The sequence below is a fragment of the Pontibacter harenae genome (genome assembly GCF_020907245.1).
Lineage (GTDB): Bacteria > Bacteroidota > Bacteroidia > Cytophagales > Hymenobacteraceae > Pontibacter > Pontibacter harenae.
Window position 1 is genome coordinate 1 of the sequence record NZ_JAJJWH010000003.1, and the last position, 57671, is coordinate 57671.

Consider the following 57671-nt stretch of genomic DNA (forward strand, 5'->3'; position numbering starts at 1 on the left):
GGAGTCCCAGACGAGCTGCCCGTTGTTGGGGTCCAGCGTCAGGAAGGCGGGGCCTGTGTCGTCGGCGTTCCGACAGCCAGCAAACGTGTTGCTAGGCAAGGTGTACCCTGGTACTGGCTCGGCACCACCTACTCCCATTCGTTGCGGCACCCTCAGCTTAAAGGAGAGGCTGTCGCCGTCGGCGTCGTAGGCGCCTGGGTTGTGCACGAAGCGCCTGCCCACAGCGGCAAGGTCTATAGGGGCAACCGTCAACACAGGGGTGCTGTTGAAGCCCCTGAAAGAGTTGATGTTGATGGTGGTCGAGATATAAAAAGAGTGCTGATCTGATGGAGCAGCCATGTTAAGAATTCCTGCATTACGCACTTCGCCATTCCAGGAAATAATATAGGTGCCATCGGCACCGTAAGTATATTCCCAGTTATAGACGTTCATGTCCGTTTGATTACCTATATTAGGGCCTCTGCTCTGGCCAGTTACCCTGTTCACCAAAACAACGTCGCCATTACCCATAGATACACGAACAGTCGGATGATCTGCCGTGGAAGCAGTGTTCATATAAATGACCATTGTAAAGAAAAATCGGCGTGGATTTGGGTTAGCTGTCGTGTCCCGCCTTGCAGTAATGTCGCCCGCACGTATGTGCGATGCCTGCACCTTGTTTAAAATTCCCATCAGGGTTATCAGAAAGCAAAGCAAACCAATGTGCAGCAGGTACCTCATGCGTAAACCGTGTGGCATATAGGAAGTATTAGGGATGAGTTAAGCTATAATGCTAACAAAAAAATATCGCTATTATTTTTAACAAAATATAGCAAAACTGGTTTATATGGTTCAATGTCCTACGCATTACAATTTAGATTGATTCAAAATATGTTATTAAAATTGTTTCGTAAAAGCCCCGCTACTACCTTTGGCAATTAGATATGCTTTACATTAAAACCTTTAACAAATACAGATGAGTTGGTTTACTAAGACGTTTTCCAGTACTATTGGCCGAAAGATCATTATGTCGATTACGGGCCTGTTTCTGTGCTCTTTTCTGGTGGTACACCTAATAGGTAACCTCCAGTTATTTAAAGACGACGGAGGTGCAGCATTTAACCTGTACTCTTATTTTATGGCTAACAACATTGTTATCCGTATAATGGAGATTGTACTTGTTGCTGGTTTTGTTTTCCACATTTATGATGCCATCGTCCTGACAAGGAAAAACAAAGCAGCACGCCCTATTGACTATGCTGAGCAAAGACCACAGGATAACAGTACCTGGTCATCCAGAAACATGGGTTTACTTGGCACTGTCATTTTGGTTTTCCTGATTATTCACCTCTGGAACTTCTTTGTACCAGCAAGATTTGGCGGGTTAGAAGGCGTTGTGATTGATGACGTAGAATATGAAAACCTGTACATTAGGGTTGTTGAGTCATTCCAGATCTGGTGGTATGTTCTGATCTATGTGATTTCAATGATTGCCTTGGCGTATCACCTTATCCATGGTTTCCAAAGTGCCTTCCAAACACTTGGTTTAGACCATAAGAAGTATACTCCGTTTATCCAGAAATTTGGTTATGCGTTCTCTGTGCTAGTATGCCTTGGGTTTGCCATTATACCAATCTACTTCTTCTTTTTCTTTAGATAACAACAAACTGTTAGCGTTGCTATGATATTAGATTCAAAAATCCCTGAAGGCCCGTTAGCCGAGAAGTGGAACAGTCATAAATTTGGTGTTAAGCTGGTAAACCCAGCTAACAAGCGTAAATACGATATTATTGTAGTAGGTACTGGCTTAGCTGGTGCCTCTGCTGCTGCTACTTTTGGCGAACTAGGTTATAACGTGAAGGCTTTTTGTTTTCAAGATTCTCCTCGCCGTGCACACTCTATTGCGGCACAAGGTGGTATTAACGCAGCTAAAAACTATCAGAACGACGGTGACTCAGTTTTCCGTCTTTTTTATGATACTATAAAAGGTGGTGACTACCGTGCCCGTGAGGCGAATGTTTACCGTCTGGCAGAGGTATCAGTTAACATCATTGACCAGTGTGTGGCGCAAGGCGTACCCTTTGCACGTGATTATGGTGGGCTGTTGGCAAACCGGTCTTTTGGTGGTGCTCAGGTGTCGCGTACATTCTACGCACGTGGCCAGACAGGACAGCAGCTATTGCTTGGAGCTTACTCAGCTCTTAACCGCCAGATAGCCTACGGTAAGGTAAAAGTATATCCTCGTACTGAGATGCTTGACCTTGTAATGGTAGATGGTAAAGCTAGAGGTATTGTAACGCGTAACCTGATTACAGGTAAAATTGAGTCTCACAGTGCACATGCTGTTGTGTTGGCAACAGGTGGATACGGTAACGTATTCTTCCTTTCAACCAACGCAATGGGCTCTAACGCCACAGCTGCCTGGAGAGCACACAAAAAAGGAGCATTATTCGCTAACCCTTGCTATACTCAGATTCACCCGACCTGTATACCCGTTTCAGGTGGCTACCAGTCTAAGCTTACGCTTATGTCTGAGTCACTTCGTAACGACGGCCGTGTGTGGGTACCTAAAACTGTAGAGATTGCAGAAAGGCTGAGAAAAGGTGAAATCAGAGTTGCCGATATCGCAGAAGCTGACAGAGATTATTACTTAGAGCGTAAGTACCCTGCTTTTGGTAACCTGGTGCCTCGTGACGTGGCCTCTCGTAACGCTAAATTAGTTTGTGACGAAGGCCGTGGTGTAGGTTCATCTGGATTGGCAGTATATCTTGACTTCGCAGATGCTATCAAACGTGAAGGACAGCCTGCAATCGCTGCTAAGTATGGTAACTTGTTTGAGATGTATGCTAAGATCACAGACGAGAACCCGTACGAAATACCAATGCGTATCTACCCTGCCGTGCACTATACCATGGGCGGCCTTTGGGTTGATTATAACCTTATGACAAACGTTCCTGGTTTGTACGCAGCTGGTGAGTGTAACTTCTCTGACCATGGTGCTAACCGCCTGGGAGCATCTGCGCTTATGCAAGGTTTAGCTGACGGTTATTTTGTGTTACCTTACACTATTGGTGACTACCTCGCTAAGATGCCTTACGACAGAGTTCCTGTTGATCATCCTGCCTTTATTGAAGCAGAGCAGAATGTAAAAGCGATCACAAATAAGCTTCTTTCTATAAAGGGTACGCGTACTGTTGACGAGTTCCATAAAGCCTTAGGCTTGCTTATGTGGGAATACTGTGGTATGGCTCGTAACGCAGAAGGACTTAAGTTTGCTAAACAAGAAATTCGTAAGCTTCGTGACGAATTCTGGCGCGATGTGAAAGTGACTGGTGTAAACGAAGAATTAAACCAGACACTAGAAAGAGCACACCGTGTGGCAGACTTCCTGGAATTAGGTGAGCTAATGGTTGACGATGCGTTGCACAGAGAGGAATCTTGTGGTGGCCACTTTAGAGAAGAGCACCAAACGCCTGAAAACGAGGCTTTACGTGACGATGAGAATTTTGCTTATGTAGCAGCCTGGGAATATACAGGAGAAGGCAACCAGCCTGTGCTACACAAAGAAGAGCTGAAGTTCGAAAATGTGAAACTGACGCAGCGTAGCTATAAATAATAAGGATAATTAAAAGTTAGAAATTCAAAATTAGAAATGAAAAGCCTCTACAAATTGTTCTTAAAGGGCATCAATTCTGATAATTTCTAATTCATAATTTATAATTTCTAATTAAAAAAGAAATGGCTGGAAGTAATCCAAATGCTAAACCAATGGACCTTACGCTAAAGGTTTGGCGCCAAAAAAATAGAGATACAGCAGGTCAGTTAGTTACTTATCCTGTTAAGGGCATTTCACCAGATATGTCTTTCCTGGAAATGCTGGATGTACTGAACGAAGACCTTCTGATCAGAGGTGAAGAGCCTATCGCTTTTGACCATGACTGTCGCGAAGGTATCTGCGGTATGTGTAGCTTGTTCATCAACGGCCGTGCACACGGTCCTGAGCGTGGTACAACAACATGCCAGTTACACATGCGTCACTTCAAAGATGGTGATACTATTACGATCGAGCCTTGGAGAGCGGCTGCCTTCCCTGTTCATAAAGACCTTGTAGTAGATCGTTCTGCTCTGGATCGTATTCAGCAGGCAGGTGGCTACGTTTCTGTAAACACAGGTGGTGTACCAGACGCAAATGCTATTCCGATACCTAAAACAGTGGCAGATAAGGCGTTTGATGCAGCCACATGTATACAGTGCGGTGCTTGCGTAGCGGCTTGTAAAAACGCTTCTGCTATGTTATTTGTGAGTGCTAAGGTTTCTCAGTTAGCTATGTTGCCACAAGGTAAAACTGAGCGTAAAACACGTGTGGAGAACATGGTAGCTCAAATGGACATAGAAGGATTTGGTGCCTGCACCAACACTGGAGCTTGTGCAGCAGAGTGTCCTGTTGGAATTTCTTTAGAGAACATCAACATTCTCAGAAGAGAGTTTATTGCGGCCAAAGCCACTTCGGAGAACCTTGCGTAGATTCAACGAAATTATTTATAAGGAAAAGGCGAGGCAGTAATGAGCTCGCCTTTTTCTTTCTATAGGCATTCCGAAAATTAGTAGTACCCTCTCCTCCATTTGATGGAACATTTTAGTAAAGCGCCAGTTACACTTACAAACAAGACTAACTATGATTACTGTTATTTCAGGCACCAACAGGCAAGACTCAAAGACCAGGGCCATTGTTGGGCTTTACGTTGATTTGCTTAAAGCAAAAGGAGTAGCGTATCAGATACTAGATCTGGTGTATCTCCCAGAGGATTTTACTATAAAAGCGCTCTATGACTATACAGGTAAGCATGAAGAGTTTAATAAGCTAAGCGCCTTGATCCGTAACTCTGATAAGTTTGTATTTATAGTACCTGAGTACAACGGCTCTTTCCCTGGTGTTTTGAAAACCTTTATAGATGGCTTAGACTACCCTTATACCTTTAAAGATAAAAAAGCTGCTTTAGTGGGTGTTTCTTCTGGCATGCAGGGTGGATTGCTAGCTCTCAGCCATCTTACTGATATTTTCAACTACCTTGGTATGCATGTGCTGGCACAAAAAGTGAAGCTCGCCTTTATTAGCAAGAACTTCGACGGCAAATTGCTAACGAACCAACTGTATAATGAACTGCTAGAACAGCAAGCAGAGAGCTTCATTAAGTTCTAAGAAAGGTGCTAGAGCATATTTAAAGGCTTTAAATATGATGCTCTAGCTGTGCTTTCATAGCAGCAGTTCTCTTTTATCAGAATTTCAACTCTATAGTACAGAAAACAAAAAAGCCCGCATTACTGCAGGCTTTTTTGTTTGGTGGGCTATACTTACTTAGTCCACGTTATCATGTAGGAAACGATTGTCTCCTAATATCTCATTATCATCATTCAAATTGAAGCGAGATATGTTACGCTCCGAAGAATGCGCTACAGAATCTAAAGCTACATTGCGGCGTAGATATGCAGGCACATCTAATTTTTCTTTAATAGACTCAGACGTAACTTCTGTATTTGTGCTCAACATGCGCAGACGCTCTCTTCTCTCCTCAGCCCTACGGTGCATCAATGCACGTTCCTCTGCCTGACGAGTAGCCGCAACTTCTTCAGGAGAAGGTGTTGAAGCTTGCGCAAATGAATTATTATTTACTTGTCCGTCAAGCTCAAAAACAACACGCTGTGGCCTTACATCCTCAACTGGTCTACGAGACTCTGCCTGCTGCTGTGGAGCAGTTGGTTGCTGTGGAGCAGAAACTGGTGCTACTACAGGCTTAGATACAAAGGCTGCAACATCTGGAGTCTCTACTTTTGCAGGCTCGTTAACCTGAATTTTCTTCTGACTCTCAAGGTCGAAAACTGTTTTTTTTGGCTCCATGATATCTTCTGCACTGCTTGCAAAACCAGTTGCAATAACAGTAACACGGATGCTCTGCCCAAGGGAAGAGTCAATACCATGTCCGAAGATAACTTCAGCCTCCTGACCAGCTTTGTCCTGGATATACTCTGTGATTTCAGTTAACTCATCCATTTCCAATTCAGCCTGCTCACCAGACATAATAGAAAGGAGTATTTTCTGAGCACCGTGAATATCAGTGTTGTTGAGCAATGGAGAAGAAAGTGCTTCTTCAGCTGCACGTAAAGCACGACCTTCGCCCTCAGTAGTCGCAGAACCCATCACTGCGGCACCAGAGTCTTTCATTACCGTCTTCACGTCTTCAAAGTCAACGTTTACTTCAGCTGTAACTGTAATAATTTCAGCAATGGATTTTGCTGCCGTTGTCAACACGTTATCAGCTTTCGCAAAAGCCTCGCGAATGGTAAGGTTACCAAACATTTCACGAAGTTTGTCATTCAGGATTACCAGAATAGTATCGCAGTTTTCGCTGAGTTCCTTTACACCGTTTTCGGCTGCTACCTTCTTCTTCTTTCCTTCGAAAGCGAAAGGCGCTGTAACGATACCCACAGTAAGAATACCAAGTTCTTTGGCAACTTTAGCAATAACTGGTGCAGCACCTGTACCTGTGCCTCCACCCATACCAGCGGTAATGAATACCATTTTGGTATCGGAGCTCAGCATCTCTCTGATTTCCTCTTTGCTCTCTAAAGCAGCGTGTTTACCTTTTTCAGGGTTAGCACCTGCTCCAAGTCCCTCAGTAAGGTTTTGGCCAATGGCAAGTTTATTAGGTACGCCACTGCTCTTCAGGGCTTGTGCATCGGTATTACATATAATAAACTCAACATCTTTGATGCCTTGATTGTACATGTGGTTAACAGCGTTGCTTCCACCGCCCCCGACACCAATCACCTTAATGATGGACTTACTGCTGGATGGTAAGTCAAAAGTGTACATTGAAGTCATGCTAATTTCTCCTGCTCTTATGGGTTAATAACTTTGTTTGTTGTCTATGTCGTCAGATAAAAAGCCTTTCAGCTTCTGGAATAGGTTTGTACCCGTTCCACTTGTGGTACTAGAGGCTGGCTTCTGCACCACTCTATTGTTGTACTGCTCTTCTTGCTGCTGAGGCACCTCAACATAAGTTGTAGATGGAATACGATCTATAGGTTGATATCCTGCCAGTACTAATCCTACCGTCGTAGCATACATTGGGCTCTTTACCGCGTCGATCTTAGACTTACCCAAATGCTCGTTCGGATAACCGATACGCGTATCTAAACCAGTGATATATTCTACCAACTGCACCAAGTTCTGTAGTTGTGCACCACCGCCTGTAATAACGATACCAGCAGCTAAGCTATTGGCATAACCAGAACGCACAATCTCGGCATAGACCAACTCCACAATCTCTTCCATTCTGGCTTCAATAATAAAAGCCAGATTCTTAAGAGAGATCTCTTTGGGAGTACGGTCTCTTAAACCAGGGATAGACACAATCTCGTTTTCAGATGCTTCATCGGCAATAGCTTTCCCAAACTTCACCTTAAGCTGCTCTGCCTGGTTTTGCATTACCATGCAGCCTTGCTTGATGTCTGAAGTTATGATGTTACCCCCAAAAGGAAGTACAGCCGTATGACGAATGATATTATCTTTAAAGATCGCTAAGTCAGTCGTTCCACCACCAATATCCACTAACGCAACACCTGCTTCTTTTTCCTCGTCGCTCAGCACAGACATACACGAAGCCAAAGGCTCCAGGATCAGATTATCTATTTCTAAGCCTGCGCGGTTAACGCATTTGTTTATGTTGTTAATGGCATTCGATTGCGCAGTAATGATATGGAAATTTCCTTCCAAGCGTACTCCTGACATACCTACAGGGTCTACGATACCTTCCTCGTAATCAACTTTGTACTCCTGTGGCATCACATGGATAATCTCACTACCTGGAGGCGTTACCAGTCGGTACATATCATTGGTGAGGCGATTCACATCGTCTACTGTAATCTCATGGTCTGTCACTTGGCGCGTAATGCTGCCATTGTGCTGCAGGCTCTTTATATGCTGTCCTGCAATACCTACATTCACAACGCCGATATTGATGCCTGATTGTTCTTCGGCCTGGCGGATTGCTCTTTTGATGGCATCTACCGTTTTATCAATGTTGCTTACGATACCACGAACTACACCCTCAGAAGGTGCCTTGCCCATGCCTAAGATCTCCAGTTTCCCGAATTCGTTCTTCCGACCAACAAGTGCGCAAACTTTGGTTGTGCCAATGTCCAAGCCTACTACTATTTTGTCGTTCTGCATACTTTGTATAGGTTATTCACAAATAATCTGATCTTCGTACTCTACATTAACTCTCTTATATTTGTCCCACCCCATGTAAGGTAACACTTCTTTATAAAAGATCATTAATTTCTTAAATTTATCCTCCATATTCTCTGGCCTGCCGAACTCTATTGTGTGTTCGCCCACCTGTGGAAGAAAAGAAACTTTACCCTTGCCATCTATATGCATCTGGGCTAGCTGAGCTTTCCAAAATGCATCATTTTCAATATAATCCAACAAAGATAGATAGGCTAAACCTGTCGTATCCTTAAAAAATCCTTCATTTAGTGGCTCTATCAGAGCCGAATGAGTAATGGGTATTACACGAGCTGTGTATCTGTCGGAAAGGGGCAAGGTATTTCCTTCCTTATCGATGTATACATCCTGATTTGATCGTATAATTCTAGCTATTGGTCGGTTCTGTTTAACATTCACATGAATGTTGCCATCTAACCCTCTGAAAACCTCCGCCTCTTTTACAAACTTATGTGCTTCAACACGTGCTTCGAGGCTTCTAAGATCGATTTCCTGATTCGGAACCCCTTCCAAATTTCGCTCTCCATTTTGGATTAGAAGGGCTGTTACTTCCTTATCCCCAATAAAGTAATTGTTGTACTCATTATCAATATTTATGGACACTTTCTCACATTTTTTTTCATCCTGTCTAGATGAAGCAAAACCTGCGAGTGCACCAATTGTAACCAAGCTACAACCTGCAAAAATTAAAGATTTTAATTTACTATTCAAGCCCATAGCCATTATTTACTAAAAATTTTCTTATTGGCTTTACAAGCGTATCGATATCTCCAGCGCCAACCGTTGCTAAAACGTCAAAATCTTCATTCTGGCGCAGATTTTCCAGTACTTCTTCTTTCGAAATAAGAGTCTTTTTTGCAACAGAAACCTGCTCTAAAATAATGTCTGAAGTTACTCCTTCTATAGGTTTTTCACGTGCTGGATAAATGTCTAACAGTACAAGTTCATCAGCTAGGCTTAAACTCTCCGCAAACTCATTTGCAAAGTCGCGTGTGCGGGTATAAAGGTGCGGCTGAAATATCACTTTAATTTTCTTGTTTGGATACATAGCGCGCAGCGAAGACATAAACGCTTCTATCTCTTTTGGATGATGCGCATAGTCATCGATATACACTTTTCCCTCGCCTTCATATATAAACTCAAATCGCCTTTTTACCCCTGCGAAACTCTCTACGCCAGCTTTAATCTTTTCGGGCTCAACACTTAATACTTGTGCAGCCAAAGTAGCCGCCAAAACATTTTCAACGTTATGAAAACCAGGTACTCCCAAGCGCATGGAAGCTATGTTACCGAGTGGCGAAGCAGCTTCGAACTCAAACCAGCGGCCTTTTATATGCATGCTTTCAACGTGTGCCTCCCCTGCCTTCAAACTATACCTGATTACTCTAACACCATCTTGAATTCTTTGCGTGAGGCGTGGGTCAGTATCCTGCTGCAAAATAAGGCAGCCGCCTGGCTTAATTTGACTAATGAACTGCTGAAAAGTTCTAATCAGTTCCTCTTTATCACCATAAATATCCAGGTGATCAGGGTCTGCTGACGTAACTATTGCAATATCAGGATGTAAGGTTAAAAAAGAACGATCATATTCATCTGCCTCCACCACTACTATATCTCCACCTGTTCCGCCACTTCCTATCAGCAGGTTAGAATTAAGGTTAGTACTGATACCTCCAAGAAAAGCTGAAGTATTCACCCCTGCCTGGTGTAGTAGGTGCGTAACCATGGTAGAAGTTGTAGTTTTACCATGCGTACCAGCTACTGCTACGGTATAGGCAGATGCTGTAATGATACCCAGAACCTCTGAACGTTTCATGATCGTATAGTTCTGCTCTTTCAGATATGCCCACTCCTGGTGCTCATGCGGTATAGCTGGCGTTAATACCACCAGCGTTTCTGCCTTGTGCTGGAGTATTTCCTTAGGCAAATGCACCAGGTTATCCCCATAGTGCACCACAACGCCTTCCTGCTCCAGTGCCTCAGTAAGGAGAGTACGCGTTTTATCGTAGCCCCAAACTGGAAAGCCTTTGGCTTTAAACCAACGGGCGATAGCACTCATGCCAATGCCGCCGATGCCTAAGAAGTAGATATACTTATAATCCTCCAGTTTCACTTGATCAGTTTGATTAACTCGTTAACAATATCAACTGCCGCATTTGGACGCGCCATGGTTAGTATTTGCTGCGACAGGCGCTTCTGTTCCTGCTCGTTCTGCAGCAAATCGAGAACAGCCTGCACCAACTGCTGTTGGGAATTTTTGTCTTTTACTAACACAGCGGCATCTTTTTGTACCAAAGCCATTGCGTTCTTTGTCTGATGGTCCTCAGCTACATTTGGCGAAGGCACCAGAATAGCAGGCTTACCTGCCAAACACAGCTCCGAAATAGAGAGTGCACCCGCTCTGGAAATAACTACATCTGCAGCGGCATAGGCTAAATCCATTCGTTTTATAAAATCGAAGGCTCTTACACCAGCGGCAGCGTATGGCTGCTCCAGTTCCTGTGCCTGCGGATAATAAGTTTTACCTGTTTGCCAGATTAACTGATAACCAGCTCCCGCTAATCTTTCTAATCCAGCTGCTATACTTTGGTTTATGGTTCTGGCCCCCAAGCTACCACCTATCACCAGAATGGTCTTCTTTTCAGACGTCAGTCCAAAATGTAGCAAGGCCTCCCGCTTCTTCTCCTTAATATCCATGATATCCTGGCGCACAGGATTTCCTGTTAGCACCAACTTTTCAGCAGGAAAAAACTGCGACATATTATCATAAGCCACACAAACTTTATTCACACGTTTTGCCAACAGCTTGTTTGTAATACCTGCATAAGAATTCTGCTCTTGAACTAGGGCAGGCACATTACGCGCGGTAGCGGCATATAACAACGGTCCGCTTGCATAGCCTCCTACTCCTACAACTGCATCGGGTTTAAATTCTTTTATTATCTTATGAGACGCACGTACACTTGAAAACACCTTTAGCGGAAACGAAAGGTTGTCCAGCGTAAGGCGGCGCTGCAAACCGCTGATCCATAAACCTACAATCTTATAACCAGCCTCAGGCACACGTGTCATTTCCATTCTGCCTTTGGCACCTACAAACAAAATATCAGAGGCAGGACTAATTGCCTTGATTTGGTTTGCGATAGCCACCGCAGGATAGATATGCCCACCTGTGCCACCTCCACTGATGATGATGCGATATGGTCTTTGGCTATTAAGCATTAACTGGTTTATTTAAAATTGGCTCGCTTACGGCTGCTTGTTGAGCTTCTCTATCATTTCGGCTCACGCTAAGAATAATACCCAACGATATACCTGTAAAAATCAGCGATGTACCACCCATGCTCAGCAGTGGCAACGGTAGACCAGTAATAGGCCCTAATCCCACAGCCACAGCCATGTTCACCATACCCTGCAACACGAGGCTGAAACTTAATCCTGCTGAAAGTAATCCTCCGAAAGCCCCTCTACTATTCAAAACGGTCACCATGCCGCGGTAGAGTAGCGCCAGGTACAGGAACAACACTACTGCTCCTCCCAGCAAACCATACTCTTCAATAATGATGGAGTAAATAAAATCTGAGTAAGGGTGCGGCAAAATATCACGTTGATCGCTATTTCCTGGCCCCTTGCCTATTACACCACCCGTAGCAATAGCAATGTAAGACTGCTCCAACTGGAATGGTGTCGCGTTAGGATCCATAAAGTCTTCTACACGACTGATTGCCGTATCTAAACGTTGCCCTGCCGCTAGTGCAATACCTCCAAACACTCCCCCTGCAACTATTACTGCTAACAAATATTTGGCAGGAACCCTGCCTATAAACATGAGCAACAGGCAAGTAGCAAACAGCAACACAGCAGTGGATGTGTTTGTTAAGAAGATAAGCGAACAGATAACAACGGTCCATCCGAAGATCGGCAGTAGAATCTGCTTGATATCATTCTTAATATCCTGGTTCTTCCCCATCTTATCCTGTCTCTTAGAAAGCATGCTTGCTAAGTAAGAAATCAAGGCCAGTTTAGCTAAGTCGGAAGGCTGGAAGGTTTGGTTGATAACTGGAATTGTTATCCAACGGGAAGCTTCGTTTATGTTAGAGCCATAGATATAGGTAATTATGAGCAATGGAGCCGATATAACTAGGGCTAACAAAGAAAGCTTTGAGTAATAGCGGTAATCTATTTTGTGAGCGGCCCACATAAAGGCGAGCCCCACCAAAATAAGGAAGGAGTGCTTAAAGAGGAAATACTCTGTATTGCCCTCCATTTTTTTGTACGCAAGTGTTCCTGTTGCAGAGTATACCACTGCAACACTTAAAAGCGAAAAGGCAAGAACAATACCCCAAAGTACTGCATCTCCCTTCAGATTCTGCTGTAACCAATTTCTGATCATAAACCTCTGGCTAATGTTTATGCTATTTCTTTAAAACTATCTTCTCTACAGCTTCTTTAAAACGCTGCCCACGATGCTCATAATTATTGAACAAGTCGAAACTGGCACATGCTGGAGACAATAAAACCACATCTCCTGCCTCTGCCAGTGAACGGCCTAAACGCACGGCATATTCAATAGAGGTTGTTTCTGCCACAATCGGCACAATTCTATTGAAAGCCTGCTGCAGCTTTTTATTATCTTTGCCTAAGCAGATCAGCACCTTTACTTTTTCACGGGCTAAATCTTCCAGTACACTATAGTCATTCCCCTTATCCACACCTCCGGCAATCCAAATAATTGGCTGTTTGATGCCTTCCAGCGCATAATAAACCGCCTCCACATTGGTAGCTTTTGAGTCGTTTACATAGGTTACTTCTTTTGCCACTCCTACCTTCTGCAGACGGTGCTCGGCATTCTGGAATGTCTCCAGCGCTTTAGAAATTTCCTCGTCGCTTACCTTCATCAGCTTTGCCACCGCCACGGCAGCCATTGTGTTGTACTGGTTGTGCTTTCCGATGAGCGGAGATTTTGAAACATCCACCTTCCCTTCGTAAAATTTCACCTCAACCTCAACCCTTCCATTCTCAAACTTTACCTTCGCATCCTCAGCACCCTGAAGCGAAAACGGCACTACTGTACCGCCAAATGTTGCGTGGTCGAAAGCCTTCGCAATGTTTTCATCATCGGTGTTGTACACAAAAAAATCGGCACCTGCCATGTTCTGTGCAATGCGCAGTTTAGAGGCAGCATACTTCTCCATGCTATACTCATAGCGGTCAAGGTGGTCGGGCGTAATGTTCAGCAATACGCCAATGTGCGCCTTAAACTGGTACATGTTGTCGAGCTGAAAACTGCTTAGCTCCACCACATAGTAATCGTACTTGTTCTCAATTACCTTCTCCGCCAGGCTCTCCCCTACATTTCCTGCCAGTGCTACATTTATACCTGCCGATTTTAGCAAGTGGTAAGTGAGCAGTGTGGTGGTAGTCTTACCGTTTGTGCCTGTAATGCAGATAAACTTTGCATTAGTATAACGGCCTGCAAACTCTATTTCCGAGATTACAGGTATCTCTCTTTTGGCTGCTTCTTGTATAATTGCAGCTTTATCAGGAATGCCAGGACTTTTAATGATTTCATCAGCTTCTAGGATTTGGTTGAATGTATGTTCTCCTTCTTCAAAAGGAATATTGGCATTGTTGAGTTTAGCTTTATACTGCTCCTTTACCTGCCCCTGATCCGATACAAACACCTCTAGCCCCTTTGCCTTTGCCAGCAAAGCGGCCCCTACACCACTCTCTCCCGCTCCTAGTATTGCTAATTTCATAGTTTGTTATTTCGTGCTTTACGTGTCGTGTACTAACTCTGATAATAATTAACAAAGTCACTTAACTTCGGCTTCCATATGGCAATTTCTGACATTTTGTTTTCCAGCGTTTCGCTATGAACATATTGCTTTCCTTAGTCTTCTCCTATGAGACAGACTCAAAGCGAAATACCAGTTCTACCTAAGTTTCAGCGTAGCCAGCGTTAAAATGGCTAGCATGATACCTACAATCCAGAACCTGGAAACAATCTTTGCTTCGTGATAGCCAAGCTTCTGGTAGTGATGGTGCAGCGGCGCCATCTTAAAGATGCGTCGGCCTTCGCCATACTTTCTTTTCGTATACTTAAAATAGCTCACCTGCAACATCACCGACAGGTTCTCTATCAGGAAGATGCCACAAAGCATTGGAATCAACAGTTCTTTTCTTACAATCAGGGCCAGTACCGCTATTATTCCGCCTATGGCCAAACTGCCTGTGTCGCCCATAAACACCTGTGCCGGGTAAGAGTTATACCACAGAAAGCCTACACACGCTCCCACAAAGGCCAGACAGAATATAGCCAACTCACCTGAGTTTGGAATAAACATGATATCCAGGTAATCGGCGAAAATGGTATTACCTGAAACGTAGGTAAAAATCGCTAACGTCATTCCAATAATAGCCGAGGTACCTGCCGCTAAACCGTCTATACCGTCGGTAATGTTAGCGCCGTTTGAAACTGCCGTAATTACCAAAATCACGAATGGAATGTAGAGGTAGCAAGACCAGTCCTGAAAAATAGGCCCAGCAAAGGCAAACAGGTTACAGTAATCCAACTCATTATTCTTTCGGAACGGAATAGTTGTAATCATCGACTTGATGTCTGTAAAACTACCAGAAGCGTTTACAGCTGAAGTGGTACCATCAGAAAAAATATACTGACGCACTACCACATCATCACTGAAGTATAACGTGCATCCTACTATCAACCCCAGTCCTATCTGACCCAGCACTTTAAATCTGCCTGCCAGACCTTCCTTATTCTTTTTGAATACTTTAATATAGTCATCCAGGAATCCGATTAAGCCTAACCATACTGTAGAAACCAGCATCAACAAGATGTATATGTTATCGAGGCGCGCAAAAAGTAAAGTCGGAACAAGAATTGCTAATAAAATTATTAGACCACCCATTGTTGGCGTGCCTTTTTTAGCCATTTGTCCTTCCAGACCAAGATCGCGGATGCTCTCCCCTACCTGCTTGCGCTGCAGCACTTTTATCAGCTTACCGCCAAAAATCATTGCAATAAGCAACGACACGAGTGTAGCCATACCTGCCCGGAACGAAATGTATTGGAACACGCCAGCTCCAAAAATATCGAACTCGCGGTCTAAGTATGTAAAAAGGTAGTATAACATTTAGTACTTCTGTAACCTTTGGCTAAAAGGGTTATAATTATTTAATTTTATTATTTCTGTAACTGTTCGAACGCCTCGCGCAACACCTGCTTATCGTCAAAAGGGGCTTTTACGCCCTTTACTTCCTGGTATGTTTCATGGCCTTTGCCAGCCACCAGTATAATATCGTTAGTATCTGCCAGCATACAGGCCGTTTTGATTGCCTCCCTACGGTCCAGCACCGACAGTGTTTTCTTATAATCAAGCGGCTTCACACCTTTCTGCATGTCCTCTAGTATCGCCTGCGGCTCTTCAAAGCGCGGGTTATCAGAAGTAAGTATAACTTTGTCGCTCAAGCGGCAGGCAATGTCTGCCATTACAGGCCGCTTAGCTGCATCTCGGTTTCCACCGCAGCCCACTATTGTAATAACTTTCTGCAGCGGCGTTCTGATCTGCTGGATCGTATTCAGCACATTTTCTAAGGCGTCAGGCGTATGCGCATAATCTACTATACCTGTAATCTGCGTATCCGATACCACATAATCGAAACGGCCAGCAGCAGAATTCAGGCTGGAAAGCACAGTTAACGTCTCCACAGGATCTTCGCCTAAAAGTACCGCTACACCATATGCGCTGAGCAAATTATAAGCATTGAATGCCCCAATAAGCTTGCACCATATCTCATGACCATCTATCTCTAAGTGTAAGCCTTGGATTGTATTATCGAGGATACGGGCTTTGAACTCCACAGCCTTTCGCAAAGCATAGTAATGCACATCTGCCTTTGTGTTCTGCACCATCACAGGACCACGCTTATCGTCGGCATTTATCAGCGTAAAAGCACCTTTCGGCATTCCGTCGAAGAAAAGCTTTTTGGCTTTGATGTACTCATCAAACGTCTTATGGTAATCTAAATGGTCGTGGGTGATATTGGTGAAAACACCACCTGCAAACTTTAGTCCCGCTACTCGCTGTTGTACCATGGCATGTGAACTTACCTCCATAAAACAGTAAGCACAGCCAGCCTTCACCATTTTAGCCAGCAACTCGTTTAGCGTAACCGCGTCTGGCGTGGTATGGGTGGCAGGAATTACTTCCTCATCTATCTGGTTTTGTACCGTAGATATCAAACCAACATTATACCCCAATTCACGGAACAGCTTATGCAGTAGAGTAACCGAAGTGGTTTTTCCGTTTGTACCTGTTACCCCAACCAGTTTTAACTTTTTAGATGGAAACCCATAAAAAACCGAAGCCATTTGCCCTAAGGCTAATGCAGAATCAGTCACTACTACATAAGTGATAGTTGGCTCCAGCGATTCTGGCAACTGCTCGCAAACTATAACGGCTGCATTTGCCTCAACGGCTTTAGCTATATAAGCATGCCCATCCGATTGCACGCCACGCACAGCCACAAAAGCAACTCCCTCGCGCACCTGGCGCGAATCGAAGGTAATGGCAGCAACAGGCACCTCCAAAGAGCCTCTGCTGTCGAGTACTTTTACCTCTTGTAGTATGGTTTGTAGCAATTGCATTAGCTTAAAACAATCGTTATTCTTTTTTCTTCATTTATTACAGTACCTGGCTCCAGCGACTGCTTCTGCACACGCTTTCCGACGCCCTGAACCTCTACCTGCAAATGCTCATTTCCAAGTATAAATAACGCATCGCGCAGTGTCATTCCTTTTACATCGGGCACCTGCCCTTTCAACATAGCGTTGCTCTCAAACTTTAGAGAACGTTGCATTGGCTTTACTTGCACCCACTCTTCGTCTACCCCTGCAGTATGGTTGCTAATGCCAATCTTGTTCAGGATAAGTGTCAAGTCATCTAAACTTCCTGCTTCTGGGTTAGGGATACTGTTTCTTTCAGGAATTACCCTTGCCTGAAGCGGCTGGTGCATAGCCAGGTCACGGGCATAGGCCTTATCAGCCAGCTCTTTAAACACAGGAGCCGCCACATCACCACCGTAAACGTTTACACCTTTGGGGCTATCAATAATCACGATGCAGCTGTACTTCGGATTGTCTGCTGGGAAATAACCTGCAAAAGAAGTTGAATATTCACGAACGTAGCGTCCGTTCTTCACTTTACGAGCCGTACCAGTTTTACCAGCAATCTTGTAATCTTTGTTGCGGATGTTTCTGGCAGTACCCTGTTCTACCACTCCTTCTAGCATTGCTCGCAGCTTTTTTAGTGTCTCATCCGAGCAAACTTTTTCATTTAGCACACGCGTGTGGAAAGATTGAATTACTTGGTCCGCTTTACGTATCTCTTTTACTATAATCGGCTGAATTTTTACACCGTTGTTTGCCACAGCATTGTAGAACGCCAGCGTCTGTAGTGGAGATATCTTTGTTTCGTAGCCTATACCCATAGAGGTAAGCGTAGTCCCATACCAGTTTCTATCTTGCGGGTTCTTAATATATGGCCGCGCCTCCCCTTCCATCTGAAACCCAAGTGTACTACCCAAACCGAATTTATTCAGATAATCTACATAGGCCTGCGGGTTTGTAGAGAAAGTCTGCTCCATCAATTTAGCCACACCAATGTTAGAAGACTTCTCAAACACCTGCTGCACCGTTATCTTACCAAAACCTCCATGATGCGAATCGCTCATATAGGTGTTCTTGATGCGGTAACGGCCATTACCTGTGTCTATAGAATCTGCAAGACTGATAGTAGGGTTATGCTCCAGCATGGCCATCATAGAAGCAAGCTTAAAGGTTGAACCAGGTTCCGTACGCCCTTGGTTACCAACAGCATAGTTATAATCCTCTATGTAACCACCTTTAACTTTGCCGAGGTTAGCAATGGCTTTTATCTCGCCTGTCTTCACCTCCATCATAATCACGCAGCCATACTCGGCATTTGTTGCCATCAACTGCTTATAAAGCGCATTCTCAGCTACGTCCTGCAGGTTTATATCTATAGTAGTCTTGATATCATAACCATGAAGCGGCTTAACTTCCGTACCATCATACACAGGCTTATTACCTCCTGCAATACGCTCAAAAAGCGCTTCGCCGTCTGTACCAGCCAAGTCGTTGTTAAAGCTAAACTCAAGACCCGCTCCGTTTTTGTCTTCGTTTATAAACCCAATGGTACGCTCTGCCAAAATTCCGAATGGTTTGAAACGCTTCTCTACCTTCTCGAAGATAACTCCACCGCGGTTTTTGCCTTCTCTGAAAATGGGCCACTGCGACATCATCTTTTTATCCTGGTAGTTGATCTGACGACCGTGCAGTCTGATGTAACGCCTTCCAGCATGACGTGCGTTTTTAATCCTGCGCCTGTAGTAATCTTCAGAACGATCTTTATAAAAGCGGGAAAGCAACATCGCCAGCGAGTCTATACCTGCATTAAAACTTTCAGCTTTAGCAATGGTCGGATCGAAGGCGACTCTATAGAATGGCAAAGAGGTAGCCATGATGCTTTCGTTGTCAGAAAAGATATTTCCGCGCGTGGCAAAAACTGGCTGGTAATGAATTCTTCGCTCTTTTGAAATTTTCTTCCACTTTTCGCCATCGGAGAACTGTATGCGCGTGAGCTTATAAAAAATAGCGCACGCCAAAACACAGACAACCAAAAAGGCTACCCGTACCCTGACTACTATGGATTTCTTAATATTCATCTGCAGGTACTATAACTTGATAAGGCGGAGATGAACTTTCTACAAGGCCAAGCGGAGCGACATTTCGCGCTACCTCAGATTGCTTGCTTGCCTCCATGTACTCAGACGCAAGCGTAGTATAATCTGCACGCAGATCTTCGGTTTCAACTTTAACCTTATCTATTCTGCGGATTGTTTTTTCGGCGTAATGGGTATTGCCGATATAGAAAAGCGTAATACCTGTCAGGAATAGGATATGTGGCAGGTACTTAAGTGGCACCCCCTCTTCGAACAAAGAGTCAAGGTTGGTATACTTATCGAGGTAATGAAATAAACTAAAACCTTTGGATTTAGTTTTTGGCGCCTTCTCCTTAGGCTTCACACGCGCCTTATTTCCTTTGGGCGTGCTAGGTCTTTCTGTAATAAGGTTAGAAGCCATAGTTTTACTCTTCATTAAGTCTGCTTTTTAACAGCAGTAGGTTATTATTTAATCATTCACTTCTCTTTTTTCTGCTACACGCAGTTTGGCACTTCTTGAGCGACTATTTTCTAAAAGCTCTTGTTCAGTTGGCGTTATGGGTTTTCTATTTACTGCCTCCAGCGGCTTTATCTCGTTGCCAAAAAGATCCTTTTCCACTTCCCCGAAAAACTTCCCTTTGGCGATAAAGTTCTTCACTAACCGGTCTTCCAGCGAATGATACGATATCACTACCAGCCTTCCTCCAGGTTTCAGCACTTCCGCTGCCTGCTCCAACATCTCCTCTAGCGCTTTTAGCTCGTCGTTCACCTCTATGCGCAAGGCTTGAAAAACCTGCGCCAGGTATTTATTCTCTTTCCCTTTAGGAGTACAGGAAGCAATTGCCTGCTTAAATTCCCCTATCGTTTCTATGGCCTTTCGTCCCCGCTGGCTTACAATAAGCTTGGCCAGTGTTTTAGCGTTCTTCACCTCACCATAAATACCAAAGATGCGATGCAGTTGCTCCTCCGAGTATTCATTTACCACATCAGCAGCAGACATTCCTGTCTCTGGGTTCATGCGCATGTCCAAAGGGCCATCAAACCGTGTCGAAAAACCACGCTCTGCCACATTAAACTGATGTGAAGAAACTCCTAAATCAGCCAGTATAGCGTCTACTTGCTTTACACGGTGCAAACGCAGATACTTTTTCAAATCCCTGAAATTGGCTCGCACAAACGTAAACACGGGACTATCGATCTTCTTCGACTGCTCCTGCGCATCACCATCCTGGTCAAACGAATAAAGCTTACCTTCTGTAAGCTTGCTAGCTATAAGGTCTGAATGCCCGCCACCACCAAAGGTAACATCTACATAAACACCATCTGGCTTTATAGCCATGGCATCAATAGATTCTTCTAACAATACAGGGCGATGATACTCCATTAAACTAAAGGCTCTCCCTCTGGTTTGTCACCCAAAAACTTCTGGGCAAGCTGTGAAAAATTCTGCTGGTCCTTAATCAGGAACTCATCATACTTATCAGGATTCCAAATCTCTACTCTGTTCCCCAACCCCACCACAATCGCCTCTTTCTCAAGCTCTGCGAAACGTGCCATCGTTCTAGGAACAATAAAGCGGCCAGTGCCATCCAACTCAATCTCTGTGTTGCCACGAAAGAAGTTACGCTGAAAATGACGGTACTCTTCATTAAACTCATTAAGGCCAGCCACCTTATCATAAATCACCTTCCACTCCGCCTTCGGATAAAGCACCAGGCATGGCTCAAACCCCCTCATCAGCACCACATGATTACCTGACTCCTCTGGCAGGTTCGATTTTATCTTTGCAGGTAAAACCAACCTTCCCTTTGGGTCAATCTTGCATTCATATTCGCCAGAGAGAAAGTTCATAGTTATGACAGCTTTGCCCGAGTAGATTTCGGAGTATACAAATGTAACGAATCAGCAAAACACAGCAACCACAATCTACCACTTTTTACCACTTTGTGGATAAATTATGGTTATCCACCCCACTTATCCACATTATCCACATTCACATGCCCCCACTTTGGGTATAAGTTTATTTGCTTCGTATCTTTCTTTTAGATATAATACGAGGATACAATAAATCAATCAACTGATTATCAATAACTTAATGGTAGTAAATAGAAAATAACCTATACTTTATACATATCCACAGCAAAAGTGGGGCAAAATGGAGATTGTGGGACAAAGTGGAAAGAATTGAAAGTAGAAGTGGGGTAAAAGCCCGAGGAGAAATGCGCTATCAACCCTTCCAGGTGTGCAATTCTGAAGCTTTAGTGCAGAGCCTTTTTGGAGAGTAAAAATTTATAACTTAAAACCTGAAAACATTAGGCATCACACACAAGAATAGAGAACTATATAAAGCAGATTAACAATTACTTAAACTGCTTAAATAAATAAGGCAGGAAGCTTTAAAAAGCCTCCTGCCTTATGAAATTTTCTACAGTTAAATTAGAAAGTAAAACCTAAGTGTAAACCAACGGCAAGCACTGGCGAACCATCTAAAAAGTGCTGGTATTCTACACGACCGCCTATCACACCGTTTTTACCAAAGCCAAAGTCATTCTCGAAATAAGCACTTCCTCCAAAATCAGAAGCTTTTATGTGCTTTACAGATCCATCCACGGTGCCTGCTTCCTCGGAGTTAGAATTATCTTATGCACGATGCCTTACAGAGGGCCCCGCTCCCAAGCGAAGCGTCATCATTTGTTATTAACTATATCAACAGTAGCAACGAGTGTAGCGGTAAAAAATTTATTTTTGACCGTGTAAATCCCCATCACATTGTCGTAACGAGAAGCATTTAAAGCTCCAAGGTTGAACCCTAGCACTATATGGTCAGTAAGGTAGCGGCCGTATTTGTTGTAGAAAAGAAAGCCTTGGCTGTCGTTCTCAGGCAACCATGTATAACTAACACCAGCTTTAAATATATTTGAATCGTTGCCAGCAGCATTTACAGGCTTAGCCAACGCCATAGAGACGAAAAAAATAATAGTAATTGCATAACTAAAGGGTTTCATAAGAGTGAAAAAGGTGGCTAAACAAATAGAACATTTTGTAACCAATCACTCTCGATTCTTGCTTTCTATCTGCTTAGGCTACAGGTAATACATACCCACTTTTATGGATATAGTTACAAAAACAACCCCAAATCCTTAACATATTTACCTCACATAAATAAATCAGACAATATAAGTACAGCAAGCACTTGAATTCCAATAAACATATAGAATAGTATATTTTTAACTTTTGGATTTGTAAAGCTGCCACCATGGCAGGTAAGGCTTATCGTGGTGCTCGTAGTGATAACCGAAGAAATAACAGCTAACAAAAGCCCAAAGATGATTTTTAGGTTGGGTAGAAGATTTATGTGGATTTTCGTGACTGTGTTCGCCGCGATGCGGCTGGTATGTTCCAAAGTAAAAAAGCTGGAAAGTAGCCAGAATAGCAGGCACCATCCAGAACAGCACTACGTTTTCGAGCGGGAAAAATAGCTGTAGCACATTGTAGGTTATAGCCATTAGCACAATCTGCCACCAAGTGATATAATTTTTCAGAAAGCTGAAATACCAAACCCAAAAACTACCACCATAATAATCGGGATCTTGCTCCGTAGCAACATGCCGGTGATGCTGATGGTGCCTGGGCAAGAGGCGCGGATACCAGTTGTAAGCAAAAAGCAAAGCTGTTAGGGTGCCAATAGCTCTGTTTAGACGTGGTTGCCCAGGTGCCGCTACGCCATGCATGGCATCGTGCGCTGTAATAAAAAGGCCTGTATACAGGTGTGTTTGCAGCAACAGGAAAAGATAGGTAAACGGGGAAGTAAAATCAACTTGAAAGAAAGCTAAAAGATACACTAGCAATGCCGCCCAACAAAAAACAACGGTGGTAGCTATCAAAGTACCTGTATACTTTTGCGGTTTTACTATCAATTTAACCTCACCCATCACACTACTTAATATTTCAACATAACCCGCATCTACAGTTCATAAGCCAGTAATGCATCACGCACTTGCTCCATTAGCCACATGGGCGTAGAGGTCGCACCGCAAATACCAACAGTATCGCCTGGCTTAAACCACGCATGCTGCAGTTCTTCTACTTTAGAGATGAAGTACGTATGCTCATTCGTGTTTTTACACACCTGGTAAAGCACCTTTCCGTTAGATGACTTGGTACCTGAGACAAACACAATCTTATTGAATTTACTGGCAAACTTACGCAAATCTTTATCTCGATTAGAAACTTGCCTACAAATGGTATCATTCGCATTCACCATAAAACCACGATTTTCGAGCGCGGATTTAATGGTATAAAAACTGTCTGTACTTTTCGTTGTCTGGCTATAAAGCGTGATTTCTGGTGGTAGTTCGTGCTGCAACAACTCATCAAGATTCTCGAAAACAACAGCCTCATTATTTGTTTGCCCCAATAAGCCTAACACCTCCGCATGCCCATGTTTTCCATAAATAAAGATCCTCTCTTTTTTATCGAATGATGTTTTGATGCGGTTCTGTAGTTTAAGCACCACTGGGCAGGAAGCGTCGATAAGCGTAAGGTTATTTTGAAGTGCAGTCTGGTAAGTTTCAGGCGGCTCACCATGTGCCCGAATCAGCACAGCCTCGCCTTTTAACTCTCTTAGCTGCTGGTGATTTATTATTTGGAGCCCCTGCTTTTGCAGCCGTTCAACTTCCTCATCGTTATGCACAATATCACCCAGGCAATAAAGATATCCCTGCTCCTGAAGCAAATCCTCGGCCATTTGGATAGCATACACTACTCCAAAGCAAAAACCTGAATTATGATCTATTGTTACATCTAAGCGCTGCATATCTATTATACCGCTAACTGTCGATATTGTTTAACAATGCTTCGCTGCCTAAGCCCTTCATACACAGAAATAATAAGCAACAGCATCAAAATCGAGTATACGCTATCTTCAACGGGTACAGATAGGGTTATAAGACCCAAGTTAAAGTCGTTGTCGTACCAAACAATTGGCAAATATGTAAGCACATCGTTTACGAGCAGAAAAGGCACCAGATGAACAAGGCAGGCTAAGTAGTAACGCCCTAAAAATTTGGTGCTTAAATAACCACTTGCTTTAATTGCACCTTCTCTTCCTCATTTAAATGATCTTTTGTAAGAAGGAAATCGCGCATGGTGCGTGCAAAATCAGGATCCAAACCTGCTTTCCTATGGTTTCTGAGACTGCTGATTATGATCTTTTTGTCCTCATCCAGATGGCCGCTCATATCGAGGTAACGCGGCACATAGTGCTCTACTGTAAAACGCAAAAATCTGATCTCAGCATTATTTGGGCTCATTGCAACAGCCTCTTTAAAGCCCGCTGCAGAGGTTTTTAAATGCTTTAATTTTGAATATGGATTCCATACATATTTGGCCATAGTTGCATCTGAGGCTGCTCTATAAGCCATTACTACAGGGTCTTGCCCCTTGTAGTCGTGCATTAGTTTATTGAATTTTTTGCCCACCTCACTGTCCTTAGAAGCCTCCAGATACTGCACCCGCAGTTTATTAAGGTTATAAGCAGCACCGTCGGCAAAGGCCTGCATGGCTGTTAGCAAAATGGCAAAAAATAGAATCGTGGTTTTTCTCACGTTAAATAACATTAAATCTGTACTTGACATATGAACTTAACAATATAGCAAGTTTCGCATTATCAGGTACTCTTACGCGCTCCATCAGTATTCGGGTTGCTGGCAAGCCCTGAATCTTTCTGAAAAGCTTTAAATAATAAACATAAGCCAAATATACTCCCATGCGGGCACCACTAGGCAAAGCAAGTATGCCTTTGTACGCCTCATCGAAATCCTGAAGTATATCGGCTTCTATTTCAACCTTGCAGTTGTTACTAAAGTTCAAGTAGTCAACTTTCGGGAAATATACCCTGCCTCGTTCCTGATAGTCGCTCTGCATATCGCGCAGGAAATTCACCTTCTGAAAAGCTGCCCCAAGACTGCAGGCTGGTTTCTTTAGTCGCTCAAACATTTCGGCATCTCCCTCGCAAAACACCTTCAGACACATTAAGCCAACCACTTCAGCAGAACCGTAGATGTACTCTTTGTATAAACCACGGTCGTATACATGATCATCCAAGTCCATTTCCATACTTTTCAGAAAGGCATCTATGTATTCGGTGTCTATTTTATACTCCTGCACTACAGCCTGAAAAGCATGAAGAACGGGGTTTAAGCTTATACCTGTCTCGATGGCTTCGTAGGTCTGTTTCTTAAAATCGGCCAGTAGCTTACGCTTGTCAAAGTCGTGGAAGGTATCCACAATTTCATCGGCACAGCGCACAAACCCATAAATGGCATAAATAGGTGCATGAAACTTCCGATCCAAGGTTTTGATACCGAGCGTAAAAGACGTGCTGTATGCCTCTGTAATAATTTTGCTGCACTTAAGGCATGTTTGTTTGAATAGCTCCATGATGTGGAAGGTTAAGTTACACCAAAGCTGGCACCGCAAATTCTTTTGCTATCTCTATCGCTACTACCTGTCCCGAAATTAAAGAAGGAGGCACTCCTGGACCAGGTACTGTTAACTGGCCGGTGTAAAAAAGGTTATTTACTTTTCTGCTTTTAAGGCTAGGCTTTAGAATGGCTGTTTGCATCAATGTATTTGCCAAGCCATAGGCATTGCCCTTAAAAGCATTATAATCATGTATAAAATCTCTGTGGGCATAGCTACGCTTGTACACCACAGCACTGCGGATTTCCTGTTTTGTAAGTTTTTCCAACCTTTCCATCAACAGGTTGTAGTAATACTCACGCATGTCGTCTGTATCCTGCAGGCCTGGAGCCACTGGCATCAGCACAAACAGGTTTTCACAACCTTCGGGAGCTACAGACACATCGGTTACAGAGGGTGCGGAAACATAAAAAAGCGGCTTTTCAGGCCACTTAGGGTCGGTGTAAATTTCGTGGGCATGCGGGCCAAAATCTTCATCGAAAAACAAATTATGATGTTGCAGGTTTAGGAGTTTCTTGTTTACTCCCAGATAAAACAGCAATGAAGACGGCGCCATAACCCGCTTATCCCAATAATCGTCAGAGTAGCTTTGGAAAGACTTTGGAAGCAACGCTTTTTCAACATGGCGATAATCGGCACTTGCCACCACCACATCAGCTTCATAAAAAGCAGCGTCTGTCTTAACACCAGTCGCAACACCCTGCGCTACTTCTATATGCTGCACATTCTGGTTATACAGAAACTTAACCCCTTTCTCTTCAGCCAACTGCACCATCCCCTCCACAATCTTGTACATACCGCCCATCGGGTACCAGGTGCCTAGGCTTATATCGGCATAATTCATTAAGCTGTAAAGGGCTGGCGTGTTTTCAGGTAGCGCGCCAAGAAAAAGAATCGGGAACTCCATGAGCTTGATAATCCTTTCGTGCTGAAAGAACTTCCGAATGTGTTTGTGTATAGACTGAAATACATCCATCCGCAGCACATCCAATAACAGCTTCAAGCTCACGAACTCGGACATGGAACGACTAGGCTTGTACACCAACTGGTTTATGCCTACCTCATATTTGTAAGCTGCCTGCTCCAGAAACTCATCTAGCTTTTGGCCACTTCCTTTTTCCCATTGTTCAAAAAGGGCTCGCATCTGATCCATAGAAGCAGGTACTTCTACAAAATCATCTTCACCAAAAATAACGGCATACGATGGGTCTAAACGCTTTAGGCTGTAGTAATCTGATGTGCTTTTCCCGAACTTGCTAAAGTAAGACTCAAATACATCAGGCATCCAATACCAACTTGGCCCCATGTCAAAAGTAAAGCCTTTAGCCTGAAAACTTCGGGCACGTCCGCCTGGGCTGCTGTTCTTTTCCAGCACCGTTACCTCATATCCCTGGTCAGCCAGGCAGGTAGCGGCAGAGAGGCCAGAAAAGCCAGAACCTATTACAATAACTTTACTTTTATCTACCATGGAAGGCAACGGTGTTATTTGTTAATCATATTGCTCATACACTTTTAGCATGGCCTTAAGCTCTTTGCGGGCAATGTGAATCCTGTTCTTTACAGTGCCTAACGGAATATCCAGCTTTTCGGCTATCTCATAATACTTAAACCCCGTGTAGTACATCATAAAAGGCGTTCGGTATTCCTCATGAAGTTTCTCTATGGCTACCTGTATATCGTTCAAGACGAAAGAACCCGTCCCTTTGTTTTGTGTCACAAAGTTTTCATCTGAAATAGAATACTTCAGATACTCAGTGCTATCTATATTACTACTACGCTTAATCACTTTGTTGTAGTTATTGATAAAAGTGTTACGCATAATAGTGTATAACCATGCCTTCAGGTTAGTACCCACCTTAAACTTATCATGGTTCGCCAAAGCCTTCAGAAGCGTTTCCTGCACCAAATCTTTAGCATCATCCATGTCGCGCGTCAGGTTAAAAGCGATTGGCCGAAGCGACTGCGCTACACCCTGCACTGTGTTAGTATATTCAAGAGCTGTCATTGTTTATACTTATTATATTAAAACATAAACAAATATACGCTTATAAATAAATTACAGTCATTTTTGTTTAATATTTATTTATAATATATAAACAACAAACTATCTATAGCATTGCAAAAACAAAAAGCGGCTCTGGCTACGTGTTAAAAAACACAGCCAGAGCCGCTTTAAATTGTATGAAATAATTATCTCTTAGCTAAACAGAGCTATAAAGTCGTTCATGTTGCGCAACACATGCACATTAGCAGGAAAAACAAGGTTATCCTGCTTCACCAGCATACCATAGACATAGATTGTGCACTCGCTGAACCGCTGCGACAACTTATCAAGATATGCCTGCACCTTGTCTCGCTCAGGCATAGAGGTTAGCACCGTGCAAAGGTATTTCGGTTTGCACTGCTCATAGGTAATTTCCAGGTCTCTAAAAGGTAGATTTTGTCCCAGGTAAATTACATGCTTATGATAAGACCTGATGACATAGTTCATAAACAAAAGAGCCAGTTCATGCAACTCCCCTTCCGGCAAGTATAAAAGGTAAGCAGAATCACCTTGCTGCCGCCTTACCACCTGTCCATCAATAGCGACAATAAGCTTTTGCCTGATTAGGTTGCTTATAAAATGCTCATGTGCAGGGCTTATGTTATTTGTTTGCCACAAAATACCAATCTTGTGCAGGAAAGGATATACCACCTGTAGCATAGCCTCTTGCAGGCCAAGCTGTAACGTTGCCGTGGATAAGACTTTCTCGAACTTGTCTTCATCCATATCGAGCATGGCATTTACGAGCGCACTTATGCGGTGCGAGGAAACTGAAACATTCTCGCTTAGCTGCTGCACCGCATTCAGAATCTGCCCATTATCCATTCGCGCTATTTTGGATATCTTGTACCCCTGCTCATTCAGGACAGACACATTTAAGAGCGTCTTTAAATCTGCATCGTTGTAATAGCGAATATTGGTGTCGGTACGTTGTGGGCAGAGCAGGTTATAACGTTGCTCCCAAACCCGTATGGTGTGCGCTTTAATGCCCGACAGATGCTCTAGTTCTTTAATAGTGTAATGACCCACGATTTGTACCCTGCTGTTTCTTGATGCCCTTATATGCTAACCGAAAATATTTCGGCGACACCCACAGCATTCCATAAGAAGCTGCGCCGTGCTTTTCTTCTTTACTATGATGCACCTTATGCGCTATGTTTAAAGCTTTAAGATAAACATTAGACGTTTTCCCAAAAAGCTTCATGCGCCTGTGAATAAACACATCATGAATCAGAAAATAAGCCACACCATATAGCGTGATACCAGCCCCTACCCAAAACCTGTAGTCTATCGGGTCGCTGCCAAATATAAAAAACAGCATCGCCAATGTGCCATAGTAGGCAAAAAACAGGTCGTTCCACTCAAAAGCGTGGTTGTGGCGTGTATGGTGCGACTTATGCAGGAACCACATAAAACCATGTAACACATATTTGTGCATGGCCCAGGCCACGCCTTCCATTGCTACAAAAGTCAATATCATGATTCCAATGCCTGTTAGCATACAAACGAAACAGCAAGTTTAACAAAAGGTTTATGAATTTTAAACAGTTTTTACCAGGTAATAGACTCTTTGTTTAAGAATGCCTGCACTCCTTTCTGAAAATCTTCTGAGTTGCGTACCACTGCATTTACTTCTGCAGCATGTTGCAAGCTCTCCTCCAGGCTCATTTCCTGCACACGAGCCACCAGCTCTTTCGTCACTTCCATCGCTTGGCGAGAGTTTTCGGTGCACAGTTTTCGGGCAAAAGCCTGCACTTTATCTTCCAGCTCGTCGGCAGGTACTACGTAATTTATAATGCCGTAAGCTCTGGCATCTTCAGCTGATATCAGATCTCCTGTCAGCAGTAGCTCCTTTGCTCGAGCCTCACCTACTTTACGAAGCAGAAACACATTCACAATGGCAGGCACAAAACCGATCTTTACTTCAGCATAGCCAAACTTGGCTTCAGGAGCGGCAAAAGAAAAATCGCAGATAGCTGCCAAACCGCACCCACCAGATATAGCATGGCCTTGCACCTGGGCTATTACCACTTTTTTCAGGGTATAAATTAAGCGGAACAGCTGCATCAGGTGTGTAGAATCAACTAAATTATCCTGGTAGTTGTAGTCTTGCAGTTGCTGCAAGAACTCTAGATCTGCGCCAGTACAGAACATCCCGCCTTCTGCACGTAAAACAATCACCTTACAAGACTCATCATCTTCAGCCGCCACAAAGGCCTGAATCAGCTCCGTTACCATTTCAAAGTTTAAAGCATTACGCTTTTCTGGTCGAGCCAACGTGATGTAACCTATACGGTCCTTTACTTTGTAGCTGACATACTCCAGCGCTTCGTTTTCGATTGTATTTATAGTATCCGTCATGGTATATCAATTCAGTTATAGTACTTTTCCCTAATCACTTCATTAATATACGCAGCATCACCCACCATGATTTGCATTTATCACGCAAATTAGTTTTAAAACAATTCATCTTGATAATACCACACGTACAGATGCAGTATCAGCAGAAATAAACAACAACTCGTATAAAATTCATTTGCTAACAAATGTTAGTTTTTTATATTTGCTAAAGAGAATGATGAAAGCACTTACAAGGAAAGAGCAGATAGAGAAGAAAGCCACTGCCTTATTCAAAGAAAAAGGTTTTGCGGCAACTTCCATGCGCGATTTGGCCACTGTGCTCGGCATAGAGGCAGCCAGTATTTATTCGCATATCCGTTCTAAAGAAGAAATCCTTCATAAGATCTGCTTCCGAATGGCAGATGAGTTTTTTCAAGCTCTAGATGCTGCAGAGGCTGCTGGTACTTCTGCCACAGAGAGGCTTGTAGAGGCAATCAGGGCACATGTGCTTGTTCTGACAAAAAACACAGAGGCTTCGGCCGTGTTTCTTAACGAATGGCGGCACCTAAGCGAGCCTTCTCATTCAGAGTTTTTGAAACTGAGAGACCAATACGAAGAACGGTTTCGGGAAATTATTAGGTTTGGCGTAAAGAATCGAGAGTTCGAAGTGCCAGACGAGAAATTTGCTGCTTTAACCATTTTATCTGGCTTAAACTGGCTGCATACCTGGTACAAGCCAAACGGAAAAATGTCGCCTAACGAAATTGCTACAAATCTGTCTGCTATGCTCTTAAATGGGCTTAAGACCACTAAATAGAACCAAACACTTCTTTATACTAATCTAACGCAGAAACAAGCGGGACTGGAAACAGACCTGCTTGTTTTGTTTAGTACCTGTTTTAACTACACCTGTATAATTCTGAAAGTCGAGTAGCTATAATTGCAAAACAGCCCCTACCGCAGTTACGGCAGGGGCTGTTTTGCATTGATGAGTAGAGACTAGAGCTTTTCCATCTCTTCCTGCACAAAATCTACCAAGCTCTTGATATAGTCTGTGCTGAAGTCGAACTTAATACCAGCCGCTTCATATACTTCACCTATCGAGACAGTGTAGCCAAGACTTAGCGCGCGTTTGTAGGCCGCCAACCCTTCGGCAGGGTTGTCTCTGTAGTTCTTCCAGACAGCTATAGCACCAAGTTGGGCCATGGCATACTCTATGTAGTAAAATGGCACCTCATAAATATGCAGCTGCTTCTGCCATATAAACGGCTTATATTTCTCCAACCCACTCCAATTTACCAGTTTATGGTTGAAGGTTTCAAAAATACTTATCCATTCGCTGTGGCGTTCCTCCTGGCTTTGCTGTGGATGCTCGTAGAGCCAGTGCTGAAACTTATCGACAGTGGCTACCCACGGGAAGGTTTCCAGCACACTCTCTAAATGCGTTTTCTTAGCACGACGGAGTTTGTCCTCATCCTCAAAAAAAGTATCCCAGTAGTCCATCGAGATTAGCTCCATAGACATAGAGGCTAGCTCTGCCACTTCTGACGGTGGATGCTTGAAGGCATTAAGCCTCATCTCTCGCGTCAGGAACGAGTGTACAGCATGGCCGCCTTCGTGCAACATGGTGATGACATCACGTAGGCTAGAAGTGGCGTTCATGAAAATGAACGGCACGCCTATTTCATCCAGCGGATAATTATAACCTCCTGGCGCTTTACCTTTCCTGGACTCCAAATCCAGGTGCCCCATTTCACGCATAGTCGCCAGGCAATCGCCTAAATAGGTATCAAGTTTGTAGAATACCTGCACCGTTTTCTCCAATAGCTCTTCACCAGATTTAAAAGGCTCCAGCGGTGCTTTGCCACTAGGGTCTACATCCAGGTCCCAAGGTTTCAACTCTTCTACACCTAGTTTCTCTTTGCGCTCCGCATCTATTTTAGTCAGCAGCGGCACAATGGTTTCTTCTATAGACTGGTGAAAGTCGAAGCAATCCTGAGGCGTATAGTCGAAGCGGCCCATGGCGGCAAACATATAGTCGCGGAAGTTAGCGAAATCAGCGTTCTGTGCTACTTCGTTACGCAACTTCAGCAGTTCATCAAACAGGTCGTCCAGCTTCTGTCGATCTTGAAAACGGCGTTCCTGTATGGCATGCCATGCCTCCTCACGTACTTGGCGATCGGTTCTCTTCAACCGATCTGCGGCACGTTGCAATGTAACTTCCTCGCCATCTAACGTTACAGTCATAGAGCCAGATATGGCTGCAAACTGCTGCTGCTTGGTGCTAATCTCGGTACTTAGCGGAATGTTCTTCTCGCGAAAAATTTCTAAAGCCCTAGCTACACCGCGTAAATAGATTCTGTATTTATCCTGATCGAGCTCCTTCAGATAAGGCGAGTCCATCAGCTTTTGGTTAAGCTCATGATCGTATGGTGCTACCTTAGGTTCAATTTCAGACACAAAATACTGGAAAGCGTTAGTCACTTCTTCGTTCTGTGTATCGCAGGTCATGCGGATGTAGCGCCAGCCCAAATCCTCGGACAAAACACTCTCTAATTCGCTGCGATCAGCCATCCATTTTTCCAGTTCGTCTGCACTGTTTATGGCGTGGGACTTCAGTTCTTCAAAGTAAGGCTGAATGCTTTCCCAGCTTTCAACTTTAAAATTTTCGGCTAAATATATGCGTGGTTTACGCTTCGGTATAGAGATATTATTCGCTTGTATGGTCATTCTATCTAATTAATATTCACAAAATGCAATATAACTACTTCTTACGAAAGTGCAAAAAATAAACGGAGCCATACCGTTTATGGTGTAGCTCCGCTTATATATTACGTAAGAACTTACTATCCGATTTGAATAATTACATCGTCTGTAAGCGGGTGGCCCACGCAGTTTAGCACATATCCTTCTTCCAGTTCCGCTTCAGATAGTCCATCACTTTCATCGAGGTGCACTTTACCGCTTAGGCACTTGCCACGGCAGGCGGTACAAAGCCCTGCCTGGCAGGAATAAGGCAAATCAATGCCTTCTTTTAACGCCGCCTCCAGAATAGTCTGGCTTGGCTGCACCTTCAAACTATACTCTGCTCCCTCGTAAAGCAATGTAACTGCTTGGGGCTGTATTTTACCATCCTCTCCTGCTGATACAGTACCTTGCTTTTCTTGCTCGTTCGCAGGCTTGATGGTAATAAAGCTCTCTTTGTAGATACGATCTTTGGGTACATGCAGCACATTTAGCGCATGGAGCACTTCCTCCATCATGCCCTGCGGACCACATACAAAATACAGCGCATTGGCTGGTTTTGTTAAGTTCAGTCGCTCCAAAATCTTAATGACCGTACTTTGGTTCATACGACCATAGTGCACGTTTTCTGGGCCTGAACTCTGGGATTGATCTTGCTGCTTACTGCCAAACAATTTATTTAGAAAGCCTAACCCAGCACTTTTTGGTTTAGGTGCGTTGGACGATTGGCTGTAAATATATTCTATGTGCAAACGCCCTGAGAACTTCTTCTGTAGCTGCCGCAACTGCTCCTTAAAGATAACACTGCTCTCATCGCGGTTGCCGTACAGTAACGTTACTTGGCTAGCTGGCTCCTCCGTCAACACCGATTTAAGAATGGACATTAGTGGTGTGATACCACTGCCTGCCCCAAATAGAATAATATGACGTTTTTCTGCTGGGTCGCAGGTAAGGCAAAAGTTACCAAGCGGCTCCATCACTTTCAGCGTATCTCCCACTTTCAACTTCTCTATCAGAAACGAAGAAGCCAGGCCGCCAGCTACTCGTTTTACCGTTACAGACAGTCTCGAGCCTTCTTCTGGTGTACTGCTTAAAGAGTATGACCGACGCACCTCCTGACCGTTTATCGGAAGTATCAGCGTCAGAAACTGGCCTGATTTATAGGGGGTTACTTTTTTTTCGGGGTGTTCTAAATGTATGGTTATGGCGTCTGCTGTTTCACGGGTTATTTCCGCTACTTGCAGATCAAAGTATAGGCTACTCATGTTCTATATATGTATCTAAAAGACGTTGTTGTAAACATGTACGAGAGCCGAAAGTTACGACTAACTGAAAATCTCTTAGAAAATATTAGGTAAAAATTAATCTATTAAAATTATTTAGCCGTATTATTCTAAAAATATAAATATTAGTTATCAAAGATATTAAAAAAACTGCAACTTTACACCATGTTATGCAATACCTGCGTTATAGGTGATATTGCATTTACACATAGCTTCTGTTCTTATTACAAAACCACAATAAAACTATTGATGTTATACAAACTAACACTAAAGAACTGTGAAAAAACCGTAATGGTAGATGATTTTACCTACGAGTACATCCAGAATAATGCTTACCTGCAACAGATTGAGTTTCTGAAGCATCTGCGTATCCACTCCAACGGCTATGCTTTTTTCCAAAAGAACTGGCCACTTAAAAACGGCAAATACCGCAACGAGACCATTTATCTGCACAAGATGATTGGGGAGCAGTTACTAGAAAAGCCCGAGAGTAACATTAAGCTTTATGTTCATTTTAAAAACGGCAATAAGCTAGACTGCCGCCGCGATAACCTGGAGTGGGCTCCGCTTTGCAAAATTGTGCGTAACACTACAAAAACGGAAAACAAACTTGGTGTGCGAGGTGTGCACAAAGAAGCACAGAAATACAGGGCTATTATACACTATAACAAGCAACGTATAAACCTGGGCACTTTTGAAACCTTGCAGGAAGCAGCCTTAGCCTATAGCCAGAAGTCTGAGGAACTGTTTGGCAAAACCAGAAGCCTAAAAACCTTGAACAAGTACGTAGAAGAGCTAAGCTAACTCTACTTACACTTGCACCAAGGCTTCAGTACCATACCCTTTCATTTTTTATGAGTAAACCCAGCAAACTTAGCGAAGTGCTAAGTAGAAACAGTCTTGCCTTTTCCCGAGTACTTGATGCTGACCTTAATGCGGATAATGTGTGCAGGCTTGACTTTACAGTGGCAAACCAAGTGCTGCAAAAGACAGACCTGCGCAACACAGCAAGTTTTAACAGAGCGGTTCAGGAAATGCTACACGCACAACAAGCTAGCATTGGTGTTGGAGGCTACCTAGAGAACCGCTTTATTTACAGCCGCAGTGCCCACTTCGACACCTCCGAGCAAAGCAGAAACTTACATTTAGGAGTTGATGTATGGCTAGATGCTGGTACTGCCGTGTTTGCACCCTTAGATGGCACAGTGCATAGTTTCCAGGAAAATGCAAACTTCGGCGACTATGGCCCCACTATTATTCTACAACACGAGCTGGAGGATATTCCCTTTTATACCTTATACGGCCACCTAACCAGAACCTCTTTAAAAGGACTAGCTATAGGCAAGCCTTTTGCCAAAGGAGAAAAGATTGCCGAAGTAGGCCCTTACCCCGAAAATGGTGATTGGCCCCCGCACTTGCATTTTCAGGTAATGAGCTCTATGGAAGGCCGAACAGGCGATTTTCCTGGTGTGGCCACATTGGCTGAAAGAGATTTATATGAGCAACTCTGCCCTAACCCTAACCTGATTTTACAGAGCAGGCACCTGCCGCTTTAGTTGCAAAAGCGCTATTTTTTAGTTAAGATGCCACTTTTGGCGCTGTACCCACAGGCAGCGCCTTTATTTTGGCACCAATAACAATTTATAAATGAATCTGAACATTGATTCCGTCCGCGAATTGGTGGTAAACTTTACCCTAGTATATGGTATGCGGCTAGTTGTCGCTATCCTGATGCTAATTATTGGAACATGGCTGATCAAGCGCCTGAATAGGCTGATACAGCGCATGTTGCTTCGCAAACATGTTGACGAATCGCTGCGGCCTTTTTTGGGCAGTATACTAAACGTAACGTTTTGGATTTTATTAAGCGTGCTTATCATCTCTCAATTGGGTGTGGAAATGACTTCCTTTATCGCTGTACTTGGTTCTGCAGGTTTAGCCATAGGTTTAGCCCTACAAGGCAGCCTTTCCAACTTTGCTGGCGGAGTGCTTATACTTACTATCAAACCCTTTAGAGTAGGCGATTTTATAGAAGCACAAGGCCAGATGGGAACAGTGTATATCATCAATATTTTCAACACTGTTATAAAGACAGGCAACAACCAAGTCATCTATATGCCAAACGGACCTTTGGCCTCCAGTGTCGTGGTAAACTATTCGGTAGAGCCAACGCGGCGTATGGAGCTAAACCTTGTTATCAGCACGCAGAACGACTTTGCTGCCGTAAAGCAGATGCTACAGGAACTTGTAGACGCTGACCTACGCATCCTCCCCAATCCAGCACCTTTTATAGGTGTTACGGCCTTTACAGAATACTCCATCACTATCAGCATGCGCCTTTGGGCAAAAAAAGAAGAGTTCTGGCCACTGAACTGGGACATGAATGAGCGTGTGAAAACTGTATTTGAGCAAAAAGGTGTTAAAATGCCTGCCCCAATACAGAAGCGGGAGATTATGCAGCAGGTTTAACCTCAGATAAATCAACAAAAAAGCTAAGCCCCTCAAGGAGTCTTATACTTATAACACCATGAGATTACATTGAGGGACTTTTATCTATCAAAGCTTAACATACTTCCAAAGTAATAGAAAGCTTACAGCAGTAATACTTTAATCAAACTTTATTGCCTTCACTGGTTTGATGCGGGCAATCATGGCTGCTGGTATAAGTATAGCCAGCATGGTAAGCAGTAGCGTAATTACATTCAGCACCACAATTACACCAATGTTCCAGCTAATAGGAACTGTATCCATGTAATAGTTTTCAGGGTCCAGGGGAATAAGCTCAAAATAGTATTGTATAGCACAGAAGCCAATCCCAATTAGGTTGCCCCAAAGCATGCCCTTCAAGGTCAGATTTAAGCCTCTAAAGTAAAATACCGTTCGTATCTGCGCATCTGTTGCACCCACGGCCTTTAATACCCCAATCATGTTGATGCGTTCAATGATCATGATAAACACCGTGGATACCATGTTGAAAGTGGCCACGAAAATAATCAGGATCAGGAATATGATCACGTTCTTGCGCAGCAGCTGCAGCCAATCGAATAACTGTGCATGGCGGTCTGTAATCTTTTCCAATTGCAGATCATAGTTCATCTGGTCAAACACCTGCTCCGCTACCTGATCTATCTGCTCAAAATCTTTCAGCACAATTTCTACACCGCCCACAATGGTGTCGGGCCAGTTGTTCAGGTCCCGTATCAGTTGCAAATCACCGATTACGAACACCTCGTCAAACTCATCTAAACCTGTGCTGTATATGCCAGACACCTTTAATTTGCGTGCTCTTGGAGGATTCTGAATAAAGTAGAAAATAGCTTCGTCGCCAACATCTAACTTCAGCTTATCGGCAATGCTGCGGCTTACCATCACCTCTTTAGATGAACTTGAATCTGGGAAAGAGATCAGCTCCCCCGCATCCAGGTTCTGAGACATGGTACCCAAGTCGTAATTTTCATCAACGCCTTTTAGCACCACACCCAGCACTTCATCATCTGTTTTAATGATGGCAGTTTTTCGGGCAAACGACTGTATATGTGCTATACCAGGAATTGCCTCGGTACTGTTCACACCTGTAGCACTGCTGATGGGTGCTCCCTCAAACGAGTTGTTTGTATCGTACTTGCTAATCTGGAGGTGTGCCCCAAAGCTAAAGATCTTTGACCTGATCTCGTTTCGGAAGCCTTCTAGTATAGCAAAAGACACAATCATGATAGCAATGCCTGTGGCTATACTTATAATTGCTATTTTTGTGACCGACGAGGTAAATGAGCCAGCCTGTACTTCTGATATTTTATCGGATATATATTTGGAGATGTTCACTCGCCTAATTTCTAATCTGCCTTAAAGATAGGTATGAATTTTGATTTCTACTCTATTACGATGACACACCCACATTTCATACTTTACACAGCGCTGATGCTAGGGCTTACTAACTGCTCTTCGAAAACTGCCGCAACAAAATCTACAGAAGTCGCTACTACTGCTGAGGTAACGAAACAGCCTGCCGCCACAGATGCCTTGCAGTTAGGAGCTGCCCAAACAGACAAGTACTTACCGCTGCTACAGGGCAAAAGGGTGGGCCTGGTGGTAAACCAAACTTCCGTTATCGGCCAAACGCACTTAGTGGACTCTTTGTTGAGCCTAGGCGTAAAAGTTTCCACCATTTTTGCCCCCGAACACGGCTTCCGTGGCGAGGCAGATGCTGGTGCCCATGTAAAAGATGCGAAAGATGTAAAGACTGGGCTTCCTATCATCTCTTTATATGGCGCGAACAAAAAGCCGCTGCCAGACCAAATCAAAGAACTGGATGTACTTGTTTTTGATATCCAAGATGTAGGCACCCGCTTTTATACGTACATCAGCACGATGCACTACGTAATGGAGGCCGCAGCCGAAAACAACAAGCAGGTGCTAGTGCTGGACCGCCCCAACCCCAACGGGCACTATGTAGACGGTCCTGTGCTGGAAATGGAGCAACAGTCGTTTGTAGGTATGCACCCTATACCTATCGTACATGGCTTAACCGTAGGCGAACTGGCCCACATGATAAACGGTGAAGGATGGCTAAAAGGAAAGCAACAGGCAGAGCTTACAGTTATCCCGATGGAAAACTATACCCACCAAACGGCTTATACCTTACCAGTGAAACCTTCGCCAAACTTACCCAACACACAAGCCATTACACTTTACCCTTCACTTTGTTTTTTTGAGGGAACAAACGTAAGTGTGGGCCGAGGCACACCTACGCCTTTCCAGGTCATCGGCAGCCCTTACTACCAAGATAAAAGCTTTTCTTTTGTGCCGAAGCCCATGCCTGGTGCTATGGAGCCTCCATATAAAGGACAGACCTGCTACGGTTTAGATTTAACCAACCCTGCCGATGCACAGCCTTTCACACTGATTTACCTGCTTGATTTTTACCAGAACTCTACTCAGAAAGATAAGTTTTTCAACAACTTCTTCGAAAAGCTGGCGGGCACCGCAAAACTGAGGCAGCAGATTATAGCAGGTAAAACAGAGACTGAGATACGTGCCAGTTGGGAACCTGCCTTATCAAACTATAAACAACTGCGTAAGCAATATTTGCTTTACCCTGATTCAGAATAAACTATGCCAAAAGACCTTCGCATTGTATTTATGGGTACGCCCGATTTTGCCGTACCAACTTTACAAGCACTTGTAGAACACAATTATAACGTAGTAGCTGTTATCACGGCACCAGACAAACCAGCTGGCCGCGGACAGAAAATTCAGCAGTCGCCTGTAAAAGAATATGCCGTAGCGCAAAATATACCTGTGCTGCAGCCTACTAATTTAAAAGCTGAAGCTTTCCTGGAGGAGCTGCGAAGCTATCAGGCAAACCTGCAAATTATTGTTGCTTTCAGAATGCTGCCCGAAGTGGTTTGGAGTATGCCTGAACTGGGCTCTTTTAATATTCACGGTTCTTTATTGCCCCAGTACCGCGGAGCCGCTCCAATCAACTGGGCTATCATCAACGGTGAAAAAGAAACAGGCGTTACCTCTTTCTTCTTGAAGCACGAGATTGATACAGGCGACCTGATTTTCCAGGAGCGTGTGCCTGTACTGGATGATGACGATTTTGGTAGCATGTATGAAAAGCTGAAGTATACAGGAGCTGAACTAGCTGTAAAAACTGTTCAGGCCATAGAGCGTGATGAGGTACAGCCACAGCCACAACAGCCCACATCAGAAACTAAACACGCGCCTAAAATCTTCAAAGAAACCTGCGAGATAAACTGGAATCAGCCAGCTCAGCAGGTGCGTAATTTTATTCGCGGCCTCAGCCCCTACCCTGCCGCCTGGGCAAAAATCAATAACAAAATGTTTAAGTTTTTCAAAGTTGATGTAGTAGAGGATTCAGGTTACTCCTCAGAGCCAGGCACCGTGCACTCCGATAATAAAACGTACCTCCACATCCAGACAGCAGTGGGCGCTATTGCAGTACTCGACTTACAGATGGAAGGCAAAAAGCGAATGCCTGTGCAGGATTTGCTCAGAGGATATACTTTTAACGCTTAAGCCTATGTTAGCTATAGTTGTAGCCGTAGCCGACAACAACGTTATCGGCAAAAATAACCAACTCATTTGGCACCTGCCCGCCGACCTTCGTCATTTTAAGCAGCTCACGATGAGCCACCCGATGCTGATGGGTCGCAAGACCTTTGAATCTATAGGTAAGCCTTTGCCAGGCCGCACTACCATCATCATCACACATCAGCAGGATTACCAGCAGGAAGGTTGCATCGTAACGCACTCAGTACAGGAAGCGATTGAGCAGGCCAAAAAGCTTGATGAAACCATAACGGTGGTAGGCGGTGCGCAGATTTACAAAGAAATCCTCCCGCAGATAGATACTGTTTACCTTACCCGCATCCATCATACTTTCGAGGGTGATACGTTTTTTCCTGAGCTAAATGAGCAGGAATGGGAAGAGGTAAGTCGCGAAGACTTTGCCCCAAACGAGAAGAACAAGTATAGCTATAGTTTTATCGAACTAAAGAGGAAATAGAGAAGCATCATAATAGAAAACAAAGAAGGAGCACCGTGTAGTGCTCCTTCTTTGTTTATGTGATCGGGAAGTTTTTTATCTCAGCTTTACCTTAGAATATAAATCTTTCCGTAGCCATTTTTGAAGGATTTGTCACCGTTTTTATACTTGTGCTTCATATCCAGTTCATTGCTCATCACCACACGATAGAGGTACACACCATTAGCTAGTCTGTCGCCGTAGGTATCGGTCCCATCCCAAGCATATTCGGTCTTATTGTTGCCAATGCGTAGCGGCCCCAGTTCTTCTTTCATAATCTCCTTCACAACCTTTCCAGTTACCGTTAAGACTTGAATCTTGATCTCGTCAGGCACTTTACTACCCGTCAGCGTAAAGATGAAGTTGGTTTTGGTAGAGAATGGATTCGGGAATGGGTAGAAATTCGTAACTGTTGCATCGCCTTCCACCTCAAACCCTATTCTATAAGGTGCTATACCAGATGCCTTACCAGCCACATCTTTGCCACGCACTTCTAACGTATACTTACCATCATCAAGCTTCAGCGGCTTATACTCGAGCCTGAAGTCATTCTTTTCATCGGCTGGAAAAAACTGTACTTCCTGTGCATTGTTTATAAGGTCCACTTCCTGTTGTCCGTTTTCGGTTACCAGAATTATAGACATTCCTGAAGGGTTTTGAAGGAAGTTATGCTTATTTTCATCTTTCAGTGTAACACTGATCAGAGGGCTTGGCGAGACAAGTTCTCCATCTAATAAATGCCTACCATCGAAAGCCACATCCAGAATTGGATGCAACTTGGCCTTTACTTTGAAGGATACCTCATAAATATTATTGAAGTAGTGCTGCTCTAGTTGATGGCGTGGATTTACATACATGCTCAGCTTGTAGTTACCATCCAGCGTCAACGTAGACATCCTGAAATCAAAGAAAGCTGTTTTATTGCCTTCTAATTTCTCAATCTTAAAACGCGAAACAGTTGGTTGTATACCATCTCCAGTTAATGTCACCTCAACCAGCAGAGAATCGCCGAATGCTGATGATGTAACATTCTGAAAAGCCATCGGCACTTTTAAGCTTCCTTCGTTAGCCTGAGCAGACAATATTTGTTCATTCACCTCCACTAAATCAGGTCTGATGATGCCTTCTGGTGCCACATCATAATACACAAGCCACTGTTTTAGCTGTGGAGCTGTACGTGCAGTCTCATCTTCTACATAAGCGGAAAGGCGTAGGTTAGGGTATTCTGCCGCATCAATAAAAGACAAGTCAAAGGATTTTGCCTCCACATTTTCCTGCAGTACCTGCTCTTCCCCTGTTCGTTTTACACCCGTTACAGATAAGGTATATTTATCATCTCCACCACCAGCACGCTCAATATTATGGTGCAGCGAATCCCAATTTAAAGCAGGCCCGATAACTGATGAAGTTATAGTACCAGATGGCCTACCTGTTTGTATACTGGCACGCAGCACAACACTTTGCGAAGTTGCTGGCTCAGCTCCTGCCAACGAAGCAGTTAATTCCTGCGCTGTTCCTGGCGCTGCACCCTTCTGACCTACAATGGCAAAGGGATAGCCATTTTGCAAATCATTTATCAATTCAGAACCTATGTTGTTAAAGGCAGCTTTCAAGGTAGGTGAGAAATCATTGAAAGGCACATTGTTTACTGTCATAACCGCCACGTGATATCCTTGAGGCACCGCATTCAGAAAAGCCTCTAGTTGATTTCGTGTGGCAGGTTTCGTCATATCTGTAAACGTGTACAAATGAGGACTAGAGCTACAAGCCACCTGACCAGGAATATTTGTAACCTTTTCCAATCTGATGTTGTCAAACACAATAACGAAGATTCGAGAAAGAGTAGAACCTGTTGGGTTGCCACAGTTGAAGCTGCCCTGTTGCATCTCATTTATATACATCCCATAAGTCGGTTCAGCGTATCTTACTGCTCCACCTACTGTTTTAATATCAATAAACTGTTTAGTTGGTATAAACTCCCATTTTGAATTTTCATCCGATGCCTTCGTTATACCAACTGTCTGCGCTTTATCGAACTGCCCATAGTGGCTTTGAGACCATCCCTGGCTACTTCCAGGAATATACCTGAACGAACTGTTTGCCCACACAGTATCCTCGCCTGCAGCATAGTTCTGGAAACGTGCCCGCCAATAGTAAACTGTACTATCGTTCCCGTTATTTACCTGCGGAAGCGTTAATTCCCACATGGGTACAGTTGCATTCTCAGCCGTAAATGTTCTCTTAAGCGTGCTGTTAAATGCCAACGTGGTATCTATTTCAAAGTAAAAACCTTGCTTGTTTGTCAACACCTGCGTTGCCTGTGCCAACAGCTTTACATCCTTGGAACTAACTATTCCATACTCAGAAGGACTGATAGCCACAAGTCCACTTGCGGGAAAATAATGTTGAAAGCGGCCTATGTTATTGTCTTCCGAAAGTTCCGCAAAGCTCTGAGTATGGTCTAGGAATATTTCGAAGGAGTTCATACCCAAGGCTTCTAAGCCTCTGTTATCAAGAGGCAGCAATAACTCAGACGGCCGTAGGATAGGCTTTACTTTGATAGAGTCAGTAACAACAATGCTGTTATCAGGCAAAGTGCGTTTCACAGAAACATAAATAGAATCGGGAATTGCTTTGCCCAAATTATTCACTCGAACCGAAAGTAAGAAATTGTTGGAAGTGGCAGTCACCACCTCTCCACTCTCACTCCTCACATTCAGTTCATTATTTACAAATGCATAATCTGGCTTGTCAGGTGAATACATTTTTAAACCAGGATCACCTTGCAGCACCATTTGAGTAACCATGGCCACAGCCAAATCGCTGGAAGTAGCTCCCATGACCCTTCTTATAGTCTCCTGCTGAATTACACCTATGCTCTTCCCATAAAAGTTTTCATCCTGAAAGGCGACAGTATAGAAGTTAGCTGAATACAGGTTCAAGAAGTTTGGGTAACCACTCTCGACATGCGCAATCATGGCTATGGCTCCCTTATCTGGTGTTTTCAACCAATCCTCGCCAAAAGAATTGTTGTTTGGAATAAAAGCATCTCCTGCACTACAGCCATTCATTAACATGACAGGGTATTTACCAGCATTTCGATAACCATTTATTGGATCAGAAGCGGTTCCGATGTCTAAATCAGTAGTGCCACGTGAACTGTGCCCGAAGAAAGTAATTAAAGACACTCCCGTATTTACCTCATCAGACACATTTACCGCCTCTACTACTTCGCTTACGTTTTGCCTGTATTTCTCAATTACATTCGCACCCAGATAGGGGCCTTCCGCTATAGATTTATAGTTTGATAAATAAGCAGCAATTTGGTTTATCTCACTCGTCGTTTTACCTCCTCCTAATTGCAGAATATTTTTTCTCCAGGGTGCATTTGCAGGCAGCTTTTCATATTCTTTCACCTTATTCAGGTAATTCATCACTTCCAGAGGTGTAGAAACTGCTAACCGACCAGTAGGCACTTTAGGAACATGAGAGCCGTTTTTAAAATCTATCGTAAAAAAGAAATCGGATGATGGAGCAAGGCCCGTAGGCACTAAATCTATCTCTTGTGCTCTTTTATCGCGATTACCAACCTGATAGTAACTAAAAATATTCCTGCCTAAATAATTAGGCATATCATCCCCAGCATATTTAGATCCCTTACCTATGATGAATAACTGTTTAGGTCTCTCTGAAGTCATCATGAACTTCATCATCCGTCTGATGGCATTCGCTGAAAACTCACCATAATGAAACAGATTAATTACCTGATCTGTAGTTATCAACAGGGTATCATAACCACCACCTTCCTCAGAGGCTCTATATGCAGCATATTCCATCGGCGCCGCAAGATTCGAGCTACCTACTTTTTTCATTAGCCGCTTATTTGTCAGAACTATATAGTCATGTGCAGCTGGGTTTATCTGCCTAAAGGTCAACTGTTCTGCTTTAGCTACAGGTTTAAAAGGCTTGGCTGTATTAGCGATGAGCACCTTATGAGAATGTCCAGAATTTTGAATGATAAAACCTTTATTGTTCCCATTTATGTAGCCCTCTACTCTTAGTATCGCATCAGGGTTAGTCACATCATATGCAACTGCTGTTGCAGGAACACCTGCATACTCATAGTAGGGTGCTGCGCCGCGTAACGAGTCAGTGTAGAAGACAAGTTGGTTAGAACCAGAAGGAAATATCGTCCTTTGAGGAAATGTAAGCCTTGCATAAGCTAGACTTACCTGATTGGCATCTAAACCTCCTGGATCAGTCTCTAAAGTGATTTTATTAGAAGTATAGATTTCCGAAAACTCCACCTCCGTCTTTCCCTTGATGGCGTTATTGCCATAAAGTTCATAACGAGAGATAGGCCTCCTTGTACCACCTGTAGGTGGTAACTTTAGATTAACCGCAAAAAGATGCTGAATAAGGTTTTGCGTACCAACAGCAAACTCCAACTGTGGCTTTGGGCCAGTAGTCACCACATTCGTTATACCTGTAAGGTCGTAGGCTTTAGCATTTCTGGAAGAATGAGAAAAATACCCTTCCCCCAAATCTAGCCAGGGCATGCCATTCTCTCCATACCTACGTCCAAGATAGTACCGTTCGGTCATCACAAGTTGCACCTTCTGCAAATGATAAGGTTCTGGGGTTTTACCGTTCACAGCTGGATTCTGCTCACGCATACGCTTGCCGCCAGCAGGCGAGTAGGTAAGAAAATATGCTGCTGTATCAGTATATAAACTATAAAGCTGATGCACTTGGTCAGCAGGGTCTTTATACAGTTCCCTGTCCAGTGCGCCATCGTTCTTCTCTCCAATAAACTCAATATAGTCAGTAACATCTAAGCGACTGTCCTGCTCTCCTGCCACATAAAGAGGAACTTCCTTACCTCGTCTAAATAATTGGAAATGCTTAGGGTTAACAGCAGCAAGTCCTAAGCTATCCAAATAGCCATAGCTCAGACGGTGAAGACCTGTGTTTACAACCTTTAACTTGTAGTATACTTGTTTATAATTGATCCACTCGTTGCCGTATACCTCCTGCGCGCGCAGGTTTTGAGCTGAAAAGAAAACTGATAGCAACACGAGAAGAGATATAGCCCACTTCCCTAAAATAATTTTACGCATGGATGCTTTGCTTAATTAAAAGAGTATCCTAAAGACACAATTACAGAGGAGGTGTTTCCATTAGAGATAGCATTGCTCTCCTGATCATTTATGCGCGATAGCGCTAAATCAAGGTTAAAGCCATTCGTGAGGAAACCGATGCCAAAGTTTGGCTGAAACCTTTTCGCCATACTTCCATCAAAATTCCTTGTCTCCTGATAGTTGTTGATGCCTCCGCGAATAAAAACAGTTTTAGCATAGGCCAGTTCCAAACCTACGTGCGGGTCAACAGACACAACATCAGATTGTAGAAATACATTGCGTCTGCCGTCGAAGGTAAAGTCGATATCTGTAGCCAGAAGGGCCGTGAACTTTTCGCTGAAGTTGAAACTTTTGCCTACTCCAAGCACCACACGGGGCAGAGTGAGTTCGGCAGTATTCTCGGGGATGTCATTCCCCGTCTGCAGATAGGCTTCCTCTAATTCTTCTACATTATGTGTCCAGGCGGTAAAGGTGGTGGTGATGTCTTTTGCCATCAAACCAAACTGCCAGGTGCCGCGCTGCAATTGTGTACCTGCATCAATGCCAAAGCCCCAGGCATTGGCAAACGCACCTACATTTCTGTAAATCACTTTTGCGCTAGCGCCTAAAGTCAAACCCTCAACTAGGTTACTTTTGCGGGCGTATGATAGCAGCATGGCATAGTCAGCTACAGAAAAGAAGCGGATGCTGTCGTACTGAATGTAACCGTACTCGTTCTGCAAGCGGCGTGTATCGGCTATGTCGTCTACCCCAAGCCTCATAACAGAAACTGCCAACGCACTCGATGAATCTAGGGGCATGGCAAAACTACCAAAGTCGCTCTTGGCGATACCTGCAAATAGTTCTGAGTGCATAAGTGCCACATTATATTTGTTTGGCAGCCTCAATAAGCCAGCAGGGTTCCAGTAGCCTGCCATAGCATCGTCAGCTATCGCCGACTGCACATTGCCCATACCTAGAGCCCTGGCACCCACGCCTATGTTCAGAAATTCGTTGCTATACTTTGGCGTAGAAACCTGCGCAGTGGCGGTAAGTCCACTTAACAGGAGCACGACTACCAAGGTACACCTCAGGGTAAATTTTACCATCATTTGAAGATATAAAAGAATATTTTAAACTAAAGAAGGTACTTCTACTACAAAAAAACCTCTCCTGAACAACATTTTTGGAGCACTAACATCCTCAGAGGCAGATTAGTTGACTTAGCACAAGTTTTATCTCAACGCGAAAATACATAATAAACAATACAATTTCTTTAACGGCTGTTTCATTGCAAAAAATTATCCTCAAATATTTTCCTTACAGTACCTTGCTTTACATAGTACCTTCTATTATATTTGTCTTATTCTTAAAGCAAATCATCATGAAAGTAGAAAACACACAAGTGCAGATGCGGAAGGGTATTCTGGAATTCTGCATTCTGGAGATTATCTCTCGTGGTGAAGTATATGCGTCAGATATGTTGGAGGAGTTAACAGCGGCTAAAATGATCGTTGTGGAAGGCACTTTATATCCTTTGCTCACCCGCCTCAAGAACGCAGCGCTTCTGGACTATAGCTGGGTAGAATCCACCTCTGGCCCCCCACGAAAATATTACACACTTACTGATACAGGCCGCGAATTCTTAGAACAGCTTCGTGCAACCTGGAGGGAACTTGTAGACTCCACAGAACACATTATCCAAAACAAGAAAGCTCAGTAACTATGAAAAAGAATATAAGCATTAACCTACAGGGCATTATCTTCCATGTTGAAGAAGATGGATATGAGCAACTGAGTCGGTATTTGGCTTCCATCCGCAAGTACTTCTCCCATTACGAGGGGCATGAGGAGATTATAGCCGATATCGAATCCCGCATTGCTGAAATCTTTTCCACGCGCCTTTCCCCTTCTAAACAAGTTATTTCGCAAGAAGATGTAGTGGCCTTGATTACGCAGATGGGCGATGTTACAGACTTTGAGATACTGGAACCGATGGAGGAAGAGATACCGCACTATAGCTATAGCACAGGAGGGCCTGAAACAGCAAGCGCTGGTGCAAATGCAGGAACAGGCACGGGAACAGGTGCTTTTACAGCACATGCTGGCCCTAAAAAGCTGTACCGCGACATATATCGCAAAGTAATAGCAGGTGTTTGTGCAGGAATCGCCAACTACTTAAACATTGATGCTCTCTGGATAAGGTTGTTTTTTGTATTTCTGGTAGTGCTGGGCATTCTTTCGGCGGGTTTCTCCACAGCAACTGGCATAGGGCTATATGTTATACTATGGATAGCCATGCCCCAAAGCGCATTGCTACCTGAGACTACTGTTAAAAAGCTGTTCCGCGACCCAGAGGATAAAAAACTGGGCGGTGTGGCAAGCGGCATAGCAAAGTACTTCGGCACTGATGTAACCGCAATCCGTATCTTGTTTCTGGTTTCTGTATTTCTTGGCGGCTTCGGAATTATCACTTACATCATACTCTGGATTGCTGTACCTGAAGCTGTAACACTTACAGAACGGATGCAGATGCAAGGTGACCCAGTAACGTTGGCAGGCATAGAGCGCACCCTGAAAGATAACCTGAACATGAAGGATAGCAATGGCCAGGAAAGCACATTCGCAAAGCTCATTCTGCTACCAATACGCCTTTTTGCCCAGTTGTTTGGTTGGCTAGGCAGAACGGTAGGTCCACTGCTCACCTTTTTAATTACGCTTATAAGAGTTGCCGCAGGTGTAATCCTGATAGTTGTTTCAGTCTCCTCTATCATAGCTTTAGTTGGTGCCTTTCTGGCATCGTTGGGTGTTATCAATACAGAGTACATTGTTTTAGGTGATTATCCGGCCTCCATTCTTATGGAGGGCTTTCCCTGGCCTGGCCTGGCTGCAGGCTTTATTGTAGGCCTTATCCCGCTTCTACTTCTGTTTGTACTAGGAGTTTCGCTTATCAGAAATAGATTTTCCTTATCCCCAATGGTAGGCTGGTCTATGTTTGCTGTATGGTTGGTGAGTTTATTTACTGTTATAGCAGTAGCAGCCAGCTATGCTCAGAACTACAGGCAGACTGGTGAATATGAGGCAATCAGTTCATTTGATGTGGCTGCTTACGAAACAGTTACTCTAGATACTTATAATGTTAACCTCGACTACGACCGTATTTACATAGATGTACAAGACCACAGCGGCGCCAACATCCAAGTTATCAAACGTGTCGAAGCCAGGGGCAGAAATGAGGCAGATGCACAGCGTAATGCACAAATGGTAAGTTACAGAGTTATACAACGTGATTCAGTCTTACGATTCGATAGCAATTATCAGTTCAAAGAAGGAGCCGCGTTCAGAAACCAAGAACTGAAAGTAACGCTACTACTGCCAAGAGACAAAAAGCTTCGCCTGACAAGAAGTTTTGTTTACATGCTACCTAGCGCAACCTTCGACCGCGACTATAGCACGGGTACAATTGTGCGTAATACCTGGCAAGTAAAGGGCGATATGCTGGAATGCATTACCTGTGCTTCTGATACCCTTAATAGCGAAGAGGAGCGAAATACTGTCAACAGGAATAAAGACGATAGCGATGATCCTAACATAGAATTTATAAACCAAGGCGGCAGCGTAGTTTTAGATAAGAGCGACTATAGCAGTAACAGTCAAACCTTCGACTACACTAATTTCAATCAGGTTATTGTCCGTGGGCCGTACCATGTTCAGCTGAGACAGGGTAATAGTTACAGTGTACGAGTTAGAGGAGAAAGCAGAGACATTAGAAACATACGCACAGAGCAAGACGGACAGGAAATCTCTTTCATCACCAAAAGAAGTAAATTCAACTTGATGGATAACAACACTCCTGTCCTAATAGAAATTACAGCACCAGACATTAGCAAGATTGAATTAAGCGGAGCCGTCAAAGCCGATTTAGGAACTATCGCTGGAGACGAGCTGGAATTAGATCTTTCAGGTGCAACAAACACCTCCGTTAATGTAAGAACACGAACTTTTAAAGTAGACATCGCAGGTGCCTCCTCCTGTTTCTTTGCTGGCACCTCCGATAGCTTTGAACTGGATGCTGCTGGTGCTTGCAACATTAATGCAGATAACCTAAAAGCAAAAACAGTAGACATTGAAGTAGCTGGTTTTACATCGGCAAGTATTTATGCCACCTCTACCCTGCGTGCCGATGCTGCTGGTGCTAGCAGTATAAAATACAAAGGTTCGCCAGATAACGTAACCGTAGACACATCTGGCCCTAGCAAAATTACTAGGCTCTAAGGCTTAAACTTCTACTAAAAATTCAGGCAGGTTGATGAGTAAAATTACCCTTCAACCTGCCTCCCTCCTGCTACTAGTACAAAATAAAACTACACCTTTTCCCACAACCGCTTCGCCTGAAGCGAAGAGAGTTAAGTAAGTGGTAATAGCCACACCTGAATACTTTTAGGACAACTAATAGATGGCGTTCCTATACTACATCTAAAATACTGGCGTTTAAAATATCGATTTAAGTTTAGTTGTTAGTTGAGTTTACCTGGCGAAGCCCTTTCTCCTTTCCTCTCTCCAGCAGAAAGGCGAAGGCTTCGTCAAACTCATTCTTCACTTTGCCTTCCAATATTGCCTCAGTCAGGATGTGCTTCAGGTCGCCCACCATCTTAGACGGTTTCAAATCGAAAGTTTCCATAATCACCTCACCTGTAATTACTGGCTGGAAATGGCGTAGTTTGTCGCTTTCCTCTACCTCTACCAGGCGCTTCTCCACCTTATCAAAGTTCTGTAAGTAGCGTTTTACTTTGTTATCGTTTTTAGAGGTGATGTCGGCGCGGCAGAGTTTCATCAGCGCGTCAATGTCGTCGCCAGACTCGAACAATAGCCTGCGGATGGCTGAATCGGTTACAGTGTCTTTTACCAGTGCTATCGGGCGCAGATGGAGCTTCACCAGCTTCTGCACAAACTTCATATGCTCGTTCAGGGGCAGCTTTAAATCTTTAAACAGCTTTGGTACCATGCGGGCACCGCGGTCTTCGTGACCGTGAAAGGTCCAGCCCACTTTAGGGGAATAACGCTTGGTGTCTGGCTTGGCAATGTCGTGCATTATGGCAGCCCAGCGCAGCCATAAATCATCTGACACTTCGGCCACATTATCCAGCACCTGCAGCGTGTGGTAAAAATTATCTTTATGCGAGTTGCCGTTTATCGTTTCCACTCCGTGCAGCTCTGTCATTTTCGGGAAGATAAGATGCAGCAAACCAGAGGCAAACAGCAGCTTAAAACCATACGATGGCGTTGGCGACAATACAATCTTATTCAGCTCGTCTGTTATTCGCTCCTGCGATACAATTTTAATCCGCTCTTTATTGTCCATGATAGCATCAAACGTATCAGGATCAATATCAAAGCCGAGTTGCGAGGCAAAACGGATAGCGCGCATCATACGCAGCGGGTCGTCAGAAAAAGTTATACCAGGCTCCAAAGGCGTTTTCAGCACCTTGCGCTTCATATCCTTTATGCCATCAAAAGCATCAATCAACTCTCCGTAGCTGCCTTTGTTCAAGCTTATACCTAAGGCGTTGATGGTAAAGTCGCGGCGTTTCAGGTCATCATCCAGCGTCCCTTGCTCCACATCTGGCTTGCGGGAGTGCTCTCGGTACGATTCCTTGCGTGCCCCCACAAACTCTACCTCCCACTCATCTGCCCGTAGCATGGCCGTTCCAAAATTCTTGAAAACAGTCACTTTTGGCTTATGCGGCAGCTTCTCGGCTACCAAGGCAGCCAGCACAATGCCATCCCCTACACATACTACATCAATATCTTTGGAAGGTCGATTCAACACCAAATCACGCACAAAACCACCAATTACGTAGGCATCAACGCCTAGTTCGGCCGCAGCTGCGGCCACTACTTCAAAAACGGGGTGCTCGGGTAGTTGTACTTTCTCCATCATTCAAAATAAACTCCAGGCCTTTCAGAGACACAAGCATCAAGAATTAAGACACAAGACTTTCTAAAGTATAGTTGTGCAGCATGATAAGGTTACAAACTGCCATACTTCACTTTGCCTGAAGCACAAAAATAAGGAGATATATTTAAAGTGCAGGAGAAATGCGGATTCGGGGATGGAGCAATGTAGAGATTTGGTAATTGAAGATGATTAATTTATAAATCAGAAACAGATAGGCTGCGTCAGATTTGATCTCACAGTGTCTTTCAAACCTGTGAGTGTTATCTGAACAGCTTTTGGCTCCTGACGCTCCCAAAAACTGCGCACGCTGCGTAGTCCTTTGTCAAAAAGTCCTTTGTCAATAATATAAGCCTTAGCCCCTCAGCACTGTTTGCTCTCCATTGGCTTCAAATTTGATGATGCGCGAAGGTGTTGAAGTCATGGCATCGTCCTGTCGCAACGGCACGATATAATCTACTCGCTTTTTTATAGTTTCTGAAACGTCAGCAAAGGTTTTAGGAGATGGCTCGCCGCTGATGTTGGCTGAGGTAGAAACCAAAGGCCTGTCGATTTGCCTGATCAGGCGATGGCAAAAAGCATCGTTTACGATTCTGATGCCTACTGTACCATCTGCTGCCAATACCTCTTTGGATAATTTTTGGGTATCGCTGAAAACGTAGGTCGTAGGTCGTTCAGCCTTCGCCTGCAATTCCTCAAAACCAGTGGGCAACTGCTTTACATACCGCTTAAGCATCTCTAAATCTGCCACAAGCAAAATCATCGCTTTCGACTCCTCCCGCTCTTTTATCTTGAAGATCTTACGAACAGCAGCTATATTAATAGCATCACAGCCAATGCCCCACACAGTGTCGGTAGGGTAAAGAATTATATTACCATAAAGCAGCTCCTCTTCTGCGGCCTGCACTGCTTTTACCAGTTCACTCATTTCTTAGGTTATTGATGTTAGTCTTTGTCTATCAATTATCAAACTTTGGCAGTTATTTTATCTCCTGAGTCAGTTCTATCAGCACACCATTGGCGCTTTTGGGATGCACAAAGCAAACCAATTTATTGTCGGCTCCTTTTTTAGGTGTTTCATTCAGCAGTACAAAGCCTTCGCTTTTCAGGCGCTCCATTTCTGCCAGTATATCGTCTACTTCAAAGGCAATGTGGTGTATGCCTTCACCTTTCTTCTCAATAAATTTACTGATGGCGCTGTCAGGTGTTGTACCCTCCAAAAGCTCTATTTTAGTATCTCCTACTTTGAAGAAAGAAGTGTTCACACGCTCCGATTCAATATATTCAGATTTGTAAGGCTCTACGCCTAGTAACTTAAAATAAAGTCTGTTGGCCGCACTAAAATCCTTTACAGCTATACCTATATGTTCTACGTTCAGCATTTTGAATTTGTAATTAGTCTAAGTAACCTTTTTTTATTAATTTTGCGACAATTCAAAACTAATAATTTCATCTGTTTGTTTATAAACAAGAACGAAAGAGATAAAAAAAGCTATGCTGAATTTCCCTATATACTTAGATAACAATGCCACTACGCCACTAGATCCGCGCGTATTGGATACCATGATGCCTTACCTGACAAACATGTTCGGTAATGCGGCATCTCGTAATCATGCCTTCGGCTGGCAAGCTGAGGAAGCCGTTGATTATGCACGCGAGCAAATCGCTTCATTAATTAACTGCTCTCCAAAAGAAATTATCTTTACTTCTGGTGCTACAGAGTCTGATAACTTGGCCATAAAGGGTGTTTATGAAATGTATGCCTCTAAAGGTAACCATATCATTACGGCTACTACAGAGCACAAAGCGGTTTTAGACACTTGCAAGCATATCGAAAAAATCGGTGGTAAGGTTACATACCTTTCTGTAAACGAAGAAGGTCTTATCGATTTGAAAGAATTGGAAGAAGCCATCACCGATAAGACAATCCTTATTTCGATTATGTATGCCAACAACGAAGTTGGTGTTATTCAGCCAATCCGTGAAATCTCTGCTATTGCCAAGAAGCATGGCGTGCTGTTCTTTACAGATGGTACACAAGCAGTAGGTAAAATTCCTGTGGACGTAGAAGCTGACGGTATTGACCTGATGGCTTTCTCTGGGCACAAAATGTATGGCCCTAAGGGTATAGGCGCACTTTATGTTCGTCGTAAGAACCCACGTGTTAAAGTTACTGCTCAGTTAGATGGCGGAGGACACGAGCGTGGCATGCGTTCTGGCACACTAAACGTACCTGGCATTGTTGGCCTTGGTAAGGCTTGCGAAATTGCAAAGCAGGATATGGAACAAGACACTGCTCGTATTGCCGCTATGCGCGACCGTTTAGAGAAAGAACTTCTAACGATAGAAGAATCTTATGTGAACGGTTCACGTGAGCACCGCCTACCACACGTTACAAACATCTCCTTTAAATATGTTGAAGGTGAAGGCCTGATGATGGGTGTGAAAGATATTGCAGTTTCTTCTGGATCTGCCTGTACTTCAGCCTCTTTGGAGCCATCTTACGTATTAAAAGCATTAGGTCTTAGTGATGACCTGGCTCACTCTTCGCTACGTTTCGGTTTCAGCCGTTTTACAACAGATGAAGAAGTTGATTATGCCATCAACCACGTAAAAGAGGCCGTTGCCAAACTTCGTGAACTCTCTCCACTGTGGGAAATGTTCAAGGAAGGTATAGACCTTAACTCAATTGAGTGGGCAGAACACTAAAAATCTAAATTAAAAATTAGAAATTAGGAATTAGAAGTGGTGCTTGAAGTCTCTTTCTCTAATTCTTAAATTCTAAAATTAATTTCTAATTCATAATTTTTAATTTCTAATTAAACAAAAGCTATGGCTTATTCAGATAAAGTAATCGATCATTATAACAACCCACGGAACGTAGGTACGCTTGACAAAGCAAAAAACACTGTAGGTACCGGCCTTGTGGGTGCTCCTGAGTGCGGCGACGTTATGCGTCTGCAGATTGAAGTTGATGAGAACCAAATCATCACAGATGCAAAGTTCAAAACTTTCGGTTGTGGTTCTGCTATCGCTTCTTCTTCGCTTGCTACTGAGTGGTTGAAAGGCAAGTCAGTTGACGAGGCTTTGGCTATCGACAACATGGCTATTGTAGAAGAGTTGGCTTTGCCTCCAGTAAAAATTCACTGCTCTGTTTTGGCTGAAGACGCTATCAAGTCTGCCATCAACGACTACAGAGTTAAGAATGGCTTGCCAGCACTAGAGCTGCCTAAAACACATCACTAAAACTTAGGCTCTAATGGGCCTGAGAATAATGTGCATGGTTAGAAGTGCACAATTCGAAAGCAGATTGTGCACCACTTAACCTTAAGCGGTAGCAGTCTGCTTTTTGAATTCAGGCACAAAAGCAACCTCAACTTCTAATAAGTACAGACTTAGCAGGTAAGGAAGAGATTGCTCTTAAATAATTTATGGATGAGGCTTGAACGCTAGCATAGTTATTGCTTTAGTGTTTGTGATAGTCTCTTAACTATAAGCATTATGATAACAGTATCAGACAAAGCAAAAGAAAAAGTTGTGAAGCTGAAGCAGGACGCTCAGTTAGACGACTCCTTCCGTTTGCGCGCTTCTGTTGCAGGCGGCGGTTGCTCTGGCCTCTCCTACAACCTCGACTTCGATGATGAAGTAAAGCCAATGGACCAGGAGTTTGAAGATAAAGGCGTAAAAGTAGTTGTTGACATGAAAAGCTTTTTATACTTAGCTGGCACCGAACTTGATTTTTCGGATGGCCTGAATGGTAAAGGCTTTTTCTTCAACAACCCTAATGCATCCCGCACCTGCGGCTGCGGCGATAGCTTCTCCGTATAGAAAAAGATATTTAAAAACGCGAAAAGGCAGCTATTGATAGCTGCCTTTTCGCGTTTTATAGCCTATGTTGGTCCTAACACTGCTAGCTACACCACCTTTTATCCCTACTCCGATAAGTTCTCTTCTCCTGCTTCACTTCTAAATCCTTAATTTGCTATATTTGCCCATAACTGTTGCTACTATTGCAAAAAAGGAGCAACAAAATCTTCCAAATAACGAACAACGATAAACGAATAACGAAACAATAATTGCTTCATGAGAAACATAGACGAGTATAACTTCGCAGGCAAAAAAGCCTTAGTACGGGTAGATTTTAACGTACCGCTCGATGAGAACTACAACATCACCGACGATAACCGCATTCGTGCAGCCGTACCTACTATCAACAAAATATTGTCTGACGGTGGCGCTGTTATCCTGATGTCGCACCTGGGACGACCCAAAAACGGACCAGAAGAAAAATTCTCATTAAAGCACCTGGTGCCTCGCTTATCAGAGGAATTTGGTACAACTGTACTTTTTGCTAATGATTGCGTAGGCGTAGAAGCTGCCAAATTGGCGCAAGACCTACAGCCTGGCCAAATATTATTACTTGAGAACCTGCGTTTCCACAAAGCAGAGGAAAAAGGTGATCCTGACTTTGCCAAAGATTTGGCAGCCATAGCAGATGTTTATGTAAACGATGCATTTGGTACAGCGCACCGCGAGCACGCATCTACAGCAGTAGTGGCACGTTACTTCCCTAACGATAAAATGATGGGTTATGTCATGCAGTCAGAGTTGACGAATGCTCGTCGTGTGTTGGAGAACGTGGAGCGTCCTTATACAGCTATAATGGGTGGAGCCAAAATATCTGACAAGATTCTTATTATAGAGCGCCTGATGGATAAGGTAGACAACCTGATTATAGGTGGCGGTATGTCTTATACTTTTGTGAAAGCTGACGGCGGCGAAATCGGTTCTTCTTTAGTAGAGATGGATAAACTGGACTTGGCAGCTAGGTTGATTGGCATGGCCCGCGAAAAAGGTGTTCAGTTGATGATACCTGTAGACTCTGTGATTGCAGATGCTTTCAGCAACGACGCCAATGTTGATACCTGCCTGAGCCACCATATTCCACCAATGTGGATGGGATTGGATATAGGCCCTAACGCACGTGAAACTTATGCCGATGTAATACGTGGATCAAAAACGATTCTTTGGAATGGCCCAATGGGGGTATTCGAAATGTCTAACTTCTCAGTTGGTACAGAAGCTGTGGCTGAGGCCGTAGTTGATGCAACACGCATGGGAGGCTATTCACTTATCGGTGGTGGTGATTCTGCTGCAGCCGTTAACCAATTAGGCTACGCTGATCGTGTGTCTTACGTATCGACAGGTGGTGGTGCGCTGCTGGAGTACATGGAAGGCAAAACACTTCCTGGAGTAGCTGCTATAGAACGTGACGATTACTAATTACATATAAGTACGATATCTTACCGAAGTTTCCTGCTGCTGAAAAGTAGCAGGAAATTTTGTTTTAAGCTTTCAGTAAAGGTACAATCTAAACTCATACTGCAGGTCTAGCTATCAACAAGATTTAAACATGCCATTTACTTTTTCTCATCCAGCTATCGTATTACCTGGGTACTACTTCCCCAAGAGGTGGCGTTCACTTACGGGTCTTATTATAGGGAGCGTTGCGCCAGACTTCGAAATGTTTTTCAGAATGAAAGCGCATATGTCCTACACACATAGCTGGCACAGTATATTTTGGCTTAACCTTCCTGTAGCCATTCTACTTGCTTTTCTTTTCCACCTTCTTGTCCGAAACCCTTTATTACACCACCTGCCACTTTTTTTAAAGCAGCGGCTTCACACCTTCACAAACTTTAACTGGCCAAGCTACTTCAGAGAGAATTACATTACTGTTATTTTATCTATACTAGTTGGCGCAGCATCACATATCTTCTGGGATAGTTTTACACACGCGTATGGCATCTTTATAAAATGGTTTCCTGTTTTAGCTGCTGAGGTATTAATAGCAGGAAAAGTAATTCCTGTGTATACTTTGTTGCAGTTGGCTTTCTCAGTCTTGGGTGCACTTCTTATACTTTATGCTATTCTGCAACTTCCCCCAGATAAAAATGTGAAAGTGAGCAATACCAACCTATCTTACTGGATGCTCATAACTGCCATCACTGCGTTGCTTACCATTGTCCGACTTATAACTGGCATAAACTTCAGTCATCTTCCAAACATGATTGTGGTACCCATCTCGGGCGGGCTTTTAAGTTTACTGCTGACGCC

At 43.7% G+C, this 57671-nt stretch carries 51 protein-coding genes and 1 pseudogene (1 of these 52 running past the window's edge); 18 read left to right on the forward strand and 34 right to left on the reverse strand.

Going from position 1 to position 57671, the window contains the following annotated elements:
• A pseudogene (locus LN893_RS02300) lies at window positions 1–738 on the reverse strand (gliding motility-associated C-terminal domain-containing protein); the annotation flags it as partial.
• Window positions 739–955: 217 nt separating this feature from the next.
• Between LN893_RS02300 and LN893_RS02305 the strand changes: the two are divergent.
• The 4 genes from LN893_RS02305 to LN893_RS02320 all read left to right on the forward strand — a co-directional run bounded on the left by LN893_RS02305 (window position 956) and on the right by LN893_RS02320 (window position 5179).
• Window positions 956–1639 (forward strand): succinate dehydrogenase cytochrome b subunit, encoded by a 684-nt coding sequence (locus tag LN893_RS02305; protein WP_229967888.1) that lies wholly within the window; start codon window positions 956–958, stop codon window positions 1637–1639.
• 21 nt (window positions 1640–1660) lie between these two features.
• A complete protein-coding gene (locus LN893_RS02310; protein WP_229967890.1) occupies window positions 1661–3595 on the forward strand; it encodes a fumarate reductase/succinate dehydrogenase flavoprotein subunit in 1935 nt (644 codons plus the stop codon).
• Window positions 3596–3747: 152 nt separating this feature from the next.
• On the forward strand, window positions 3748–4503 hold the full coding sequence (locus tag LN893_RS02315) for a succinate dehydrogenase/fumarate reductase iron-sulfur subunit (RefSeq protein ID WP_229968167.1): 756 nt from the start codon (window positions 3748–3750) through the stop codon (window positions 4501–4503).
• Between the two features lie 151 nt (window positions 4504–4654).
• A complete protein-coding gene (locus LN893_RS02320; protein ID WP_229967892.1) occupies window positions 4655–5179 on the forward strand; it encodes an NADPH-dependent FMN reductase in 525 nt (174 codons plus the stop codon).
• 156 nt (window positions 5180–5335) lie between these two features.
• Here the strand turns inward: LN893_RS02320 and ftsZ are convergent, their stop codons facing one another.
• The 25 genes from ftsZ to LN893_RS02445 form a co-directional block, all read right to left on the reverse strand.
• Window positions 5336–6859: a cell division protein FtsZ gene (ftsZ, locus tag LN893_RS02325; protein WP_229967894.1), complete on the reverse strand. Its 1524-nt coding sequence runs from the start codon at window positions 6857–6859 to the stop codon at window positions 5336–5338.
• A 24-nt stretch (window positions 6860–6883) separates the two neighbouring features.
• Window positions 6884–8209, reverse strand: a complete 1326-nt coding sequence (ftsA, locus tag LN893_RS02330) for a cell division protein FtsA (RefSeq protein ID WP_229967896.1) — start codon at window positions 8207–8209, stop codon at window positions 6884–6886.
• A gap of 12 nt (window positions 8210–8221) precedes the next feature.
• The gene (locus tag LN893_RS02335) at window positions 8222–8983 is read right to left on the reverse strand and encodes a cell division protein FtsQ/DivIB (RefSeq protein ID WP_229967898.1); all 762 of its coding nucleotides are present in this window, start codon (window positions 8981–8983) and stop codon (window positions 8222–8224) included.
• On the reverse strand, window positions 8970–10379 hold the full coding sequence (gene murC, locus LN893_RS02340) for a UDP-N-acetylmuramate--L-alanine ligase (RefSeq protein ID WP_229967900.1): 1410 nt from the start codon (window positions 10377–10379) through the stop codon (window positions 8970–8972). The genes LN893_RS02335 and murC overlap by 14 nt, the downstream gene beginning before the upstream one ends.
• Window positions 10376–11488 (reverse strand): undecaprenyldiphospho-muramoylpentapeptide beta-N-acetylglucosaminyltransferase, encoded by a 1113-nt coding sequence (gene murG, locus LN893_RS02345; RefSeq protein ID WP_229967902.1) that lies wholly within the window; start codon window positions 11486–11488, stop codon window positions 10376–10378. The genes murC and murG overlap by 4 nt, the downstream gene beginning before the upstream one ends.
• Window positions 11481–12659, reverse strand: a complete 1179-nt coding sequence (locus LN893_RS02350; protein WP_229967904.1) for an FtsW/RodA/SpoVE family cell cycle protein — start codon at window positions 12657–12659, stop codon at window positions 11481–11483. The genes murG and LN893_RS02350 overlap by 8 nt, the downstream gene beginning before the upstream one ends.
• Before the next feature lie 22 nt (window positions 12660–12681).
• The gene (murD, locus tag LN893_RS02355; RefSeq protein ID WP_229967906.1) at window positions 12682–14025 is read right to left on the reverse strand and encodes a UDP-N-acetylmuramoyl-L-alanine--D-glutamate ligase; all 1344 of its coding nucleotides are present in this window, start codon (window positions 14023–14025) and stop codon (window positions 12682–12684) included.
• A gap of 177 nt (window positions 14026–14202) precedes the next feature.
• Complete coding sequence (mraY, locus tag LN893_RS02360; protein WP_229967909.1) at window positions 14203–15423, reverse strand: phospho-N-acetylmuramoyl-pentapeptide-transferase; 1221 nt, start codon at window positions 15421–15423, stop codon at window positions 14203–14205.
• Window positions 15424–15473: 50 nt separating this feature from the next.
• Window positions 15474–16937: a UDP-N-acetylmuramoyl-L-alanyl-D-glutamate--2,6-diaminopimelate ligase gene (locus LN893_RS02365; protein ID WP_229967911.1), complete on the reverse strand. Its 1464-nt coding sequence runs from the start codon at window positions 16935–16937 to the stop codon at window positions 15474–15476.
• A complete protein-coding gene (locus LN893_RS02370) occupies window positions 16937–19036 on the reverse strand; it encodes a PASTA domain-containing penicillin-binding protein (RefSeq protein ID WP_229967913.1) in 2100 nt (699 codons plus the stop codon). The genes LN893_RS02365 and LN893_RS02370 overlap by 1 nt, the downstream gene beginning before the upstream one ends.
• Window positions 19026–19454: an FtsL-like putative cell division protein gene (locus LN893_RS02375; RefSeq protein ID WP_229967915.1), complete on the reverse strand. Its 429-nt coding sequence runs from the start codon at window positions 19452–19454 to the stop codon at window positions 19026–19028. Before LN893_RS02375 ends, LN893_RS02370 begins: the two co-directional genes overlap by 11 nt.
• A 48-nt stretch (window positions 19455–19502) precedes the next feature.
• A complete protein-coding gene (gene rsmH / locus LN893_RS02380) occupies window positions 19503–20417 on the reverse strand; it encodes a 16S rRNA (cytosine(1402)-N(4))-methyltransferase RsmH (RefSeq protein ID WP_229967917.1) in 915 nt (304 codons plus the stop codon).
• Window positions 20417–20884: a division/cell wall cluster transcriptional repressor MraZ gene (gene mraZ / locus LN893_RS02385; RefSeq protein ID WP_229967919.1), complete on the reverse strand. Its 468-nt coding sequence runs from the start codon at window positions 20882–20884 to the stop codon at window positions 20417–20419. The genes rsmH and mraZ overlap by 1 nt, the downstream gene beginning before the upstream one ends.
• A 585-nt stretch (window positions 20885–21469) precedes the next feature.
• The gene (locus tag LN893_RS02390; RefSeq protein ID WP_229967921.1) at window positions 21470–21643 is read right to left on the reverse strand and encodes a hypothetical protein; all 174 of its coding nucleotides are present in this window, start codon (window positions 21641–21643) and stop codon (window positions 21470–21472) included.
• Between the two features lie 77 nt (window positions 21644–21720).
• Window positions 21721–22038: a hypothetical protein gene (locus tag LN893_RS02395; protein ID WP_229967923.1), complete on the reverse strand. Its 318-nt coding sequence runs from the start codon at window positions 22036–22038 to the stop codon at window positions 21721–21723.
• A gap of 222 nt (window positions 22039–22260) precedes the next feature.
• Window positions 22261–22965, reverse strand: a complete 705-nt coding sequence (locus LN893_RS02400) for a fatty acid desaturase (RefSeq protein ID WP_229967925.1) — start codon at window positions 22963–22965, stop codon at window positions 22261–22263.
• Window positions 22966–22997: 32 nt separating this feature from the next.
• Window positions 22998–23849 carry a 4-hydroxy-3-methylbut-2-enyl diphosphate reductase gene (locus LN893_RS02405; protein ID WP_229967927.1) on the reverse strand — a complete coding sequence of 284 codons (852 nt, stop codon included), beginning with the start codon at window positions 23847–23849 and terminating at the stop codon, window positions 22998–23000.
• A gap of 5 nt (window positions 23850–23854) precedes the next feature.
• Window positions 23855–24127: a lycopene cyclase domain-containing protein gene (locus LN893_RS02410; RefSeq protein ID WP_369427650.1), complete on the reverse strand. Its 273-nt coding sequence runs from the start codon at window positions 24125–24127 to the stop codon at window positions 23855–23857.
• Entirely contained in the window at window positions 24106–24639 is a 534-nt protein-coding gene (locus tag LN893_RS02415) for a hypothetical protein (protein ID WP_229967931.1), read from the reverse strand. Before LN893_RS02415 ends, LN893_RS02410 begins: the two co-directional genes overlap by 22 nt.
• Window position 24640: 1 nt before the next feature.
• Window positions 24641–25474 carry a phytoene/squalene synthase family protein gene (locus LN893_RS02420; protein WP_229967933.1) on the reverse strand — a complete coding sequence of 278 codons (834 nt, stop codon included), beginning with the start codon at window positions 25472–25474 and terminating at the stop codon, window positions 24641–24643.
• A gap of 16 nt (window positions 25475–25490) precedes the next feature.
• Window positions 25491–26984 (reverse strand): bifunctional phytoene desaturase/3,4-desaturase, encoded by a 1494-nt coding sequence (gene crtID / locus LN893_RS02425; protein WP_229967935.1) that lies wholly within the window; start codon window positions 26982–26984, stop codon window positions 25491–25493.
• Window positions 26985–27005: 21 nt separating this feature from the next.
• A complete protein-coding gene (locus LN893_RS02430) occupies window positions 27006–27521 on the reverse strand; it encodes an RNA polymerase sigma factor (RefSeq protein ID WP_229967937.1) in 516 nt (171 codons plus the stop codon).
• 192 nt (window positions 27522–27713) lie between these two features.
• Window positions 27714–28589: a MerR family transcriptional regulator gene (locus LN893_RS02435; RefSeq protein ID WP_229967939.1), complete on the reverse strand. Its 876-nt coding sequence runs from the start codon at window positions 28587–28589 to the stop codon at window positions 27714–27716.
• A complete protein-coding gene (locus tag LN893_RS02440) occupies window positions 28570–29040 on the reverse strand; it encodes a sterol desaturase family protein (protein ID WP_229967941.1) in 471 nt (156 codons plus the stop codon). Before LN893_RS02440 ends, LN893_RS02435 begins: the two co-directional genes overlap by 20 nt.
• Before the next feature lie 71 nt (window positions 29041–29111).
• Window positions 29112–29921: an enoyl-CoA hydratase/isomerase family protein gene (locus LN893_RS02445; protein ID WP_229967942.1), complete on the reverse strand. Its 810-nt coding sequence runs from the start codon at window positions 29919–29921 to the stop codon at window positions 29112–29114.
• Window positions 29922–30135: 214 nt separating this feature from the next.
• Here LN893_RS02445 and LN893_RS02450 point away from each other — a divergent pair, with 214 nt between their 5' ends.
• Window positions 30136–30717: a TetR/AcrR family transcriptional regulator gene (locus LN893_RS02450; protein WP_229967944.1), complete on the forward strand. Its 582-nt coding sequence runs from the start codon at window positions 30136–30138 to the stop codon at window positions 30715–30717.
• Window positions 30718–30899: 182 nt separating this feature from the next.
• Here LN893_RS02450 and LN893_RS02455 read toward each other — a convergent pair whose 3' ends face one another.
• Both LN893_RS02455 and LN893_RS02460 read right to left on the reverse strand, forming a co-directional pair.
• The gene (locus tag LN893_RS02455; protein WP_229967946.1) at window positions 30900–32630 is read right to left on the reverse strand and encodes a M3 family oligoendopeptidase; all 1731 of its coding nucleotides are present in this window, start codon (window positions 32628–32630) and stop codon (window positions 30900–30902) included.
• Window positions 32631–32746: 116 nt separating this feature from the next.
• Window positions 32747–33910, reverse strand: coding sequence for a ferredoxin--NADP reductase (locus tag LN893_RS02460; RefSeq protein ID WP_229967948.1), 1164 nt, complete (start codon window positions 33908–33910; stop codon window positions 32747–32749).
• 267 nt (window positions 33911–34177) lie between these two features.
• Between LN893_RS02460 and LN893_RS02465 the strand changes: the two genes are divergently transcribed.
• The 3 genes from LN893_RS02465 to LN893_RS02475 all read left to right on the forward strand — a co-directional run bounded on the left by LN893_RS02465 (window position 34178) and on the right by LN893_RS02475 (window position 36397).
• Window positions 34178–34732 (forward strand): HNH endonuclease, encoded by a 555-nt coding sequence (locus tag LN893_RS02465; protein ID WP_229967950.1) that lies wholly within the window; start codon window positions 34178–34180, stop codon window positions 34730–34732.
• Window positions 34733–34782: 50 nt separating this feature from the next.
• Window positions 34783–35484: a peptidoglycan DD-metalloendopeptidase family protein gene (locus tag LN893_RS02470; RefSeq protein WP_229967952.1), complete on the forward strand. Its 702-nt coding sequence runs from the start codon at window positions 34783–34785 to the stop codon at window positions 35482–35484.
• 91 nt (window positions 35485–35575) lie between these two features.
• A complete protein-coding gene (locus tag LN893_RS02475; protein WP_229967954.1) occupies window positions 35576–36397 on the forward strand; it encodes a mechanosensitive ion channel family protein in 822 nt (273 codons plus the stop codon).
• 138 nt (window positions 36398–36535) lie between these two features.
• Here the strand turns inward: LN893_RS02475 and LN893_RS20655 are convergent, their stop codons facing one another.
• Window positions 36536–37750, reverse strand: a complete 1215-nt coding sequence (locus tag LN893_RS20655; protein WP_229967956.1) for an ABC transporter permease — start codon at window positions 37748–37750, stop codon at window positions 36536–36538.
• Window positions 37751–37783: 33 nt separating this feature from the next.
• On the opposite strand from LN893_RS20655, the gene LN893_RS02485 reads away from it, so the two are divergent.
• The 3 genes from LN893_RS02485 to LN893_RS02495 are packed head-to-tail and all read left to right on the forward strand — an operon-like array spanning window position 37784 to window position 40460.
• Window positions 37784–39037: an exo-beta-N-acetylmuramidase NamZ family protein gene (locus LN893_RS02485; RefSeq protein ID WP_229967958.1), complete on the forward strand. Its 1254-nt coding sequence runs from the start codon at window positions 37784–37786 to the stop codon at window positions 39035–39037.
• Between the two features lie 3 nt (window positions 39038–39040).
• Window positions 39041–39970: a methionyl-tRNA formyltransferase gene (gene fmt / locus LN893_RS02490; protein ID WP_229967960.1), complete on the forward strand. Its 930-nt coding sequence runs from the start codon at window positions 39041–39043 to the stop codon at window positions 39968–39970.
• Between the two features lie 4 nt (window positions 39971–39974).
• Window positions 39975–40460, forward strand: a complete 486-nt coding sequence (locus LN893_RS02495) for a dihydrofolate reductase (protein WP_229967962.1) — start codon at window positions 39975–39977, stop codon at window positions 40458–40460.
• Window positions 40461–40546: 86 nt separating this feature from the next.
• Here LN893_RS02495 and porU2 read toward each other — a convergent pair whose 3' ends face one another.
• Together porU2 and LN893_RS02505 are read right to left on the reverse strand one after the other, a co-directional pair.
• Window positions 40547–45598 carry a putative type IX secretion system sortase PorU2 gene (gene porU2, locus LN893_RS02500; RefSeq protein ID WP_229967965.1) on the reverse strand — a complete coding sequence of 1684 codons (5052 nt, stop codon included), beginning with the start codon at window positions 45596–45598 and terminating at the stop codon, window positions 40547–40549.
• A gap of 11 nt (window positions 45599–45609) precedes the next feature.
• The gene (locus LN893_RS02505; RefSeq protein WP_500797091.1) at window positions 45610–46710 is read right to left on the reverse strand and encodes a putative type IX sorting system protein PorV2; all 1101 of its coding nucleotides are present in this window, start codon (window positions 46708–46710) and stop codon (window positions 45610–45612) included.
• A 272-nt stretch (window positions 46711–46982) separates the two neighbouring features.
• Between LN893_RS02505 and LN893_RS02510 the strand changes: the two genes are divergently transcribed.
• A complete protein-coding gene (locus tag LN893_RS02510) occupies window positions 46983–47321 on the forward strand; it encodes a PadR family transcriptional regulator (protein WP_229967969.1) in 339 nt (112 codons plus the stop codon).
• A 2-nt stretch (window positions 47322–47323) separates the two neighbouring features.
• Window positions 47324–49873, forward strand: coding sequence for a PspC domain-containing protein (locus tag LN893_RS02515; protein WP_229967971.1), 2550 nt, complete (start codon window positions 47324–47326; stop codon window positions 49871–49873).
• Between the two features lie 235 nt (window positions 49874–50108).
• On the opposite strand, the gene LN893_RS02520 is transcribed toward LN893_RS02515, so the two are convergent.
• The 3 genes from LN893_RS02520 to mce form a co-directional block, all read right to left on the reverse strand.
• Window positions 50109–51536 (reverse strand): CCA tRNA nucleotidyltransferase, encoded by a 1428-nt coding sequence (locus tag LN893_RS02520; protein WP_229968168.1) that lies wholly within the window; start codon window positions 51534–51536, stop codon window positions 50109–50111.
• A gap of 373 nt (window positions 51537–51909) precedes the next feature.
• The gene (locus LN893_RS02525) at window positions 51910–52482 is read right to left on the reverse strand and encodes an L-threonylcarbamoyladenylate synthase (RefSeq protein WP_229967974.1); all 573 of its coding nucleotides are present in this window, start codon (window positions 52480–52482) and stop codon (window positions 51910–51912) included.
• Window positions 52483–52534: 52 nt separating this feature from the next.
• Window positions 52535–52936 (reverse strand): methylmalonyl-CoA epimerase, encoded by a 402-nt coding sequence (gene mce, locus LN893_RS02530; RefSeq protein WP_229967976.1) that lies wholly within the window; start codon window positions 52934–52936, stop codon window positions 52535–52537.
• 112 nt (window positions 52937–53048) lie between these two features.
• Here mce and LN893_RS02535 point away from each other — a divergent pair, with 112 nt between their 5' ends.
• The 5 genes from LN893_RS02535 to LN893_RS02555 form a co-directional block, all read left to right on the forward strand.
• On the forward strand, window positions 53049–54263 hold the full coding sequence (locus LN893_RS02535; protein WP_304621756.1) for an IscS subfamily cysteine desulfurase: 1215 nt from the start codon (window positions 53049–53051) through the stop codon (window positions 54261–54263).
• Window positions 54264–54386: 123 nt separating this feature from the next.
• On the forward strand, window positions 54387–54800 hold the full coding sequence (gene iscU / locus LN893_RS02540; RefSeq protein WP_229967978.1) for a Fe-S cluster assembly scaffold IscU: 414 nt from the start codon (window positions 54387–54389) through the stop codon (window positions 54798–54800).
• 255 nt (window positions 54801–55055) lie between these two features.
• Window positions 55056–55382, forward strand: a complete 327-nt coding sequence (locus tag LN893_RS02545) for a HesB/IscA family protein (protein ID WP_229967980.1) — start codon at window positions 55056–55058, stop codon at window positions 55380–55382.
• A 255-nt stretch (window positions 55383–55637) separates the two neighbouring features.
• On the forward strand, window positions 55638–56837 hold the full coding sequence (locus tag LN893_RS02550) for a phosphoglycerate kinase (RefSeq protein ID WP_229967982.1): 1200 nt from the start codon (window positions 55638–55640) through the stop codon (window positions 56835–56837).
• Between the two features lie 130 nt (window positions 56838–56967).
• On the forward strand, window positions 56968–57671 hold the 5' portion of the coding sequence (locus LN893_RS02555) for a DUF4184 family protein (RefSeq protein WP_229967984.1). It continues 58 nt past the right edge of the window; only the first 704 of its 762 coding nucleotides appear in the window; its start codon is at window positions 56968–56970; the stop codon falls past the right edge of the window.

Bases quoted from the DNA above. Each gene is read 5' to 3' on its own strand.
- LN893_RS02305 (WP_229967888.1), top strand. From the start codon at position 956: ATGAGTTGGTTTACTAAGACGTTTTCCAGTACTATTGGCCGAAAGATC.
- LN893_RS02310 (WP_229967890.1), top strand. From the start codon at position 1,661: ATGATATTAGATTCAAAAATCCCTGAAGGCCCGTTAGCCGAGAAGTGG.
- LN893_RS02315 (WP_229968167.1), top strand. From the start codon at position 3,748: ATGGACCTTACGCTAAAGGTTTGGCGCCAAAAAAATAGAGATACAGCA.
- LN893_RS02320 (WP_229967892.1), top strand. From the start codon at position 4,655: ATGATTACTGTTATTTCAGGCACCAACAGGCAAGACTCAAAGACCAGG.
- ftsZ (WP_229967894.1), bottom strand. From the start codon at position 6,859: ATGACTTCAATGTACACTTTTGACTTACCATCCAGCAGTAAGTCCATC.
- ftsA (WP_229967896.1), bottom strand. From the start codon at position 8,209: ATGCAGAACGACAAAATAGTAGTAGGCTTGGACATTGGCACAACCAAA.
- LN893_RS02335 (WP_229967898.1), bottom strand. From the start codon at position 8,983: ATGGGCTTGAATAGTAAATTAAAATCTTTAATTTTTGCAGGTTGTAGC.
- murG (WP_229967902.1), bottom strand. From the start codon at position 11,488: ATGCTTAATAGCCAAAGACCATATCGCATCATCATCAGTGGAGGTGGC.
- LN893_RS02350 (WP_229967904.1), bottom strand. From the start codon at position 12,659: ATGATCAGAAATTGGTTACAGCAGAATCTGAAGGGAGATGCAGTACTT.
- murD (WP_229967906.1), bottom strand. From the start codon at position 14,025: ATGAAATTAGCAATACTAGGAGCGGGAGAGAGTGGTGTAGGGGCCGCT.
- mraY (WP_229967909.1), bottom strand. From the start codon at position 15,423: ATGTTATACTACCTTTTTACATACTTAGACCGCGAGTTCGATATTTTT.
- LN893_RS02365 (WP_229967911.1), bottom strand. From the start codon at position 16,937: ATGCAATTGCTACAAACCATACTACAAGAGGTAAAAGTACTCGACAGC.
- LN893_RS02370 (WP_229967913.1), bottom strand. From the start codon at position 19,036: ATGAATATTAAGAAATCCATAGTAGTCAGGGTACGGGTAGCCTTTTTG.
- LN893_RS02375 (WP_229967915.1), bottom strand. From the start codon at position 19,454: ATGGCTTCTAACCTTATTACAGAAAGACCTAGCACGCCCAAAGGAAAT.
- rsmH (WP_229967917.1), bottom strand. From the start codon at position 20,417: ATGGAGTATCATCGCCCTGTATTGTTAGAAGAATCTATTGATGCCATG.
- mraZ (WP_229967919.1), bottom strand. From the start codon at position 20,884: ATGAACTTTCTCTCTGGCGAATATGAATGCAAGATTGACCCAAAGGGA.
- LN893_RS02395 (WP_229967923.1), bottom strand. From the start codon at position 22,038: ATGAAACCCTTTAGTTATGCAATTACTATTATTTTTTTCGTCTCTATG.
- LN893_RS02400 (WP_229967925.1), bottom strand. From the start codon at position 22,965: ATGGGTGAGGTTAAATTGATAGTAAAACCGCAAAAGTATACAGGTACT.
- LN893_RS02405 (WP_229967927.1), bottom strand. From the start codon at position 23,849: ATGCAGCGCTTAGATGTAACAATAGATCATAATTCAGGTTTTTGCTTT.
- LN893_RS02420 (WP_229967933.1), bottom strand. From the start codon at position 25,474: ATGGAGCTATTCAAACAAACATGCCTTAAGTGCAGCAAAATTATTACA.
- crtID (WP_229967935.1), bottom strand. From the start codon at position 26,984: ATGGTAGATAAAAGTAAAGTTATTGTAATAGGTTCTGGCTTTTCTGGC.
- LN893_RS02430 (WP_229967937.1), bottom strand. From the start codon at position 27,521: ATGACAGCTCTTGAATATACTAACACAGTGCAGGGTGTAGCGCAGTCG.
- LN893_RS02440 (WP_229967941.1), bottom strand. From the start codon at position 29,040: ATGATATTGACTTTTGTAGCAATGGAAGGCGTGGCCTGGGCCATGCAC.
- LN893_RS02445 (WP_229967942.1), bottom strand. From the start codon at position 29,921: ATGACGGATACTATAAATACAATCGAAAACGAAGCGCTGGAGTATGTC.
- LN893_RS02450 (WP_229967944.1), top strand. From the start codon at position 30,136: ATGATGAAAGCACTTACAAGGAAAGAGCAGATAGAGAAGAAAGCCACT.
- LN893_RS02455 (WP_229967946.1), bottom strand. From the start codon at position 32,630: ATGACCATACAAGCGAATAATATCTCTATACCGAAGCGTAAACCACGC.
- LN893_RS02460 (WP_229967948.1), bottom strand. From the start codon at position 33,910: ATGAGTAGCCTATACTTTGATCTGCAAGTAGCGGAAATAACCCGTGAA.
- LN893_RS02465 (WP_229967950.1), top strand. From the start codon at position 34,178: ATGTTATACAAACTAACACTAAAGAACTGTGAAAAAACCGTAATGGTA.
- LN893_RS02470 (WP_229967952.1), top strand. From the start codon at position 34,783: ATGAGTAAACCCAGCAAACTTAGCGAAGTGCTAAGTAGAAACAGTCTT.
- LN893_RS02475 (WP_229967954.1), top strand. From the start codon at position 35,576: ATGAATCTGAACATTGATTCCGTCCGCGAATTGGTGGTAAACTTTACC.
- LN893_RS02485 (WP_229967958.1), top strand. From the start codon at position 37,784: ATGAATTTTGATTTCTACTCTATTACGATGACACACCCACATTTCATA.
- fmt (WP_229967960.1), top strand. From the start codon at position 39,041: ATGCCAAAAGACCTTCGCATTGTATTTATGGGTACGCCCGATTTTGCC.
- LN893_RS02495 (WP_229967962.1), top strand. From the start codon at position 39,975: ATGTTAGCTATAGTTGTAGCCGTAGCCGACAACAACGTTATCGGCAAA.
- porU2 (WP_229967965.1), bottom strand. From the start codon at position 45,598: ATGCGTAAAATTATTTTAGGGAAGTGGGCTATATCTCTTCTCGTGTTG.
- LN893_RS02505 (WP_500797091.1), bottom strand. From the start codon at position 46,710: ATGATGGTAAAATTTACCCTGAGGTGTACCTTGGTAGTCGTGCTCCTG.
- LN893_RS02510 (WP_229967969.1), top strand. From the start codon at position 46,983: ATGAAAGTAGAAAACACACAAGTGCAGATGCGGAAGGGTATTCTGGAA.
- LN893_RS02515 (WP_229967971.1), top strand. From the start codon at position 47,324: ATGAAAAAGAATATAAGCATTAACCTACAGGGCATTATCTTCCATGTT.
- LN893_RS02520 (WP_229968168.1), bottom strand. From the start codon at position 51,536: ATGGAGAAAGTACAACTACCCGAGCACCCCGTTTTTGAAGTAGTGGCC.
- LN893_RS02525 (WP_229967974.1), bottom strand. From the start codon at position 52,482: ATGAGTGAACTGGTAAAAGCAGTGCAGGCCGCAGAAGAGGAGCTGCTT.
- mce (WP_229967976.1), bottom strand. From the start codon at position 52,936: ATGCTGAACGTAGAACATATAGGTATAGCTGTAAAGGATTTTAGTGCG.
- LN893_RS02535 (WP_304621756.1), top strand. From the start codon at position 53,049: ATGCTGAATTTCCCTATATACTTAGATAACAATGCCACTACGCCACTA.
- iscU (WP_229967978.1), top strand. From the start codon at position 54,387: ATGGCTTATTCAGATAAAGTAATCGATCATTATAACAACCCACGGAAC.
- LN893_RS02545 (WP_229967980.1), top strand. From the start codon at position 55,056: ATGATAACAGTATCAGACAAAGCAAAAGAAAAAGTTGTGAAGCTGAAG.
- LN893_RS02550 (WP_229967982.1), top strand. From the start codon at position 55,638: ATGAGAAACATAGACGAGTATAACTTCGCAGGCAAAAAAGCCTTAGTA.